The organism is Streptomyces polyrhachis (assembly GCF_042663125.1).
Lineage (GTDB): Bacteria > Actinomycetota > Actinomycetes > Streptomycetales > Streptomycetaceae > Streptomyces > Streptomyces polyrhachii.
In genome coordinates this window covers 1-49,574 of record NZ_JBHSZO010000041.1, presented here as the reverse complement: position 1 = coordinate 49,574, position 49,574 = coordinate 1, and the positions used below count along the sequence as shown (strand labels likewise).

Sequence of the window (49,574 nt, the reverse complement as noted above, 5' to 3'; positions counted from 1 at the left end):
CCCACAGTCCAACATCATGCCGCATCAGCGAACGACCACATGAGACATCCTCTAAAGATGGTGCTGTGCGGGAGATGAAGGACTTGTAGCCCTTCGGAGCCGCCCTGAACTACAGCCGGTTGTTCACGTGACGTGATAGTGGTCGGACTCGTTGGGGGCGTATGGGGCTGATGCTGCCGCCGGGTCTGGTCCGGCGTGATGAGTTGACCGTGGACGAGGTCCGGTGCTGGGATGCGGATCTGGAGGCGCTGTGTACGTCGGTGGACGATGTTTTTTGCCGGCCGGCCTGACTCTGCTGCTCAATTCCGTGTGGGGTGAGGGTGCAATGCCACTTAGCGCAATTGATCATGCTGCTGTGGGGATGTTGTAGATGTGCGTGGCGGGCGGGCCGGCGAAGCAGGATCCGGTGTCCTCGGATCGTTTGACTCGGTAGCTGTTGTGGCGGGCGCGCTTGATGACGCGGGGGTAACTGCATTGAGCCTTTTCCATGCTCAGTTTGAACCTGAATCCACCGCGTAGAATTCGGTGAGTAGATTTCGGGGCTTCGCGCGGTGGATTTCTGCTGGTGGGCAGGGGTGGGTGCCGGATGCCCGTTCCGGTGGCGGGGTCTCCGAGTTCCTTCGCAATCGTGGGCAGCCAGGTCGGTCCGCCGGTCAGGTCTTCAGGCGGTGCCCGACGGCTGTCCACAGGTTCTCCAAGGCGTCCTGCCAGGGCCAGTATTCAGGGAAGTGCCAGGTCAATGCGCACGCCCCGTTGGCCAAACGGGCAGGGACATGGAGGAGTTGACGGCGTATGGTGCCGGTCCTGGCGCGGGCGTGGAAGGCGGAGACCAGGGTGCCGAGTGTGCGGGTGAGGTTGTGGGCGAGCGCCGCGAGGGTGAGCCAGGCGGCGTTCGCGGTGAACTTCCCCGAGGGCAGGTGCCCGAGTGAAGTTCATCCGCGCCGCAGGCACCGCCGCCCGGGCCGCCGTCGCACCATGGCAGGAAGCACTGGGCGAGGCACGCTTCAGCGAGCTCGTCGCCGATCTGACCCGGATCACACCGCCAGGGCCGATCCGCCCTGCCTGGTGAATCGGTAGCCGCCGGCCCGGACTGCCACAGGTCGCCAAGGAAGGAGCCAGGGCCGCGAATTGCGCCTCAGCAGCCGACTCTGCGGGGTTGACGGGGCCCATGGACCCAACCAGCCGCAGCGCCGCGTCGACGGCGACCTCGCCGGCACCGGACTGCCCGACCGGCCCGTTCTCCGGGGACGTTTCGCTCGACCTCCAGGACGATCGTCAACTACCCGGGGCTGAAGTGTCCTGGGCTTGCCGCTCGGGTCATCACTGGCTGTGATGGGTCCGGCTGCGTCCGGCTCCCACGTAAGGGGCGTGAGGGCCGGGGCCGTTGACTGGGTCGGACGACAGGGCCACCCGCCTGGTGTACGACCAGGTCACCGCGGTCATCAGGGCCGGGATGGCGAACAGCGGGGCGAAAGCGAAGCCCCAGACGGTCTGGGGCGTACCGCTGGACATGTATGTCTGGCTCTCGACGGTGAAGGCGACCGCGAGCTGCCACAGTGCTACCGCAGCCAGGACACCCGAGGCGGTCCAGGCCAGTCTGGTGAGGGTTCGGGGGCTCAGCGGGCGCCACCGGTCGCTGACGAGCAGCAGCGGAAAGAGGGCGGCCAGCTCGGCGAGGACGGAGAGGCCCACGACGTAGGCGATGCCCCAGCCCGGGATGTCGAAGACGTCGCGCAGCACCTGGTCGCTGTAGCCCACGTAGACACCGGATGCCATGGCGATACGCCACAGGCCGGACGGGACGGCGCACAGCGCAACGGCGTGGGCGGCTCGACGGGCCCAGACGGGCGCGGATGCGAGGGCGGGGATCGGGGCGGTCGCTGTCGTCATGCCGTCCATGCTGGCCCTGACGCGGCGGCCACACGTCGTCCGCTACGGCGGACCGCCTCCCCCCTGCGGCGGAGGGCGCATCCGCCGAAGGAATGCCTGGGAGGGTCTCGGAGCGTGCCACCGGGCGCGCCCGGCGCGACCGCGAGTCCGCCCCACCTCACCGAAGAGGACTTCCCTCCCGAACCCCGCCCCGGATCCAACCGGCCCCAGCGCGCCGGGTGTTCACCGCCGCACCTCCGTCAAGCGGGCGAAGACCACCACGTTGCCCTCGTAGCCCCCCTCCTTCGTGTAGTCGCCGCCGCAGGTGATCAGGCGTAGTTCCGGTTTGCCCTTCTCGCCGTAGACGCGGGCCGCGGGGAAGGTGTCCTTTCGTACCGCCTCGATGCCGTAGACCGTGAAGACCGCCGTGCTGCCGTCCTTGCGGGCGATGTCGATGTGCTGGCCCGGTTGCAGGGTGCCCAGGGAGTAGAAGACCGCGGGGCCGGTGGCGTTGTCGACGTGGCCGTCGATGACCGAGGTGCCCTGTTCGCCAGGGGTGGGGCTGGTGTCGAGCCAGCCCGCCAGGTTGCGGCGCTCGGGGGGCGGGGCCTCCACCCAGCCCTCCTTGTCCGTGCTGACGGGGGTGAGGCGGGCTGCCACCTCGATGGCCGGGATGCGGATGGCGACGGGCCGGGAGGAGGGCAACGGGTCGGGCGCGGCGGGGAGTTGGCGCGCCGCCGCTTCGTGGACCGGGTCGAACACCGCCGCGTAGGCGTGCGCCGGCTGCGGTGGGCCGCCCGTGCCCAGGCCGTGCTGGACCAGGTACACGCCGATGAGCAGCGCCACCACCAGCACGCCCCACACGCTGCGGCGGCGGTACGCGTCCTCGCTTGCCCGCACCGTTCCCCTCCTGCCTCGTCCGTCGCTCAGGCGTGGGGGCTGGTACGGCGGCGCATCAGCCACACCCCGCCGCCCAGCGCACCCGCGATCAGGGCGGTGCCGGCCGCGAGTTCGGCGGGGCTGGAGCCTGCGACCGCGCCGCCCAGACCGGCCTTGACGCCCTTGTGGACGGGGGCGGGCTTGACGCCCTCGGCGATGGTCAACTGGGTGGTGCCCTTCTCGCCGTTGCAGTCGAAGGTGACCTCGTACTGGGCGCCGACCTTCGCCTCCTGGTCGACCTTCGCGGTCGCCGGGCGGCCCTCGTTGAGCTGGACGGTGTCGAAGACACCCGAACTCACCGACACCGTCGGGACCTCGCAGCCGTCGGAGCTGAGGGTGACGGTGCCGCCGGGGGCGACCGTGCTGGGCGAGACCGAGAAGCCGAAGGAGGTGATGTTGTTGTTGCCGTCGTCGGCGAGGGCGGCGGGGGTGGCCAGCGCGAGGGTGGCGGCGCCGGTGAGCAGGGTTGCGGTAGCGACGCTTATCGCGCGCATGGGAGTCCTCCAGGTCTGCGGGGAGGGCAGCATTCGCGGGGGTTTTGTCCGTGAATTTCGTGAAATGCACTGCCTCGTGCTTGACGCTAGTGGGAGGGGCGAGCCGTCGCGACCCGGCAGGGGCGATGGGGTGGCGGGCGTCCTACTCGGCGCAGGGCAGGAGCGCCCGTACCGCGAAGCCGGAGGTGTCCGTGCGCGGGCCGGCGTCCAGGGTGCCGCCGACGCTGCGGGCGCGCTCGCGCATCCCGACCAGTCCGAAGCCGGGTGCCCTGGGAGCGGGTACGGGGGCTGGTACGGGGGCCGGTACGAGGGCTGGGGCGCCGTCGTCGAGGACCTCGACGCGCAGTGCGCGCGCCGCATGGTCCTCAACGACGGTCACCTCGATACGCACCGAAGTGCCGCCGTGCTGGACGGCGTTGGTCAGGGCCTGCTGCACGATGCGGTACGCCGCCGCGCCCACCGCGCCGGGCACACGGGCCCGGGTGTCGACGGACATCGACACCGTGGCCCCGGCCAGTTCCGCCACCCGGCCCAGCTCGGCCAGGCCCGTCAGGCCCGGGGGCGGGGCGCCGTCCTCGTCGGCGCGCAGGACCTGCAAAGTGCGCCGCAGTTCGCCGCGCGCCTCGCGGCACGTACCGGCGATGCCCTCCAGCGCCTGCGCCACCGCCGCGCGGTCCAGGCGCTCGGGGTCGGCGGTCAGGACGTGGGCCGCCGCGGAGGTCTGCACGCCGATCACGGTGATGCTGTGCGCGAGGAGGTCGTGCAGGTCGCGGGCGATGCGCAGGCGCTCCTCGGCGACGCGGCGGGCGGCGGTCTCCTCCTTCGTACGCTCGGCGCGCTGGGCCCGCTCGACGATCGCGCCGACGTAGGCGCGGTGGACGCGCACCGCCTCGCCGGCCAGCGCGGTGGCGACGATCCAGCCGGAGATCCGGGCCAGTTCCATGCCCCGGTGCGGGTTGATGAGGCTCATCATGACCACCGACAGGGCGAGCAGCCCGGGGACCACGGCGAGGGTGCGCCGCCGGGGGCCGGCGACCGCCAGGGAGTAGATGGCGACGATCGTCACCGCGATGAGCGCCGAGTGGGCGTTGTCCAGGGCGTGGTAGGCGCCCTCGGTGAACAGCAGCGCCACCAGGACGCCCAGCGGGTGGTGCCGCCGCCAGGCGAGGGTCAGCGCCGACAGCCCGTACAGCGTCCAGCCCAGCGCGTCGGGGGTGTGCGCGTTGTCGCCCTGGGCCACGAAGGCCAGCGGCAGCGACAGCACGCCGAGCAGCGCCGCGAACAGCCAGTCGCGGCCGGTGGGCCGGGCGGCGCGGGGCGCGCGATGGACTCTGACGGTCAGCACGTCCGCCATCCTCCCTGATCAGGGTGTCAAGTCGGCACCCCCGCACAGGAATTGCGGCGCCCTTCCCACGTCGGGGGCGGGCACGCCCCGTTGACGCCCCCTTACGGCCGCGGCCCGATCTTCAGGTCGAAGTCGCCGTCGTACTTCTCGTCGCCCTCCGTCACCGCGCGGCCGACCGCGTCCTGGGCGGCCTCCTCGCGCATGATCAGCGGGTCGTGGTGCAGGTCGCGCATGAGGGCCACGCACATGCCGAGCATCACCAGGACGAAGGGCGCCGCGACCAGGATCGTCAGGTTCTGCAGGCCGGCGAGGGCGTCTCCCTTGCCGTCGCCGATCAGCAGCATGATCGCCGCGACCGCGCCGGTCAGCGCGCCCCAGAAGATCACGACGGGGCGGCTGGGGTGGAAGGAGCCCCGCTGGGAGAGGGTGCCCATGACGATGGAGGCGGCGTCGGCGCCGGAGACGAAGAAGATGCCGACGAGGATCATCACCAGCAGGCTCGTCACGCCGGTGACCGGGTACTCCTGCAGGACGCCGAAGAGCTGCGCCTCGGGGGTGTCCTCCCCCGCCAGCTTGCCCTGCGCGTCCAGCCGCATCGCCGTACCGCCGAAGACCGCGAACCAGACGAGGCTGACGACGCTGGGGACGAGGATGACGCCGCCGACGAACTGGCGGATGGTGCGCCCGCGGCTGATGCGGGCGATGAACATGCCGACGAAGGGCGTCCAGGAGATCCACCAGGCCCAGTAGAAGACCGTCCAACTGCCCAGCCAGGCGTGGATGTCCTTGCCGCTGGTGGCCTCGGTGCGCCCGACCATCTGCGGCAGTTCGCCGAAGTAGGCGGCCACCGAGGTGGGCAGCAGGTCCAGGATCAGCACGGTGGGGCCGACGACGAAGACGAACACGACCAGGATGATCGCCAGCACCATGTTGATGTTGGACAGCCACTGGATGCCCCGGTGCACGCCGGAGACCGCGGAGAGGACGAACGCGCCGGTCAGGACGACGATGATGGCGACCAGCAGTCCGGTGCCGGCGTCGTCCATCCAGTCCAGCTCGGTGAAGCCGCTGCCGATCTGCAGGGCGCCCAGGCCCAGGGAGGCGGCGGAGCCGAAGAGGGTGGCGAAGATGGCGAGGATGTCGATGAAGCGACCCGGGCCGCCGTAGGCGCGCTTCTCGCCGATGAGGGGGACGAAGACGGCGCTGATGGTCTGGCGGCGCCCGCGCCGGAAGGTGGAGTACGCGATGGCGAGCCCGACGACGGCGTAGATCGCCCAGGGGTGGAGCGTCCAGTGGAAGAGGGTGGTGGCCATCGCGGTCTCCATCCGCTCGGCCGAGTCCCGCGGGTGCGTGCCGGGGGGCGCGGTGCGGTAGTGCGCGAGGGGCTCGCTGACCCCGTAGAACATCAGGCCGATGCCCATGCCGGCGCTGAACATCATCGCCACCCACGAGACCGTGCGGAACTCCGGGCCCTCGCCGTCGCGGCCCAGCGGGATGCTGCCGTAGCGGCTGATGGCGAGCCACAGCGCGAAGACGACGAAGGCGGAGGCGGCGACGGTGAAGGCCCAGCCGCCGTCGCGGATCAGGCCGTCCAGGAGGCTGTCGGCGGCGTCCTCCAGGCTGGAGGTGCCCGCGATCCCCCAGATGACGAACCCCACGGCGAGCGCCGCGCTCACCCCGAAGACGATCCGGTCGGTGCGGGGGCGCTCGGTCTCCGCGGCGCGCACGGGTGCGCCCTGGGCGCCGCTCGCGGCATCGCTCGCGGCGTTCTTCTCGGGCGGGGGCTCGGGGGGCGGTTCGTGCTGGGACACGGGGGGCCTTTCGCTTGGTTGCTACGAGGAGCGCTACGAGGACCGCTGCGAGGACCGCTGCGGCGCCGCGACGGCGCCCGCGCCGGTCTGCCCGGGGCGGATGATGTGGCGGCGGCGCAGCAGGAGCGTCAGGACGCCCGCGGCGGTGACGCCGGCGAAGTTGATGAGGAGTTGCAGCAGCGACTCGCCGCAGCGGTGCCAGTCGCGGCCCACGGCGGCCAGGACGGCGAAGCCGGCGGCGGGGACGGTGGTGACGGAGATGAACACCCCGATGAGCGGGCCCTGCTTCTCGGAGGTGAGGGCGAGCATGCCGGCGGCGCCGGCGAGCAGCGCGACGATCAGGGAGAACGGGCCGACCTGGTAGATGAAGGCGACCTGCTGCAGGTGGCCCAGGTCGCCGGGGTCGTAGAGGCCGGCGGCCTTGGCGATCTCGGCCAGGACGAAGGTCACCAGCATCGCCAGGGGGAAGCCCACCCCCAGGGCCAGGAGCGCCTTGACGGCCAGGGTGCGCTGGCGGCCGACGACGGCGACGGCCAGGGCGGCCAGCGGGCCGAAGTCGGGGCTCACCACCATCGCGCCGACCAGGGTGATGGAGGAGTCGGTGATGACGCCGACGGCGGACAGCAGGCAGGCGATGGTGAGGAAGGAGAGGTAGACGGTGCCGAGCTGGCTCTCCTCGCCGGTGGTGGCGACCAGTTCGTCCCAGATGACGGCGTCGTCGTCAGCGTCGTCCTGTGCGGCGCGCCGGGCGTCGTCGGCGCTGTCGGAGATCAGGGCGCCGATGGGGCGCAGGCTGACCTCGCCGGTGCGGGCGACGCCGTGTCCGGCGAGGTCGTTCATGAGCTGCTCGGCGGCGGCGCGCGGGACGACGGCCTCGATGACGTCGCCGACGGGGCGCTTGCCGATGCCCTCGGCGTAGGTGAGGTGGGCGACCCCTGGGTGCGTGTCGAGGAGTTTCAGCACGGCGGGGCTCTGCTGGGATTCGCAGACCACTCTCAGTTGCATCACGTGGTCCAGCATGGCCAGCGGCCGCGCTTCCCACCCGAAATCGTCGCCAAACGGACTACCCGGCACCGTCCCGGAGGTCCGGCACGGCATTCTTCAGGTTTTTCACACTTTTGCGGCGTTCCCACAGATCGTCAGGCATTTATACCAGATATACCGTTATTCGAAATATGCCCGGTCAAGTGGGAGAAGGACGCAGTGGCAGCAGTAGTGGAGCTGGCGGTCGCTCATGACACCGTCGCCCGATGGCAGTTCGGTATCACCACCGTCTACCACTTCCTCTTCGTACCGCTGACCATCAGCCTGGCGGCGATCACGGCGGGGCTGGAGACGGCGTGGGTGCGCACGAGCAAGGAGAAGTACTTCCACGCCACGAAGTTCTGGGGGAACCTCTTCATCATCAACCTGGCGCTGGGCGTGGTCACCGGCATCGTCCAGGAGTTCCAGTTCGGGATGAACTGGTCGGCCTACTCCCGCTTCATCGGCGACGTCTTCGGCGGCCCCCTCGCGATGGAGGCGCTGATCGCGTTCTTCTTCGAGGCCACCTTCGTCGGGGTGTGGCTCTTCGGCTGGGACAGGCTGCCGCGCAAACTGCACTGCGCGGCGATCTGGCTGGTGGCCGGCGGCTCGCTGCTGTCCGCGTACTTCATCCTCGCGGCCAACTCCTTCATGCAGCACCCGGTGGGCTACCGCATCGACGCGGTCACCAAGCGCGCGGAGCTGACCGACATCGGGCGCGTCCTCTTCCAGGACACCACCATCGTCGTCGTCTTCCACACCCTGACCGCCGCGTTCCTCACCGGCGGCGCCTTCGTCATCGGCATCAGCGCCATCCACCTGTGGCGCGCCAAGCGCGGCACCGAGACCAACCGCCGGCGCATCACCGTGATGCGTACCTCGCTGCGGATGGCCCTGGTCATCGCCGCCATCGCGGGCATCGGGGTGGCGCTGAGCGGGGACCGCCTGGCGAAGGTGATGTTCAAGCAGCAGCCGATGAAGATGGCCGCCGCCGAGGCGCTGTGGGACACCGAGGCGCCCGCCCCGTTCTCGGTCTTCTCCGTCGGCAACGTCAACGAGGGCCGCAACTCGGTGGAGCTGGAGATCCCGGCGATGCTGTCCTTCCTCGCCGAGAGCAACTTCCACTCCGCCGTGCCCGGCATCAACAACCGCGCCGAGTACGAGGCGAAGAGGTTCGGCGGCGAGCCCGACGACTACATCCCCAACATCTTCGTGGCGTACTGGGGCTTCCGCCTGATGATCTTCTTCGGGATGACGAGCTTCGTCTTCGCGCTGCTGGGGCTGTGGCTGACGCGCAAGAAGTTCTGGCTCTCCCCGCGCCACCGCACCGGCGAGGACGAGCCGCCGACGCTGATGCTCACCAAGAACACCCCGCTCAACGGCTTCCTCACCAAGTGGGCCTGGCGCCTGGCCATCATCACCATGGTCTTCCCCCTGGCGGCCAACAGCTTCGGCTGGATCTTCACCGAGATGGGCCGCCAGCCGTGGGTGGTCTTCCACCTGATGCGCACCCGCGACGCCGTCTCCCCCGGCGTCACGGTCGGCACCCAGACCGTCTCCGTGGTCACCCTGACCGTGCTGTACGCGGTGCTCGCGGTGATCGAGGTCAAGCTGATGGCGAAGTACGCGAACGCCGGACCCGACACCGACGAGCGCGCCCCCCTCAAGGACCCCCGGCTGCGCGGTGGCGACGACACCGACGCGCCCCCGAACTTCGCCTACTGAGGACGGCACCCCATGCACCTGTACGACCTGTGGTTCATCCTGATCGCCGTCCTGTGGATCGGCTACTTCTTCCTGGAGGGCTTCGACTTCGGCATCGGCATCCTCAGCAAGGTGATGCCCCGCGACAACGCCGAGCGCCGCGTCCTGCTGGGCACCATCGGCCCGGTCTGGGCCGGCAACGAGACCTGGCTGATCACCGCCGGCGGCGCCACCTTCGCCGCCTTCCCCGTCTGGTACGCCTCCCTCTTCAGCAGCTTCTACATCCCGCTGCTGATCATCCTGGTCTGCCTGATCATCCGCGGGGTGGCCTTCGAGTACCGGGGCAAGCGCGCCGAGGAGCGCTGGCAGCGCGGCTGGGAGGAGTGCATCTTCGTCACCTCCCTGCTCATCGCCTTCCTGTGGGGCGTGACCTTCGCCGCCATGCTGCGCGGCATCGCCCTGGGCAAGGACGGCGTCTACATGGGCACGCTGGGGGACCTCTTCAGCGCCTACTCCGTGCTGGGCGGCGCGACGACGCTGGTGCTCTTCACCTACCACGGCGCGGTCTTCGCCTCCCTGAAGACCGCCGGCGACATCCAGCAGCGCGCCCGCGGCTATGCCGCCGGGATCGGCGCGCTGACCGTCGCGCTGTCGCTGGCGTTCCTGATCTGGACGCAGGTGGAGTACGGCGACGGCTGGACGCTGGCGCTGCTGATCATCGCGGCGCTGGCGCTGACGGCCTCCATCGGCGCCAACCGGATCAACCGCAACGGCTGGGCGTTCGCCTTCTCCGGCGCGACCGTCATCGCCGCCTTCACCCTGGTGTTCGTCGCGCTCTTCCCCGACGTGATGCCCTCCTCGCTGGGCCCGCAGTGGTCGCTGACAGTGGAGAACGCCTCCTCCGCCCCGTACACGCTGAAGGTCATGACGGTCGTCTCGGCGGTCTTCGTGCCGCTGGTGCTGGCGTACACGGGGTGGACCTACTGGGTCTTCCGCCAGCGCCTGACCGTGCACACGCCGGTCGGCGCGCACTGACGGCGCCCTTCTCGCGCGCCCTTCTCACGCACACGGCCGCGGGGCCCGTACGAGATGTCTCGTACGGGCCCCGCGGCCGTGCGTGCGCGAAAGGGCGCCGCTCAGACCGCGGCGACGATCTCCGCCTTGAGCTGCTTCATCAGCGGCTGGTCGCTCTGCAGGCTGTAGTCGCACAGGCCGATCAGCGGCGTCAGCTCGGGCATGTAGCCCAGGGCGCAGCTGCGCGGGACGTCGTACGCCACGGCGAGGAAGTTGTAGACGGAGCGCTTGCTGCCGTCCTTGGCGGTCGTGGTGATGTTGACCGGCGAGAACTCCTCCAGGCCGCGTTCGCGCATGTCGTCCTTGTTCATGAAGACGAGCGTGCGCAGGTTCCTGATGCCCCGGTAGCGGTCGTTGTCGCTGTAGATGGAGGTGTTCCACTGGTCGTGCGAGCGCATGGTGCCCAGCGAGATGAAGCCCGGCTCCAGCAGCACGTCGGGCAGCTCGTCGACGCAGAACTCCGCCCGGCCGGACGGGGTGAGGAAGACCAGCTCGCGGGCGGGCTGGCGGATGCGGAAGCCCATCGGGCCGCGCACCCGGCGGTTGAAGTCCTCGAAGCCGTACAGGGCCTTGGACATCGTGTCGCGGATGCGGTCGTAGTCCTCGATGTACCACTCCCACGGCGTCTCGCTGTCCGGCAGCGCGGCGCGCGCCAGCCCCGAGACGATGGCCGGCTCGGAGAGCAGCTGCTTGGAGGCGGGGCGCTTGCTGCCCCGCGAGAGGTGCACCATGCTCATCGAGTCCTCGACCGAGACGCTCTGCGCGCCGGCCTTCTGCTGGTCCTTCTCGGTGCGGCCCAGGCAGGGCAGGATCAGCGCCTTCTTCCCGTGCACGAGGTGGCTGCGGTTGAGCTTGGTGGAGACCTGCACCGTCAGCTCGCAGCGGCGCAGGGCGTCGTAGGTGAACATGTTGTCCGGGCTGGCCAGGGCGAAGTTGCCGCCCATGCCGACGAAGACCTTCACGTCGCCGCGGCTCATCGCCTGGATGGTGCCGATGGTGTCCAGGCCCGCCTCGCGGGGCGAGGTGATGCCGCAGGCCTCGTCCAGGCGGTCCAGGAACGCCTCCGAGGGGTGGTTGTCGATACCGCAGGTGCGGTTGCCCTGGACGTTGCTGTGGCCCCGCACCGGGGAGGGGCCCGCGCCCTCGCGGCCCAGGTTGCCGCGCAGCAGCAGCAGGTTGACGATCTCGCGGATCGTACTGACGCCGTGCTCGTGCTGGGTGACGCCCAGGCACCAGCTGATGATGGAGCGGTCGGCGTCGCGGTAGATCTGCGCCGCCTTGATGATGTCGGCGCGCGACAGGCCGCTCTGCGCCTCGATGTCGTCCCAGGAGGTGTCCTGGCACAGCCGCTTGTACTCCTCGAAGCCCTGCGTGTAGCGCTCGATGAACTCCGGGTCGATCGCCTTGGGGTCGGTCGCCGACCACTCCAGGACGGCCTTGGCCATGCCGCGCAGCAGCGCCATGTCGCCGCCGATGCGCACCTGGAGGTTGAGGTTGCTGGTCGGCGTCGCCCTCATGGTGATCATGTCGATGATCTCGTGCGGGATGATCGTCTCGGTGGCGCCCGCCTCGATGAGCGGGTTGACGTGCACGATCTTCGCGCCGCGGCGGTACGCCTCGGCCAGGTAGGTCAGCATGCGCGGCGCGTTGGTGGCGACGTTGACGCCCATAACGAACAGGGCCTCGGTGGTCTGCCAGTCCTTCAGGTCGCAGGTGCCCACCCCGGTGCCGATGGACGCCTTCAGCGCCCGGCCGCTGGCCTCGTGGCACATGTTGGAGCAGTCGGGCATGTTGTTGGTGCCCAGCTCGCGGACCATCAACTGGTAGAGGAACGTCGCCTCGTTGCTCAGCCGGCCCGAGGTGTAGTACGAGGCCTGGTGCGGGCTGTCCAGGGAGCGCACGGTGTCGCCGAAGAGCTTGAAGGCGTCCGCCCAGGAGATCGGCACGTAGTGGTCGGTGGCCGGGTCGTAGACCATCGGCTCCGTCAGCCGGCCCTCGGCCTCCAGGTCGTGGTCGTTCCACTCGTAGAGCTCGCTGACCGTGTGCTTGGCGAAGAACTCGCGGGTGGTGCGCTTGTGGGTCATCTCCCAGGCGACATGCTTCATGCCGTTCTCGCAGATGTCCATCTTCACGGTCTCGTCGTCCGGCCAGGCGCAGCCGGGGCAGTCGAAGCCGCCGTCGGCCTGGTTCATCCGGAACACCGCCTCGGTGCCGGCGACCAGCTCCTTCTCCTTCAGCAGCACCTCCAGCACGCCCTTCGCGGCGCCCCAGCCGGCGGCGGGGTGCGTGTAGGGGTGCGCGCGCGGCGGGCCGCTGGGGACGGGGCCCATCCGGGGCTCCAGCTCGTCCAGCTCGTCCTGGGGTGTGCTCAAGGTTCTGCCGCCTCTCCCGGTTGTGGACCCGGCGTCGGTTCGTGACACTTCGGGCCAGGCTAGGACCGCCCGTCAGGGGCCGCCATGCGGTGCGGGCATGCGGGTGGAGGCCAGGTGCGCGCGTGTCGCGGGGGGACGCGGCGCACCGGGTCGCCCATCGTTTCCCCGTACGGCCCCTCGTACGGCCCCTCGTACGACGCCCCTCGTACGGGCACACCTCCCCGGGAAGGACCCCTCCATGCACGCCGTCAGCTACGACGCCTTCGCCCCCGACAACTCCGAACTGCGCTACGGCGAACTGCCCGACCCCAAGCTCGGCCCCTCGCAGGTCCTCATCGAGGTGCGGGCCGCCGGGGTCAACCCCGTGGACTGGAAGGTCATGGCCGGCGGCCTCGACCCGATGATGGACACCTTCTTCCCCGTCATCCCCGGCTGGGACGTCGCCGGCGTCGTCACCGCGCTGGGCCCCGACACCCCGGAGTTCGCGGTGGGCGACGAGGTCATGGCCTACGCCCGCAAGGACGACGTGCACGCGGGGACCTTCGCCACCCTCGTCGCCGTCGACGCGCCCGCGGTGGCCCGCAAGCCTCCGGGCATGAACTGGATCCAGGCCGCCGGCCTGCCCCTGGCCGGCCTGACCGCGCTGCGCACCCTGGACCGCATGGAGGTCGGCAGGGGCGACACCCTGCTGGTCTACGGCGCCTCCGGCGGCGTGGGCGGCATGGCGGTGCAGCTGGGCGCCGACCGCGGCGCGCGGGTCATCGGCACGGCCTCCAAGGCCAACCAGGAGTACGTCCGCGGCCTGGGCGCGGAGCCCGTCGTCTACGGCGACGGCCTGGCCGAACGCGTCCGCGAACTGGCCCCCGACGGCGTCACCGCGGTCGCCGACTTCGTCGGCGGCCAGGTGGACGTCACCAAGGCGGTCCTGGCCCCCGGCGGGCGCAACGCCTCCGTCGTCGACCCGGAGGTGGCGAAGATCGGCGGCCTGATGATCTGGGTACGCCCCGACGGCGCGAAGCTGACGGAGCTGGCGGAGATCGCCTCGCGGGGGGCGCTGCGGGTGGTGGTGGAGCGCACGTTCCCGCTGTCGGCGGCCGGGGAGGCGTTCGACGTGAGCCGGGCGGGGCACGTGCGGGGGAAGCTGGTGCTGGAGGTGTAGGCGCGGGGGCCGCGCGCTACTCCTCCTCCTCCACCACCACGTCCTCCACCGCACCGTCGCGCTTCGCGTAGTGGCTGACCTCCTCCGCCACGTACGCCGGCTTCAGCGCCTCGTTGCGGCGGCCCACCACCGCGGCCGCCGCCACCGCCGTGGCCGCGAAGGCCGCCGTCAGGAGGACCGGGCCGTTGAAGCGGTGGCGCAGGAGGTGGTCGACGGAGTAGCGGCCCGGGCCCGTGAAGCCCAGGGCGGCGGACATGAAGCCCAGGTAAGCGGGGTACTCGTAGCCGCCGCCCATGGCGAAGAAGCCCTTGTCCTGGTGGACGGCCACCGCGCCGGTCATCGCGCCGGCCGCCGCCGCGCCCGCCACCGGGGTCGCCAGGCCCAGCGCCAGCAGCAGACCGCCGCCGGCCTCGCCCAGGCCGGCGGCGAGGGCGCTCTCACGGCCGGGACGGAAGCCCATCGCCTCCATGGCCTCGGCGGTGCCGTCGAGGCCGCCCCCGCCGAACCAGCCGAAGAGCTTCTGCGTGCCGTGCGCCATGAGGACACCCCCCGTGCCCAGGCGCAGGGCGAGCAGACCGAGGTCCTTGCGGTTGAGGAAGCAGCAGCCCATGGGGGTCCTTCGCTACGTGGCGGCGTGGAGAGACTCGTCCCAGTGTTCGGCCGCGGGGGCGGGCTCGCCGCCCGGGGCGAGCCGGGCGGGTGACGGGGCGCGGTCGTGGCGAAGGGGCGGCGGCGGACTGCCTCACCGACTGGGCAGCCGCCGCCTCGGCCAGGGCGCCGGCACGCCGCTCGAGGTCCTGGAGCGGCGCCGGTTCCGGTTTCCCGGCCGGTCTCCAGCTTCACCCCGCGGCGGGGGCGCGAACAGCTCGTTCTCCCAACAGCCGTATACCTATTCCGCGCCCGGGCGCGTCCTGGGTATCCGCGTGTACGTATGCGGATCCGCTGTTACGGAGCCGTCGTCACGAGGCCCCCGTCACGAGGCCGCCGTCCGCGTGGTCACCTCCGGCAGCTGCGGCGCCGCGTGGGAGACCGGGATCAGCGGCGGCAGCGTCGCCGGGGTCCGACCGCGTTCGATGTCGCGCAGCGTGCGGCGCAGCGCCGTGGTCTGGCGCGCGGTGACCACGCTGGGGCCCCGTACGGCCAGCAGCCGCTCGGCGCGCCGGTGCGCGGCGGCCTCGCGGCCCCGGCGGGCGTCGTGCACGGCCAGGGCGTAACGGGCCATCCAGCAGGCCCAGGTGTCGCCGCGCAGGGCCGGGTCGGTCAGGACGCGGCGGGCGGTGGTGCGGGCGGCGGGGTGCAGGGTGTGGGCGCGCAGCAGGGCCAGGACGGCGAGGGCCGCGGCGGCGGAGGGGCCGCCGAAGGAGTGGGCGGGGATGGTGTCGGCGGCCTCGTCCAGCAGTTGGGCGGCGGCGCCCAGGTCGCCGTGCTGAAGGGCGAGGAGGCCCTGGACGTACGCCACGCGCCCCGCCCCGGCGTCGTCGCCGGCCAGCAGCGCCGCCGGCCACGCCTCGTCCAGCAGCGCGCCGGCGCCCTGCGGGTCGGCGCGGGCGGTCAGCCAGGCGAGCAGCCACTGGGCCCGTACCGTCAGCGGGGAGTCGGGCGGCAGCTGCGGCAGCAGGCGGCGCAGGTGCTCGCGGCCCTCGTCGGCGGCCTCGTGGACGGCCCAGTGGAACCACAGGTTCAGCACCGTCTCCACCAGCCCGGCGACGTGCTCGCCGCCCCGGGGCGGCTGGTGCAGCAGCGCCTGGACGTTCTCCAGCTCCTCGCGCAGCAGTTGTACGGCGTGGGGCTGGCTGCCGGTGCTCCACAGGTTCTCCGTCACGGCCGTCAGCTGGCGGCCGTGGATGAGGTAGCGCTCGTGGGCCACGTCGAACTCGCCCGCGTGGGCCAGGCGTTCGCGCCCGAAGTCCCGCAGCGGCGGCGGCATGCGCAGCCGCGGCGCGGTGGCGCCGCCGGGGTCGCCGAGCGGCTCGACCACCCCCAGCGCGGCCAGCCGGGCCAGGCTGGGGGCCACCTGGTGGGGCTCGATGCCCCCGCCGGCGCACATGAAGACCGCCGTGGCCTCGGTGAAGCTCCCGGCGAAGGTCGCGGCCCGGCTCCACACCACCCGCTCGGTGCGGCTGCACAGGTCGTACACCGCGCCCACCGCCTGGCGCAGCGAGCGGTGGCGGGCGGGGACGGCGGGGCCGGCCGTGCCGGCGACGGGCTTGGTGAGCCAGCACTGGCGGTGGCGCAGCCGCTCGGCGAGGGTGCGCAGCGGCATGTGGAGGAGCTGGTGGGCGGCCTGCTCGATGGCCAGGGGCAGCCCGCCGACGTACCGGCAGACCTCCGCCGCCAGCTCGGCGGCCTCCTCCCCGCCCCTACGGGCGCGGGCGGCCGGGGCGGCGCGCAGCAGGAGCCGCACGGCGGGGGCGGGGGCGCCGGTGGCGGGGTCGGGGCGCCAGTCCAGCGGGGCCAGGCGCAGGACGTACTCCTGGCCCAGGCCCAGGGGTTGGCGGCAGGTGAGCAGGATGCGCAGGGTGGGCAGGCGCTCCAGCAGCCGGGGCAGCAGGCGCTGGCAGGCGCGGTGCACGGCGTCGGCGTCGTCCAGCACCAGCAGCGTCTCGGCGCCGCGCCCGCGCCGCGCGCTCAGCGCGGTGAGCGCCGCGGCGGCGTCCTCCAGGGTGCCGCCGCCGTGCAGCGCGGCCCGTACGCACGCCGCCGCGCCCGAGTCGCCGCGGGCGGTGGAGGGGGCGGCGAGGTTCACGCGCAGTGCGCGCCGGGGCGTGCCCTGGCGGGGGCGCCCGGTGAGGGCGGCGCGCGCCAGGGCGCTCTTGCCCACGCCGACCGGGCCGGCCACGGTGATCAGGCGCTGGGCGGCGAGCAGGTCGCGCAGGAGCTCCGACTCCCCCTCGCGGCCGATGAGTTCACCGCTGCCGCCCGTCTGCTGGGCGGGCAGGCCGCCGCCCCGGCTGCCCAGGCCGCTCGGGCCTTTCCCCGGCCTGCCACTCGGGCTGGTGCCCGTCCCTCGCGCCACTGCTCCCAGCTCTCCGTCCCCGTCCGGACCCGCAGCTGCCTGCGTGCCGCCGCCTGTCACCTGTCACCTGTCACCGCCTGCGGTCCACCCGCGTCCGCGCGGCGGCTGCAGAACCGTTACTTCATCGGCCTGGGCACGGGGCGCGCAGTGGACTCGGCCAATCCAACGGGGCCGGGGAGGCAAGGTGTCGCGGGCTTTAGCCGAATCACACGACCACGCGACCCGTACGAACGCGCCTGCGGGCACCTAGGTACGGGACATCCTGGCGATTTCGGGCAATGCGCGGGCGCGGAGGGCTGCGGGGGGCGCGGACGCAGGAGGCCGGGCGCGGGTCGGCGGGGACTGGCGGGGGTCGGACGCGGGGCTGGCGGGGCTCTGACGCGGGGCTGGTCAGCCCACGATCCCCGCCACCAGGTTGATCGCGATGGCCAGGATGCAGGTGCCGAAGAGGTACGACAGCAGGCACTGGCGCAGCACCACCTGGCGGATCCTCGGGGCGGAGACGTTGGTGTCGGCGACCTGGTAGGTCATGCCGAGGTTGTAGCTGAAGTAGAGGAAGTCGCCGTAGGCGGGCGGGTCGTCGTTGTTGAAGTCGATGCCGCCGTGCGTGACCTCGTAGTAGATGTACGCGTAGCGCGCCGCGTACATCAGGTGCAGCGACGCCCAGGACATGAAGACCCCGGCCAGCGCGATCGCCACCCCGATATGGCTGCCGTGGGACTTGCCCAGCAGCAGCATCATCACGACGACGATCAGCGCGCCCACGGAGGACGTGATCACCGCGAGCTCCTCGACGAAGGGCTGGAAGTCCTCGCGCCGCACGTTCGCGCGGGTCTTCTCCGCGTCCATGGGCCACATCACGAGCCAGCCCGTCGCGACGAAGAGCGTCGCCCCGGCGGTGATGCCGGAGAGCAGCCCCAGCGCCCCGCGCGTGCTCAGCCCGACGGTCACGCCGACGAGGACGCCCAGGAGGGTCGAGCCGGCGAGGCGGTAGAGGGCGGAGTACGACAGGGGGCGCTGGGGGGTCTTCATCTCACGTCCTGGGTGCGGGGGCGGCGGCTGCGTGGTCCGTACGGTCGGCGCGGGCCGCCGCCTCGCGGCCGCCGGGCTCGAACGCGGCCGCGCGGTACGTCACTTGAAGCCCTCGTTGGCGATGCCCTCCTTGAGCTGCGCCATGGTGAGCGGCGGGGCGGTGGACTCGGAGGTGTCGGGGTGGGCCGGGGCGTCGGGGAGGTTGTCGAGGAAGTCCTCGCTGGGCACGAAGAAGAGGGTGCCGGTCTTGGCGGTGGAGACCTCCAGGATCCGGTCGGTGTTGCCGACGGGCTCGCCGATGAACATCCGCTGCAGCATCAGCTCGGTGACCTCCGGGTTGCGGGAGTAGCCGATGAAGAAGGTGCCGAACTCGCCCTTGCCGATCTCGGCGAAGGGCATGTTGTCCCGGACGATCTTGTGCTGGACGCCGTCGACGGTGATGGTGTTGACCACGATGTGCGCGTCGGCGGGCTTGACGCTGTCGGGGAACTCGACGTCGTCCTGCTTGTGGCGGCCGATGACCATCTCCTGCTGCTCGACGGTCATCGCCTGCCAGGTGGTGAGGTCGTGCAGGTACTTCTGGGTGATGACGTAGCTGCCGCCGCGGAAGTGGGGGTCCTCGTCGCCGATGTAGACGGACGCGTCGCCGGGCGGGCCGGTGGGGTTCTCGCTGCCGTCGACGAAGCCGAGGAGGTCGCGCTCGTCGAAATAGCGGAAGCCGTGCACCTCCACCTGGGTGGTGACGGAGTCCCCGAGCGCCTCCATGACCAGCTTGCCCAGCTCGAAGCACAGGTCCGTCGTCTTCGCCCGCAGGTGGAACAGCAGGTCGCCGGGGGTGGCGGGGGCCTTGTGGCGGGGGCCCTCCAGGGCCTGGAAGGGGCGCAGGTAGCGGGGGCGGGGGCCGTCGAAGAGCCGCCGGTAGCCGGAGTCGCTGATGCCGACGACACGGCTGAGGTGGTTCTCGGGAAGGCGGTAGCGCACTGAGCGGGTCAGCCCCGGCAGCTGCTCCAACCCGCTGCGTACGGCGCCCTCCTTGCCCGGGTTGATGGTGACCACCAGGAACAGGGCCGCCTCCGCGGGCGGCACGGTGATGGGCTGCGTGTAGACGACCATGAGGCTCCTGTGCTTCTGCTGATATGGGGCGACATTGCGGACGTTTGGGTCGGGGGCAGACTATCCGGTGGGGGGTGGGTGTGCAGGGTGGGGAATGGGGGGTGGGTGGGGTGGGGTGAGGTGGGTGTCTTCGGGGGCTTTGCGCTGGGGAGCTTTGCGCCGCTCCGCGGCGGAGGTGCTGCTGCGCCGCTCCGCGGCGGGGTGCTTCGCCACTCCGTGGCGCCCGCGGCCCGGCCCCTCGGGGGCACGCGCCTACCCGCGTCGGTCCTGGGCCGGGGCCTCGCTGAGCGGGGGCCGGGTGACGCTGCGTCTCTACGCGACGCTGGGGGTGGGTGGGGGCCGGGGGCATCGTGAGACGGAGGATAGCGGGGGTGGGGGCGGGGATCGTGGGCGCTCAACTCCCGGAGTCTGCACGTCTGTTGCCAGACACCCGGGACTTTCCTACCACCACGCTGCCGCCCCGCACGACGGAGGTCATGCGCGGCTGCTGCCGAGCGTTCCACGGCCGCTTCGTACGCGGGCACGCGCGAACGTGACGTCGGTTTCCTGCCAGCAGGCGACCGTGCGGCGGGTCAGCATGGACCCATGACCACATACACCGTGCTCCCTATCGACCCAACTGCCCTCAAGGAACTGCGCGTTGCCGATGACGCCGGGCGTGCCTGCGTGCCGTACCTCGCGACCAGCGACGACGCCGGATCCCCGTTGCGCTGCTGCCTGCGTCCCATCGAGCTCGGCGAGCGGATCGCCCTTGTCTCGTACGCCCCGCTGCGACGCTGGGCCGCCGCGACGGGTGCGCTTCCGGGTGCGTACGACGAGCAGGGGCCCGTCTTCATCCACGCCGAGGACTGCGGCGGGTTCATCCCCGGCGAGGGCTACCCCTTCGACCGGGCGGGCGCCCTGCGCACCGTGCGCCGCTACGACGCCCGGGGCCATATCGCCGGCGGGCGCCTCCTGGAGATCCCGGTCGATGCCACGGCCGGTTTCGACGCGGCCTTCGACGAGGCGTTCAGCGATCCGGAGGTGGTGCTCGTACACGTGCGGGCGCTGGAGTACGGCTGCTTCTTCTTCGAGGTGCACCGGCCCTCCACCGAGGCGCGGTAACCGCCGTACCGGCAGACCTGCCCGCAGGTCATCCCGCGTCCCCATCGACCTCCACCAGCGGCGCGTGGTCGTGCCAACTGCAGACCACCGAGCCCCGACTGCCGCCCCGGGAGAAGTCGACACGGATCCACCGCGCCCCCCGCCAGGACTCCACCGCCCAGCCGGCGGCGGGGGTCGCGGAGACCAGCGCGCAGCTCTGCGCAATCTCCAGCACCACCCGCCCACCCGGCAGGTCGTACGTCTCCACCTCGCCGCCCCCGTCCGCGACCGGCCTCGGCTGGGCGGCCTTCGTACCGCGCTCGGGACGCGGCTGCGGCAAGTCGGACCGGGGCGCGGCGGGACCCGTACCCGAAGCGCGCCCGGCCCGCGCATCACCTGCCGGCCCGCCGGGAGCGGCCACCTGGGCGGAACCGTACCGCGCGACGGCCGGAAGGGCACGTGGGTGGACAGCGGCGGAGAGCACCACCTGGACGCTGAACCAGGAGAGCGCGACAACCCCCACCGTGGCCAGCGTCCACCCGAGAAGAGGTACGTATCTTCGATTCATCGTCCCTACTGTGCAGGGAGCACCCGATCCGGGTGACGGAGATCGCGAACGCCTCACGTGCGCAAGGTAGTTGAGGAAGAATGCGCCCCCTGCGGGCGCAGGTAGGCGGCGGATTCAGTGGCAGGATCGATCCGCCGCGTGCAGCATTGGGAGTGATGCAGCCGTACGCGCCTTGGTCTTCGTCTCGTTGATCTGCGCTCAGTTGGGGCTCGCCCGTCTCGCGCCGATCAGTGAGGGGTGCCGTCGCCCGTCAACGTTGGTCAGCCTCGGACGGCCCGGCAATGGCCCCAGCGACGAACTCCGTGAAGCGTCGCAGCATCTCGAAGGGCATCTCTTGGTCGCCGTCGAAGAAGACGAACGGCGGCTTCTCCACCTCTTCGTCATGGACCATGACGGTCACCGCGGTGCGGCCAGGCAGATGTTGCGCGTTCCCGGATGATGCCCAGCCGACTGGACCAGGCCGGGCCTCACTCAACTCGAAGACCCACGCCTCATCGGACTTGACGTACGTCGAGAGCACGCAGAAGAAGTCACCCTCGTCCTCCCAAACAATTGAGCCTTCAGCAGCCACTGCACCCTCCCCGTCCAGCCTAGATGAGAACGGCTGAGGCGCCCTGTGCAAGGTTCTCGAGGATCGTGCTCAGCCATGGACTGCGAACGGCTGGCAGCCGGACAACGGTGTGCTCGAATGTTCCCCGGTCGGCCCGGAACGGGGAGTTGGGGAGCAGCGGGAGCGGGTCGTCGCGGAGTACGCCTTCGGGCATGCGGCCTGATGCCGGAACCGGCAGGTGCGGGTGGGGAGAGACCAGCCACAGCCACACCCCCAGCGGCAGGGGCACCGGATATGCCGCAGTCGGGCCAGCGGGGGTTCAGGTCCGGCCTGTCTGGGGGTGAACCGGTACGAGGAGGATGTCGGCGCCTGTGTCGGGGGAGGGCTGTCCCGGTCCGGCCAGGACGGCGTGCCGCTTCGGGGGACCTACTGGCAGCAGGGCGTCGAGCGCGCGTTGGAACACGTCCGCGGTCAGACCGCCTGGGACCTTCACCGGTTGCCCTTGGGAGGCAACCAGCAGGTGGGCCAGCGCGTGGCCGGCCGCCGCCTCCCACTGCGGGCTCCACGACCAGTAGTGGTTCGACTCCGACCGTCGTCCTCCCCACGTGGCAATCGGCTCGAACGGGGGCGTTCCCTCCCCCCTCTCCGCCAACTCCGTCCAGGAGAGGGGCGCAGCGTGGACATCGCCGACGGGGACGCGGCGCACGGCGTCCGAGGCGAGCCTCGCCTGCTGCCAGAGCGAGCAGTCGTCGACCCTGGTCGCCACGGGGAGGTCGCATGCCTCGCAGGCCATGTTGGGCCCGTCGGCTCCGTCCAGGCCGCAGCAGGCACTGCCGCGCCTCTCGGGAATCAGCCGGGTTCCACGGATGTCACCGGGCGCGATGACGCTCGCCCCGGGCGCGCTGTCGGACAGGGCGTAGACCGGCGCGTAGATGCCGCGCGCCTCTGCCTCGGCCGGATCGATCTCGTCCCACATCCGCCACGGCCCTCCCCAGGAGTCCGGGTCCACGGCACATGTCCCCGGCTCCATGAGTACCGGAAGTTGAGCGCCGTTCCCGTACTTCTGACGGGCGTGGACTGGCAGTGCGACCTGGGACAGCGGGGCGGTCAACTCGGCGCCGCATCCCGCACACACGAAAGCGAACAAATGTCCTCACCCTGGGAAATGGGCACATCTTCGCAGCTCGCAGGCGGCCAGCCAACATGTTTTCCCGATCCGTGGCCAGGGCACCACCTGCCCCCGCCCGCGATACGGCCGTCGGGTCGACGTGAGGGGCTCCTCCCGGTCAGTCAGCCCGACCGCTCGTCCATCAGCCTCAACGCTTCCGCGTAGAACTCGGGCGTCACGAGGCAGATCCGTCGGCGGCCACGCACCGTCAGCGCACTCACCCTGCCCCCCTCCCGGGCGTCTTCGATCAGGCGGGAGAGCACGGCTCGGGCGTCGGTGAGGGCCACTTCCTGCACGCCGTCGGCGGCGGTCCTGATCCGGGGGTCTGCGGTCATGGCCAAAGTCTAAGCGATGGCTATTCTAGCCTTACTAACCACATTTGCCAATCTTTAAAGATTGGTGAATCATGGGAGTCCGCAACCTGCCCGAGGAATCCGGATCCTCCAACACCCCCAGCACGAAGGCGAGATGAGACCGATGGGATACAAACTCCGCCGCGCCCTGCGCGAAGCGCTGGGTTCAGGGATCACCGGTCTTCAGCGCGCGGTCGCACTGGAGATCGCCGACGACGCCAAGGACGACACCCGCACCAGCTGGGCCCGCCTCGAAGACCTCGCACGCTGGACCGGGGCGAAGGACAGCGCCGTCGTACGCAACGCGCTCAAGCGCCTTGCCTCGTCCGGCTGGGAGTTCCGCATCCCGATCGGTGTCGCCGAGAAGGACGGCCGGGTCATGTACGCCAAGCCCGGCATCCGCATGACGTTCCGAGTACCGCACTTCGAAGGGGGAGCCACCGCTGCCCCCACGGAGGGAGCCACCGCTCCCCCTCAAGGGAGAGCCACCGCTCCCCCTCACGCCCCACAAGGGGTAGCGATGGCTCACTCAGAAGGAGCCGGGGCTACCCCCTACTTCTCATGCCCCTCATCTCCCCGAGAAGAAGAAGCACTCGCCGCCCCACCCATCGACATGAAACTCTTCGGCGACTTCTGGCTCACCTACCCCAAGAGCCGCGACCGCGACGCCACCCTCACCGCCTGGTGTTCCGCCCTCGACGCCGGAGCCGACCCGCACGAAGTCGTCGCCGCTGCGAGGGCGTACGCCCACGAGAAGGCAGGCGAGGAGTTCCGCTTCATCAAGAACTCCGCCAACTGGCTCAGCCAACGCCGCTACGAGGACGACTACGCCCCCGTCCCCCGTCACGCCCCCTCCCCTGCCGACGCCGAGATCCGCGACCGCCAACAGCAGGCCAGCGACGACATGTTCGACCGTGCCATGGCTCGCGCCCATGCGCGCCGCACTGCCCGCGAAGCCCGGGAAGTAACGACTCCGTGACCGAGGACGAAACCGTCACCCTCGCCCGCTACGTCCGCGCCATGTGCCCGCAGCAGCGTTTCGACGAGTTCACCGCCGACGCCTGGCACGACGTCCTCGCCCCGTACGGCCTCGACGAAGCGCGAGCGGCGGTCGCGCGACATATCGCCGCCGGACACTCCTTCGTCTCCGTCGGCGAGATCTGCTCCCAGATCCGCAAGGCCCGCAACGACCGTCTCGACCGGCACACCGAAGCCGAGCCACCGTACGGGGACTGCGGCGACGCCTCCTACAAGGCGGCCCTCCTCGACGAGCGCAGAGCGATCGCGGAGGGCCGGTCCGCTCCCGTCACCGTCCCCGCGCTGCCGCCCGGTGCGCAACCCGGCGGGTACGAGGGTCGCACCCGCGCGCTGCTGCGGTCCGTGGGCCGCGAGTCGCTCAGCCGCCGCCCCGAACTGGCCGCTTCGTGCCCGTACTGCCACGCCCCGCCCGGTCGACCGTGCACCAACAGCCGCGGCCAGCAGCGCCGCGACGCGCACCCCACCCGGATCGACGCCTCCCGCGTGCTGAACGCCGGTTGACCGACGGGTTGTGGCCTGCGGATATAAGGAGTTCCTCCCCCCACCGCGTGCACTCGCCTCCGCCTGCGCTACCTGGTAGATGACGGTTGCTCGGCGAACGAGGTGCGATAGGCGCGCGGGCTGGTTGCCAGGCGGGATGCGAAGTGCTGGCGCATGGTGACCTCGCTGCCGAAACCGGAGCGGCGGGCGACCTCGGGCATGGGTAGGTCGGTGCGTTCGAGGAGCTTCTGGGCCGCCGCGATGCGGTGGTCGACAAGCCAGCACAGCGGGGTGGTCCCGGTGGCCGCCGCGAAGTGTCGGGCGAAGGAGCGGGGCGACATCCCGGCGCGGGCCGCGAGCGCGGACACGGTGAGCGGCTCGTCGAGATGGGCCAGGGCATAGGCGCGTACCTCCGCCAGCGCGTCCGCGTCACGGTCGGCGTGCGGTGTCGGATGCTCGATGAACTGGGCCTGGGTGCCGGTCCGGAACGGTGCGGTGACCATGGAGCGGGCGACTGCCGCGGCCGCCTCCGCGCCGTGTGCGGCGCGCACCAGGTGCAGGCACAGGTCGATGCCGGCGGCGGTTCCGGCCGAGGTCCACAGGTTGCCGTCCTGGACGAACAGGGCGTCCGGTTCGACCCGTACCCGTGGATGCCGGGCCCGCAGCAGGTCGGTCAGCGCCCAGTGGGTCAGCGCCCGGCGGCCGTCCAGCAGCCCGGCCTGGGCGAGCGTGAACGCGCCGCCGCACAGCGCGGCGATGGTGGTGCCTCGGGCGTGGGCGCGGCGCAGAGCTGCCAGTACGGGCGCGGGCGCCGGGGTGGTGTGGTCGTCGAGGCCCGGCACCAGGATCAGTTCGGCGCGGGGGAGCCAGGCGAGGGTACGGTCCGGTGTGAGCGCGAGGCCGCCGCGCATCGGGACCGGTTCGGGGCCCGCGGCCACCCGGCGCAGTTCGAAGGCGGGCACTCCGCGGTCGGTACGGTCCGTCCCCCACACCTCGGTGATCACCGAGACGTCGAAGGCCCGGATACCGGGGAAGGCGAGCAGGGCGATGCGGTGGGTCGGCGCCAGACGGGTCACCGTGGCAGTAAACCATCGATCGCTGTCTTTTCACCTTCTGTGAGCGGGCCCGGCGGTGCGGCAGGATCGTGGGCATGGAGATCGCACACAACGCGGCGCTGGTAGTGGTGGACGTACAGAAGGGCTTCGACGAGTCGGAGTTCTGGGGCCCACGCAACAACCCGGCCGCCGACGAGAACATCGCCTCGCTGATCGCGGCCTGGCAGGGCACGGACCGGCCGGTCGTCTTCGTACGGCACGACTCGGGCAAGCCCGGCTCACCGCTGCGGACCGGGTACGAGGGAAACGACTTCAAGGGGTACGTCGAGGAGCGGCGCGGCAAGGGCGGCGGCCCGGAGCTGCTCGTCACCAAGTCCGTGAACTCGGCGTTCTACGGCACCCCCGACCTTGACGACTGGTTCAAGGCGTCGGGCGTCACGCAGGTCGTACTGGCCGGCATACAGACCAACATGTGCGTGGAGACCACCGCCCGCATGGGCGGCAACCTCGGTTACGACGTGCTGGTCGCTCTCGACGCCACCCACACCTTCGACCTGACCGGCCCGAACGGCTGGCAGCTGTCGGCCGACGAACTGGCCCGGGCAAGTGCCGTTTCGCTGCACGGCGGGGGCTTCGCCCGGGTGGTGACGACCGGCGAGCTCGTGGGCGCCGTGCGTCCCTGACGCTTCTGACGCTCCTGGTGACAGCAGCCGTCGACAGCGCCTCCTGCAGTGCACGGCGCCGGGGCCGGTAGTGCGCCTCGGTCTCGGCGTCTGCGCTGTCGGTGTCGGTGTCGATGCCGATGCCGGTGTCGGTGTCGGTGTCGAAGAGGATCAGCCCTCGCTCGTGCCACATCAGATAGGCGAGTACGGACTCAACTTGCGGTTGCGGGCCACCCGTCTCCGAAGCCGGCCGGATGAAGTACCCCAGGTCGAGTCGGCGCACAGCCGCGTTCGTCCCCATCCGGCCAGCCTGACGGGCCACGATGCACCATCCAGGCGGGTCCGCCGACAGCAGAGCCGCGGCTGCGACGTCGATCGACCGGCGCAGAACGCGCGACCGGTGACCGGCGACCGGACAACAAGCCCCGTGGGCCTGCCGAATCCCCTGACCGCAGCGCCGGAGCGACGCCATGTGATCATGCCGGTATGACATCCGGCCGGATCATCTTCCTCAACGGCACGTCCAGTTCGGGGAAGTCGAGCATCGCGCGCGAGCTGCTGGACATCCTGGATGACGGCGTCTTCTTCCACCTGGCCGTCGACGCCTTCAACGCGATGCGCAGCAAACGCGAGCTCGGAGCGCAGGAGTTGGACGCCGCGCTGCGGCGCACCCGGATGGGATTTCACCGTTCGATCGCGGCGATGGCCGAGGCCGGCAACGACCTCGTGGTCGACCATGTGCTGAGCGAGCCGTGGCGACTGCTCGACTGCCTGACGGTGCTACGCCCCGAGAACGTCCTCTTCGTCGGCGTCCACTGCCCACGGGACGAACTGACCCGCCGCGAACAGGCCCGAGGCGACCGCCCACCGGGCCTCGCAGCACACCAGTACGACCTCGTCCACCGCCACGGCGACTACGACCTGGAATGCGACACCGACACGGCCGGCCCCCGCGAATGCGCCCAGCAGATCAGAGACTTCCTCCCCCACCGCCCAAGCCCCACCGCGTTCACCCGCCTCCGCCGGCGCCACCTGACCGGCGGCGGGTAACCCCCGCCGCAACCGCCAGTTGTCGATCTTGAGGACCTGGTGGCCTCACTGTGTCGACTTCTCTACGTAGCCAAGGTCGCGGCAGCCCGTTCGCCGTGTTCAAGCCTCCTCCGCATGACCGTCCCAGGCCGGGGTGTCCGTCCCCCACAGGCCCGGCGGGCGCGCCCAGTTCACCGGGCTCCCCTCGTATGACAGCGGCGGCAGTGCGTGTCGCAGTCGGCCCATGGGGCTGGCGGTCTCGGTCAGTCGGCGCTCGGCGTCGAAGTCCTCGTCCTTTCCCGGAGCGGCTGCCAGGTCGTGGACCAGCCAGTGCGCGGTTTGTGTCAGGGACAGACGGACGAGTCGGGTGCCGCCCGTGCGGTGCTGCTCAGTGAGTGCGCGCAGTACGCCGGCCGCGAGCAGATAACCGGTGCCGTGGTCGAGTGCCTGGGCCGGCAGCACGCCGGGCGAGTCCGATGAGCCCTCCAGTTCGGCGATTCCGGTGGCCACCTGTACCAGGCTGTCGAAGCCGCGCCGCTCGTGCCACGGCCCGTAACGGCCCCACGCGGAGAGCTGGGCGATCACGAGACCCGGACGGCGCTCGGCGAGCGCCTCGGGTGTGAGTCCGAAGCGTTCCAGCGCGCCCGGCCGGTATCCGGTGACCACCACGTCTGCCTTGTTGAGCAGTCCCTCGAAGAGCCTGCGGTCGGTGGCCTCTCCCAGGTCCAGGGTGGTCGAGCGCTTCCCCATTCCTGTGTCGTTGTGGGCCTCCTGGCTTTCCGGCAGTTGTGGGGCGTCGATCCGCAGCACGTCAGCGTCGAGCAACGCCAGCGTTCGGGTGGCGACCGGTCCGGCCAGCACTCGGGTCAGATCCAGGACGCGCAGACCTGCGCACGGTAGTGCCGCACCGCCAGGCATCCGGTCAGGGGCATCATCGATGCGCGCTGTCGTCAGCAGCGGCTGCCCCGCGACCAGGACCCCCTGCTCGCTTGTGGCCCAGTCCTCGGGGCTGCGTGCCGCGACGGCCAGACCGCCCGCCGCGTACACGGTCTCCTCCACCTCTGGCGCGGAAAGCCGGGCGATCACCCGGCCCACCGCGTCCGCTTCGTCCGGGCCGCCCTCCGGCACCCCGAGAGCTGCGAGCAACCGGGCCCGGTGGTGCGGGTAGTTGGCGTGCGTACGAACCCATCCATCGGCCGCCCGCCAGAATCGGGACAGCGGCGAGAACGTCGACCACGCTTGCCCGTCGACCCGCACCAACCGGTCGCTGAGGAACGCCGCTGCGACTGCCTCGTCATCAACATGCACCCGGGGAACGGGACGCCCGGTGCGTACGGAGGTGAGCTCGGCCGCCGCGAGCGAGCACACCGCGACCGTGGCACGCGCCAACTCCATGACGGGCAGCCGCGCCGGCAGCCCTCCGGACGCACCGCCGTAGGACACCCGGTCCAGCAGCGACGAATCGGCACCCAGTGCCGCCCAAGCATGCGAGGACCCCGAGGACAGCGAAGAATTCATCCTCACACTATGGCACTGAGTGTCATTTTCGGAGAGGGGCAGATCCCCGGAGCCGGCTTCTCTCCGACGGCAACTGTCCCTCGGAAGGTACGGCTGCCGGCGCCCCACCTTTACCTCTCGGGCGCATCCCGCTTCGGCGCGGTGAAGTCGATCCCTGTGGCGGGCAGGGCGCGAACGCTGCGGGCTGGAAAGTCGATGTGTCGGTAGATCTCGTTGTGGTGGGCGATCGACTGGTCCGGCGGGGCGAAGTCCGTTGACTGGGGGCGGACCGAGGTGGTGTGGCCGTCCACCACCAGCACCAGGTCGTAGCCGCGGCTGAGGGCCTGGCGGGCGGTCGTCTCCACGCAGTTCTCGGTGGCGAAACCGGTGACCAGGACTTCTGTCACGCCGAGTCGGATCAGCGTCTCGTCGAGACCGGTGTCCAGGAAGGCGTCCGCACAGGTCTTCGTCACCACCGACTCCCCATCCTGCGGCGCCAGTTCGGGCAGGACATCGCCGCACCCCTGCTGCTGGACCGTGATGACGGGAACGTCCGCGGCCCGCGCCCGGGGGCTGAGCCCCGCGATGGTTTCGACGGTGTGGTCGGGCCCTGCCCGGCGAACGAGGCGCGGTAGACGCGCGGACTGGTTGCCATGCGGGATGCGAAGTGCTGGCGCATGATGACCTCCATGCCCGTCGATCAGTACGCCTACTTCGCGTTGTCCAGCTACGAGACCTCCGCAGCGGAAATGACCGCAGTCCTCGGACTGGAACCCGACGAAAAGGTCATCCGCGGCAGCCACACGCTTGAGCCCAACGCCCTTCCGACCACGCACCGTTGGAAGGTTGTCTGCCGCAAACCCGGACTATCCGTCGACGAACAGATCGCCCGCGTGGTCGAACGACTGACTCCGCACGCCGACGCCATCGCCGCTCTTGCCCGGCGCCTGGACGCCGAAGGCCCTCAAGGCCCGAGCGCCGTTCTCCAAGTCGTACGTTGTTTCTCCACAGGATCCGATCAGCAGGATCAGCCCCGCAGTACGGACGCCACGACTGATCCCCCGAACCTGTTCGGTTGGCACCTGGGCCGCGACACACTCGACTTTCTCCACGCCACCGGCGCCGTTCTTGACGTCGACGAGTACGACCTGACCAGAAACTATCCGGACGACAGATCCGCAAGGTGAGTGACCGACCAGCGCAGACGCTGCCACCCTCGGCATGGGCTTTCACCGTCCGGTCGCTGCCATGGCCGAGGCGGGCAACGGCGATGAACGAACTTTGTGCGGCCACCGACTCAAGATCCGCCGCGGAGGCCGTGTCCCCCCTCCTCGCGTCCTCGCGCGAGAGATGGACGCGAGAATTCGGGCGTGCCAGCGGTGAGGCCGTGCAAACATCGGCTGGTGATCGACGACCGGGAGCTGCCTGCCACCGACCTGATCGGTAAGCGACTGGTGCAGGTGACCGCGTCCTGGCACCACTACTCCGACGACGAACCGACGCTGCTGCACCTGTGGCTGCACCTGGAGGGACTGGGCCCGGTTCTGTTCCACACGCCCGGGATCGGGCTGTCGCTGCGCGTCGACCAGCCGCACGGACCGTATGCGATGGCGGAGTACGGCAACGTCTCGGTGGTCATTGATTCACCGGGCCTTCCGCTGACCCGGTTCATCGGACAGCCGGTCCGCTCGGTTCGGGAGATCGGTTACAACGACGGCCGTGTCGACTTCACGGCCGGCCTCACGCTCCACTTCCCCGGCGGGAGCGTTCGCCTGCTCGGCCTCGACGATGACCTCGTCATCGCCCACGATCGTCAGCTGGGTGCTGTCGAGGCCCACCTGCACGAGGACGTTTCCCTTGCGCGAGTGGTGCAGACCTGCGGGGCCCATCCATCGCAATGGGATGCGTGGACAAGCGGGGGTCGGTACCTGTACCTGCGGTACCGGCACGGCGAGGGAACCGTCGAGCAGCATCCCAGCGAAGACACGGACACCTGGGACGGCGAGGAGTCGAGGCTCTGGACCAGCTGGGACGACGGGACTAACGGCGGCCGGATCGACCTCGCCGACTTCCTTGCCATGGCCGGGCTGCGACTGGCGCCGGACGCCGAGGGCCGCGCCATCTCTCCGAAGACCGACAGGAAGGGCTGAGGACGATGGTCGCGCACCCGAACGGCGACTACGCGATCACCGCGATGTACTCCGTGCCCGACGACGCCTGGTACCTGGAGCTGACCTCGTCCGGAATCAACGGACCCTGGATGCAACTGCGACCCGAGCTGGTGGAGGTCATCCACCGGCTACGCCAGGACTACCAGGGCGCTGTCGATGATGGGGACTTCCCGCACGTCCTGGCCCAGGTGCGTGCTGCCGTACCCGCGGCGGATGTGCCTGCCGTTCTTGCGGCTGCCTTCGGGCCGAATCCCGATGGCACCGGCAACGGGCCCGGGGCGCTGTAGGGCGGCAGCCCGGCCGAGGTGGGTCAGCGACGTCGGGGGCGGACACCCAAAGGGGCAGGGTCCCACTGGTCGCAGTACTCAATGTGGAGCTCGCGTGCCGTGCCGAGGGTGCCGTCGTTGGAGTGGAACGTGGTGCAGAAATGCGGGTAGTTGGAGTGGGTGGCGATGTGTCCGGGGCCGTTTCTGGCGATGTCGGAGAAGTGTCGGGCCGTGTCCAGGAACACTTTCGCGCTGCCGGTCATGAACAGGGTCTCGGCGTGGAGATGCTGGTGGAACAGGTCCCGGTTCTCCCGGTAGTGCCGCGCCTCGTAGTCCTCCACGGCTTCGTCGCCGCGTCCCGGGTCGGGCAGCGTCACGGTCTGCGGACGCCCCGGGCCGAGTCGTCCTCGTAGCTCCTTCCAGCGTGAGGGTGCGAACTGGAGCGAATGGTGCAGCAGTACGAGATCGAGCTGCCGCCTGTCGCCTTCCGGCGGCCCGTGAGAGGGGCCGGCGTTGCCCCGTATCGGCAGGTGGATCAGCGAGCGCGGCGAAGAGGCGGCGAGCTGCCACAGGGCGCCGATCCGCTGGGCGGCGTCCTGGCCGAGGTAGGCGTCCAGGTGCCGGTCGCGGTCGATGAGCACTGCGTGGGCGAGGGGTTGGGCAGGTCGGATGACCTTGAACTCCGTTGATCCGAGCCGTGCTTGGTGGATGGCGATGGGTAGCTTCACTGGTTCTCCGGTACGCAGGTAGTCAGCCGGCCCCACCGGCTCACGCGGCGGCGCTCACCGTGAGGAGGGATGCCAGCACTGTCGCGGCAGCACGGCGCTCGGCGCGGTCGTCCGACTCGCTGACGATGCGCTCGCACTCGCGGAAGCGGGCCAGGCGCTGCGGGTAGCGGGCTACTCCGACCCATGACCACCAGTGTTCGACAAAGGCACGGGGCGGGGTGAGGGTGTACTCGTCACGGGCCTGGCACATCGCCTCGTGCCACTGCTGATCGAACGTGGCGAGAGCGTCTGGGTCGAGGCGTCCGACAGCGATGCGCAGCGCGGCCGGGGTCTTCTCGGGCAGGGGGATGACGGGGCCTGTGGGCTCTGCGGCGCGTTCGGTCATGGCGGACTCCTCCGTGAGGTCTCAGGCAGCGGAGTGGAGCGGGGACAGGGTGGCAGCGACCTCATCGCGCGGCGCGGCGTCGGGTCCGGCCGAGACCCGCCCGGCGACGGTCTCTCGCAGCAGCAGTTCACACAGGACGCTCATGGACTGGATACCCTGGCCGGAGCGGAGGACTGCGCCCGCCTGCCTGCCCTGCGGGCCCGGCCCCGTTCAGCCCGAGCGGGCGGTGCCTGATCCAGCGCCGACCATCACGCCCGCAGGCAACCCCTGCCGTCGCGGGATCCTCACGTGGACACAGTTCTGACCGGTGGCCGGAGCCTACCTAGGACAGCGGCAGACCGCCAAGGGCCATCCGTCCGACAGCGCGAGGCGAGAACACCATCGGTCCTATCCATCCCCGGCGGACGAGGGCGATCTGTGAGGGCAGCGGTGACGCCGGGTCAAGTGCCCTTCCGTTGGCCCAGGCCTTGAACAGCCCCTCGGTCGTCTCGACTGCTGACACCACCATGGTCACCTTCAGATTTCCGTCGTCCCAGGTGTTCCACAGTGCCCAGCCCTCCGGCCTGGGTTCGACGCCGATCCGTGCACACGCCTCCTCGTACGTTTCCTCCATCCCGAACGGCATGGCCTTGGGCTTCAACACCGTGGCTCCGATGAGGCGGACCAGAGGCCGGTCCTCCCCAAGGCAGCCATCGCCCTTGAAGTGGTAAGACCGCAGAGTCCGAGCAAGCGCGTTCACGCTGCGCTGGAGTGGTGTCGCCTCTTCCGAATCTTCCTCGAAAGAAAGCCATCCCTCGTTGGATGCCTCCACGCCGACGCGGTTAGCAAGGCGCTCGATCTCCCGGAGATAGTCCAGGTCGCTGAGCTCGGGTGAGGTCATGGCCCGAAGCTTTACACGATGCCGCCGACACCGACACAGATTATTGGCTGCGTCAGTGACAACTGACTCCAACGGTAGGTCAGTTCTGACTCCGTTCAGGGGCCTCAGGGCCAAGATCTGAATGTGAGAAGTGACTCCACCTTGGACGCGTGAGCGACCAAAACTTCGGCCGTTCTGGACATCGATCACCGACTGAGCGGTGATTCAGTCGTAAAAGAAGAGCTCAAGGTCCTCGAGAGACCCCGGCCCGGTGAGGAAGCCCTCAGCCTTCGCGATCTCCTCTTCTGGTGGCAGTTCGCCCTTCAAGAGCTGCTGCATCCAGATCTCTCCTTGCTCGCCGACCGCGTAGATGCCAGACAACAGCTCGGCCATCCCCGCGGGGCGCGGTGGGTGGACTCCGGCGACCGGTTGGAGTGCCCACCCACCTGACCGGGCAGCGAGCCGCAGCACCCCGGCCCAATTCGCAATCCTCCCGATGCGCACGTGCCACGAGTCCTCGGCGAACGGGGCAACCCGCCCATCATGGAGAGGGTTTGTGGCGGCCCCGATATCCTTGATCACTTGCCGTTCCACAGCGTCACGAACCCAGCACCCTTCCTGCGCTTCTTCGATGGCGGCCTCCCACCACTTCCACCCACCGTCGAGTCGGTTCGCGAACGTATCCATGCAGCCAGGATTCCATGCGCGATGCCGCAAGCCCCCAGGGGGCACCGATCAATTGATCAGCTCATCGAAGAGACAGGCTCTAGCCCTGTGACCGGGACAGACGTCAGCTCGTGACCGCCGCGGCCGCTTCGGCGCGGGCCCGTGTGACGGCCAGGCGGTAGGAGTCGGTGCCGGTCTCGATGATGTTGCCGCCGAAGGCGAGGCGGTCCACGATGGCCGCGCAGAGCCGGGGATTGGTGAAGGTCTTGGTCCAGCCTCCAAAGGATTCGTTGGAGGCTATCGCCACAGCCCGAGTTCCGCAGTTAGCAGTGCCGACTAGGGCACGAAAAGTGGCGTTGGCCTGCGGAAACACCTGTGAGCACGCCGAGATGGCGTGTCACTAGGCGGGTGGATAGCGCCTGGTCAGCGGCCTGCGGTCAGATCGATGATCTTCTTGGGCGGGGTGACGTTCAGGGCGGTGAAGACGTCGCGCTGGGACTCGCACTTCCAAGAGGTGGGTGGTGTTGCGCCCGACCAGGCCAACGTGGGCATGTTGGCCCGGTTGGAGGGTGAGGGGGTGCGGCGAGCCGCAGGCGCTCAGCAGCAGGGCGCCGCCGAGGACCACGGCGGGAAGGGCGGCGGCACGGTTCATCGGCTCAGTTGATCAGCGCGGGCTCCGGGCTGCCGTGACGGGGGCCACTTCCCGCGGCACAACCTGGCCATGCTTCCACACCTGGCTCCGTATTGATCCGGGCCGGGCCGTGGGGTGGGCACGGTGTGTAATCGTGCCTGGTCGCGCCGGGGCTTGGGGGGCCGAGCTCCGGTGGGCGGGGACCGGGGCTCGCTTTACCGAGCTCCGGTGGGTCGGGCTGTGACCTACATGCACGACTACTGGGTGGGGGAAAAACCAACCGACCTACCGGACCTATTGAACAAAAGTCTCCTAGGTCCCCCGAATGGGTGAACGAGGGGGATGTGGGCGGTTCGGTGCGGTACGGTCGCCGAGAAACCGGCGAAAAAAACGGCCCCGCCAGGAGTCCTACGTCCTGACGGGAGCCTGACCTTCAAGGAAGCAGAGACCTTCCCGATGGCTGTTCCTCAGCTTAGTCCTGGCATGCCCGCGCCCACCGGCAACCCCGATTTTGCGGTTCGCTCCGGTGTCGTCCACGTACGATCCCAACACCACGCCCGCGCCTGTCGCTACGGCGATCACTTCACCCCCGAGAGCGCCCTCTCGCCCCTCGCAGCCGGTCTCGGCTGGCGCATCAACGCCCTCCCCGACGGCACCGACATCTGCGCCAAGACCCTCGCCAAGCAGTGCTCCAACGGCCAGATCAGCATCCGCCGCGGCCTCAACGAACTGGAAGCAGCGGGCTACCTGCAACGCCGCCCCGTCCAACGCGCCGACGGCCGCTGGGTCACCCGCACCACCTTCTACGAATGCCCCCGCGAGGCGCAGGACCTCCCCCCTGCCACCCCGGGGCCCACCCAGGCCCCATCAGCCCGGGTGCCAGCCCCCAGGGCCGCACCCGCCGAGACCGCGCCCGTAGCCGCACCCGCACCTGTACCTGCCGAGGCCGCCCCCGCACCCACCGTCGAACAGGCCCCCGAGGCGCGGCGTGAGCAGGCCATGCAGCAGGCCCCCACCTGGCGGGCCGACGCCCTCCCGCACGCTCCCCGCCCACGCCGACACCGCAAGCCAACCCCCCTCCCCAGCAGATTCGTTGGCCGCCCGGAGATCTGCCCCTCCGTGCGCGCAGGCCGCTCGCTACCGCCCCGCATCCGCCGCCGGGAGCTGCAACTCGCCCGCCTCGACAGGGGACTCCTGAGCGAAGCAGCAGACACCGAAAACCCCGAGACGTCCGAGCAACCCTCAGGCACCCCCGACGAGGCCCCCGTCGCCATCGACAGCCCCGCCGGAATCCTCATCAACCTGCGCGCCCACGACCCGCGCCTCCTGCTCTCCGCCGCAGCCGTCCGCAAACTCGAACCCTGCGTCGCCACCTGGCTGGAACGCGAAGTCACCCCCGAGCAGATCACCCACGCCCTCACCCGCGGCCTCCCCAACCCCGGCACCGTCATCGGCAACCCCGCCGGATTCATCGACTTCCGCCTCAACCAGCACATGCCACCCCTCCCGCCCTACCGCCCCACCCCCAAACCAGCACCAACCCCGCCCCCCAGGCCCACCATCACCCCCATCCCAGCACCCACCATGATCAACTGCGCACGCTGCGACCGCGCCTTCCGCGGCATCGAAGTCGAAGGACAACGCCCCCTCTGCCGCAAGTGCACAACCGAAACCGCCAACCCCAGCCGCCTCCCCGTCGTGTCCAGCCCGCCGCTCCCCCCAGAGCCCACCTGGCGCGAACGCGTGGCAGCCGCCACCACCGAGGACGACACGGAGGACCCCGCCGCGACTGCGGACCGAGAGTGAGAACGGCGGGGATTCACGCTGTCGCCAGACCGAAGCCGGTTCAGCCGCAGCAGCCCGAACCACCCGTGACGGGCTGCCCGTTGCGGAGGTCGTCGTCGTGACCGGCGGCAAGGCGCGCCCACTGCGCGCTCGGCCGGCCGTCCTGGCGGAACTGCTGACCGCGGGCCTCGTACGGCTGCGGCTAGCCCTGCGGGGAGTCCTCCCAGGTCTCCTGTCGGCCGTGGACGGTCATGTCGAGGATGCCGTAGGAGGGCGCCATGGGCTCCACTCCCCGGCCGGTCGTCCAGTACGTCTCGTACACGCGTTCCCCGTCGCGCAGGTAGCACGCCTTCATGCCGAAGTGGCGGCCGGCGAGGAGCAGTTCACGGGACTCGGCGGGGACGGAGTACCAGGGCAGGTCCCAGCCCATGAAGCGGCGGTAGCGGTCGGACTCCTCGTAGGGGCCCTGGCAGAGGACGGCGAAGGTGACGTCGCGCTGGTGCAGATAGGACAGTTCGCGGACCTGGCCGGTGAAGAAGGTGCAGCCCTCGCACTGGTCGGCGGCACTACGGCCGTCGTGCCACATGTGGTACGAGGCGAACAGCTGGCTCCGCCCCTTGAAGGCGTCTATCAGGGAGACCTTCCCGCCGCCCGCGACAAGCGGTGTGGACGGATCGACCTCGGTCATGGGCAGCCGGCGCCGGGCGGCGGCGATCGCGTCGCCCTCCCGGGTGTGCGCCTTCTCCCGGCCCCGCAGGGCCTCGTTCGCGGCCAGCCACTCCGAACGGGAGACGGCCGGCGGCATGTTGGTAGCAGTCATACCGGGACTGACCCGCCGACCGTCGAAAACTCATCGGCGCCCCGAGGGCTGTCCCCTCAGCGCGGCACCCCCAGCAGCCGCACCCGCGCCTCCTGCGCCGCGCCCCCCGGCGGGACCACCGCCAGTGCGTCGGCCAGGGTCAGCCCCCGCAGCATCGCCGGGCCGTCGAAGGCGGCCGGGGTGGCGCCCTCGGGGGTGAGGTGGACGGGGAGGAGGCGTGTGTCGTGGGGGTGGCCGGGGAGCGCCACCGCCGCCGGCGTCGTACGAAGCGGGGCCTCGCGGTGGCCCGCCAGGCGCGTCAGGAGGGGGGCCGCCAGGGTCGCCACGCCCGCCACCGCCGCCAGGGGGTTGCCGGGCAGGCCGACCAGGCGGCGGGCGCGGCCGTCGGGGGCCGGGGGGAGGTGGGCGAGGAGCATGGGGTGGCCGGGGCGCACGGCCACCGAGTCGACGAGCAGGCGCGCGCCCGCGCGGGCCAGCGCGGTGTGCAGGAAGTCGACGGGGCCGGCGGCCGTGGAACCGGTGGTCACCACCACGTCCGCGTCCGTCGCCGCCAACGCCCGCTGCAGCGCGTCCAGTTCGTCGGGGATCGGCTGGACTCCCCGTACCCGCGCGCCTGTTCGCTCCAGCCACGGCGGCAGCATCGGGCCCAGCGCGTCGCGTACCCGGCCCGCGCGGGGCAGGCCGCTGTGCAGCAGTTCGTCGCCCAGCAGCAGGACGTCCACGGTGGGCCGGCGGTGCACGGGCAGGCGGTCGTAGCCGGCGGCGGCCGCCAGGCCCAGCACGGCCGGGGTCACCGGCGTACCGGCGGGCAGGAGCGCCTCGCCCGCCGCGCACTCCTGGCCGCGCGGGCGGATGTCGCCGCGCGGGGCGAGGGGGCGCGGGGCGGTGAGGTGCAGGGTGCCGGCGTCGGCGAGGCCGTGCTCGCGGCGCAGGACGGCGGTGGCGCCGGCGGGGACGGGGGCGCCGGTGGCGATGGGGACGGCGGTGCGGGGTTCCAGCGGGGCGGGGTGCGCGCCGGCCAGGACGCCCGCGCCGTGCAGCCGCCAGGGGCCGGGGCCGGCGACGGCCCAGCCGTCCATGGCGGAGGTGTCGAAGGACGGCAGGTCGGTCAGCGCCGCCAGCGGCCGGGCCAGCGCGCAGCCCAGGGCGTCGGCCAGGGTGTGGGCGACGGCGGGCAGGGGGGCGGGGGCGCAGGTGCGGGCGGTGGCGTGGGCCTCGTCCCAGGTGGTGCGGGAGCGGTGGTGGTGGGCGCTGTCGGGGGTGCGGGTACGGCCTGGGGCCGCCGGTGCTTCGGCGGGGGCGGTGGGGTTCATGCCGTGGCCGTGCGGTCGAGGCGGTCGCCGCTGTCCTGGCGCGGCGGGGTGTCCTGGCGCGGCGTGCTGTCCGTACGCCCGGCCGCGTCTTCCGCGCTCCAGCGGGCGGCGAGCACCTCGACGCGGCGGCTGGCCTCGGTGACGGCCTCGGGTCCGCCGCCGGCCTGGGCGGCCGCGTAGCCGATGAGGAAGGACGTCAGGGGCGCGGCGGGGCGGGCGACTCCGTGGGCCACGGTCTTGGTGACGTCCAGCAGGCCGGGGACGTCGACCGCCAGGTCGAGGTCGAGCTCGGTCTTCACGGCGTCGATCCAGGTCTTCATCGTCCACTCCACATCCCTAGACACTGCTGGTACGTACGCGCCCCCCAGTCCCGATCAGCCCCGATCAGCCCCCGGTCACCCCCCAATCGCCGACATGGGGCGGTCGGGGCGTCGGAAGGCGGGGCTGCCGATGGCGTGGCCGGGGCCCTTGCCGGCCACCGAGGCCCGCCAGGCGGCCTCGATGGCGCTGTCGTCGGCGCCGGTGCGCAGCAGGGCGCGCAGGTCGGACTCCTCGGTGGCGAAGAGGCAGTTGCGCAGTTGGCCGTCGGCGGTCAGGCGGACGCGGTCGCAGGTGCCGCAGAAGGGGCGGGTGACGCTGGCGATGACGCCGACCGGGGTGTGCGCGCCGCTCTGGCGGTCGACGGCGCGCCACTCCTCGGCGGGGGCGCGGTCGGTGCGGGCGAGGGGGTGGAGTTCGTAGCGTGCGGCGAGGGCGCCCAGGATCTCCTCGGCGGTGACCAGCTGCTCGCGGCGCCAGTCGCCCTGGGCGTCCAGGGGCATCGACTCGATGAAGCGCATCCGGTAGCCGTGTGCGGCGGCGAAGGCGACCAGGTCGGCGATCTCGTCGTCGTTGACGCCGCGTACGGGGACGGCGTTGACCTTCACCGGGTCCAGGCCGGCGGTGCGGGCGGCGGCGAGGCCGGCCAGGACGTCGGCGAGGCGGTCGCGGCGGGTCAGGGCGGTGAAGCGCTCGGGGCGCAGGGTGTCGAGGCTGACGTTGACGCGGGTCAGGCCGGCGGCGCGCAGGGGGGCGGCGAGGCGGGCGAGGCCGATGCCGTTGGTGGTGAGGGACATCCCGGGGGCGCCGGGCAGGGCGGCGAGGCGGGCGAGGAGGCCGGGCAGGCCGCGGCGCAGCAGCGGTTCGCCGCCGGTCAGGCGCAGTTCGGTGATGCCCAGGCGGCCGGCGGCGATCGCCACCAGGCGGACGATCTCGTCGTCGGTGAGGACCTCGGGGCGCGGCAGCCAGCGCAGGCCCTCGGCGGGCATGCAGTACGTGCAGCGCAGGTTGCACCGGTCGGTGAGGGAGAGGCGCAGGTCGGTGTGGACGCGGCCGAAGCGGTCCAGCAGCGGGGCGGCTTCGCCGCGCGGGCGGGCGGGGGCTGCGGACACTGCTCCCCTTTCCGGATCTGCGGTCTGCGGTCTGTGTACGGGGCCGGTCGCTCGACGTGCCGAGGGTGTCATCGAAGCCCCGGCCGCCGTGACCGCCACGCCGACTCCGTCGCCCCGGAGCTGTCGGGAATTCCCGAACTCCCGTTTCCGGATTCCGCGTCCTTTCGCGTCATCATCGTGAAATGTCGCGGCTGCTGTCAAAAAGGAATTCCGAATCGCCTGATAGAGAGCGCCTATCGCGCCGGGCCGGGGCTTTCCCTCGTTTGCCCAGGTGTTGACCCCGGCTGCCACCCGGCGGCGGCATAACCTCGCGGGTGGGGAAAATAGTACTGAGGAGATATCCGTGGGTGATCAGGAGCTGTTCGAGGGCGACGCGGAGATCGCGCGGCAGGAGGCGGCCGCCTCCCAGGAGCCGCTGGAGCCGCGGGTGGGGCCCGTACCGTCGGGGCCGCCGAAGTCGAAGCCGTACACGCATCCGGCGGCGGGCTGGGGGGCGGCGAAGGCGGTCGCCGAGGTGCTGGTCAAGGACCGGGAGGTGGTCATCGGTTCGCTCGAGATGCTGAAGATGAACCACGACGACGGCGGCTTCGACTGCCCGGGGTGCGCGTGGGGCGACACCAAGGACCTGGAGCTGGACCTCTGCGAGAACGGCATCAAGCACACCACGTGGGAGATGACGCCCAAGCGCACCACCCGCGAGTTCTTCGCCAAGCACTCGGTCAGCGAGCTGTTCGAGTGGAACGACCACGATCTGGAGGCCGAGGGCCGGCTGACGGAGCCGATGGTCTACGACGCGCTCAGCGACCACTACGTGCCGATCAGCTGGGCGGACGCCTTCAAGCTCTTCGGCGACACGGTGCGCCGGCTGGAGAGTCCCGACCAGGCTGCGTACTACACCTCGGGGCGGCTGGGCAACGAGGCGTCGTTCCTGTACTCGCTGATGGCCCGCGAGCTGGGCACCAACAACCAGCCCGACTGCGCCAACATGTGCACCGAGGCCGGCACCCGCGCGATGGAGGCGTCGCTGGGCACGGGCAAGGGCACGGTGGACCTGAAGGACTGGGAGAACTCCGACGCCGTCTTCGTGATGGGCATCAACACCGCCTCCAACGCGCCGCGCATGCTCACCCCGCTGGCGCAGCTCTACCGCGACGGCAAGAAGATCGTCCACATCAACCCGCTCATCGAGGCGGGCGCCACCCGCACGATCATCCCGCACGAGATCCTGGCGATGGCGACCTTCCACGCCACCCCCACCAGCAACCTCGACATCCAGCCGCGCGCGGCGGGCGACATGGCGCTGATGCGCGGGATCGCCAAGGCGACGCTGGAGATGGCCGAGACGGACGAGCAGGCCGTCGACCGGCAGTTCCTGGAGCGCTACACCCACGGCTTCGAGGACTACCGCAGGGTGGTGACGGAGACCTCCTGGGAGGAGATCGTCCACCAGTCGGGCGTGAGCCTGGAGGAGATCCGCAAGGCGGCGCGCATCTACCGCGAGGCCGACCGGGCGATCATCACCTGGGGGCTGGGCGTCAACCAGCACGAGCACGCCGTGGACACCATCCGCGAGATCATCAACGTCCTGCTGCTGCGCGGCAACATCGGCCGCGAGGGCGCGGGCGCGGCCCCCAACCGCGGGCACAGCAACGTCCAGGGCAACCGCACCTGCGGCATCACCAACGAGCCCGACGCGGCGTTCCTCGACAAGCTCGCCGAGGTCTGCGGCATCGACCCGCCCCGCACCAGGGGCTACGACGTGGTGGGCACCATCGAGGCGATGGACCGCGGCGACATCAAGGTCTTCGTCTCGATGGCGGGCAACCTCGCGCTCGCCGCCCCCGACACCCGCTTCACCTACGCCGCTCTGCGCAAGACGGACCTGACGGTCATCGTCAGCACCAAGCTCAACCGCAGCCACCTCGTCCACGGCAAGCAGGCGCTGATCCTGCCCTGCCTGGGCCGCACCGAGAAGGACGAGCAGAAGACCGGCCTGCAGGCACTGTCGGTCGAGGACGGCATGTCGATGGTCCACCTCTCGCGCGGCAACCGCGAGCCGGCCTCCGAGCAGCTGCTCTCCGAGCCCGCGATCATCGCCGGGCTGGCGAGCGCCGCGCTGCCCGACAGTCAGACGCCGTGGAAGTGGTACGTCGAGGACTACGACCGCATCCGCGACACCATGGCCAAGGTGCTGTACGGCTTCGAGGACTTCAACCGCCGGGTGCGCCAGCCGATGGGCTTCCGTATCAAGCAGCCGGCCCGCGAGCTGGTCTTCCTCACCCCGTCGGGGCGCGCGGAGTTCTCGCACGCGCCGCTGCCCGACGTCGTCCCCGCCCCCGGGCGCCTGGTGCTGGGCGCGATGCGCTCGCACGACCAGTGGAACACCACGATCTACAGCGACAACGACCGCTACCGCGGGGTGCACAACCTGCGCACGCTGATCTTCATGAACAAGGACGACATGCGCGAGCGCGGACTGGCGCAGTTCGACCCGACGAAGGTCACCGCGTACGCCAAGGACGGCACCGTGCGGGTGCTGAAGGGCTTCCTCGCGGTCGAGCACGACATGCCGCGCGGGGTCAGTGCCGGGTACATGCCGGAGCTGAACCAGCTGATCTCGGTCAGCGACTACAGCGCCCAGAGCGACCAGCCGCTGTCCAAGCAGATGGACGTGACGATCGAACAGGACGCCTGAGGGTCCGCACGGCGGGCGCCGGGCTGCACGGGAGAGGGTGTCGGGCATGGGACGGGTGACGGTGCGCCGGCCGGTGGTGCGCATCCGCGACGGGGTGGTGACGCGGCGGCCCGACACCCTGGCGGCCGAGGAGCCGATGGAGATCCGCGTCGGCGGGCGGCCGTTGACGATCACGATGCGCACGCCGGGCGACGACTTCGACCTGGCGTGCGGCTTCCTGGTCGGCGAGGGCGTGGTGCGCGCGGCCGGGGAGGTGGCCGCGATCCGCTACTGCGCGGGGGCCACCGACGACGGTTCCAACACGTACAACGTCGTCGACGTGGCGCTGGCTGCCGGGGTGGCGCCGCCCGACGCCTCCCTGGAGCGCAACTTCTACACCACCTCCGCCTGCGGGCTGTGCGGGAAGGCCAGCCTGGACGCGGTACGCACCGTCGCGCCCTGGTCGGTGGCCGAGGATCCGCTGCGGATCTCGCCCAAGGAGCTGGCGCAGCTGCCCGAGGCGCTGCGCGCCGCCCAGCGCGTCTTCGACGCCACGGGCGGGCTGCACGCGGCGGGGCTCTTCTCCGCCGCCGGCGAGCTGCTGTGCCTGCGCGAGGACGTGGGGCGGCACAACGCGGTCGACAAGGTGGTGGGCCACGCGCTGCGGGAGGGGCTGCTGCCGCTGCGCGGGAGTGTGCTGATGGTCAGCGGGCGGGCCTCCTTCGAGCTGGTGCAGAAGGCCGTGATGGCGGGGATCCCGCTGCTGGCGGCGGTCTCGGCGCCGTCCTCGCTGGCCGCGGACCTGGCGCAGGAGTCGGGGATGACGCTGGTGGGCTTCCTGCGCGGGGAGTCGATGAACGTCTACACCGGCGCCGAGCGGATCTCGTAACCGGCCCTGCTCTTCCGGCAGTTGGAGCACCCGGTCGCCCTCGCCCGCGAGGAGCGCTTCGCGCCCGCGGCCCGTACCTGCCGAGTCTCCCAGCCCGCGCTCCCGGAGGGCGTGCGCACGCTGGAGGAGGAGCTGGGCGGGCTGCTGGTGCGGCGCGCCAGGCCCGTATCGCTCCGGCGCTGGAGACCCCGGCGTCCTGAGCTGCCCGGCCTCACCCGATCGGCCCACCTCGGTATCCGTGTCCGGCCGCCGCCCCGACCATGATCTCGGGGCAGTCGAGAATCGAGGACACGGACATGGTTCAGGGTTTCTCACGAGAACCCGGCACGCACGGCCCGATCTCCGAGGAGATCGTGCTGCCGCCGAAGGCGATCAAGCAGATCAAGAAGTGGGCGTACCTGATCGCGGTCGGCGGCTTCCTGTTCGGTTTCGACACGGGTGTCGTCTCCGGCGCGCTGCTCTATCTGAAGCAGGACTTCGACCTCAACTCCTTCGAACAGGGCAGCGTCGTCAGCGTCCTGCTCATCGGCGCGGTCGTGGGCTCCGGCATGGCGGGCAAGCTCGCCGACAAGCTGGGCCGGCGCAAGGCGCTGGGCCTGGTCGGCGTCGTCTTCCTCGTCGGTACGGCCATCGCGACCTTCGCCACCGGCTACGCGATGCTGATGGTGGGCCGCATCATCCTGGGCCTGTCGGTGGGCGCCGCCTCGGCGACCGTGCCGGTGTACCTGTCGGAGATCGCCCCCACGGCGATCCGCGGCCGGCTGCTGACGCTCAACCAGCTGCTCATCACCATCGGCATCCTCGTCGCGTACATGGTCAACCTCATCTTCTCGCCGTCCGAGGACTGGCGGGCGATGTTCGCCTGCGGCGCCATCCCGGCGCTGGTGCTGGTGGTGGCGTCCCTGTGGCTGCTGCCCGAGTCCCCCCAGTGGCTGATCTCCACCGGCAAGGCCGAGCGGGCCCGCAAGGGCATCGCGGCGCTCGCGGGCAAGGACGTCGCCGACGCGGTGGTCAAGCGCACGCAGGACGCGATCGCCGCGGAGCAGGCCAAGGCGAAGGCCAAGGCCGAGGACCCCGACTCGCACGGCATCAAGCAGCTGCTGACCCCCGACATCCGCCCGGCGCTGATCATGGGTCTGACCCTGGCGGCGGTGCAGCAGTTCGGCGGTATCAACACGATCATCTACTACGCGCCGACCATCATCGAGAAGACCGGCCTGAACGCCTCGAACTCGATCTTCTACTCGATCGCCATCGGCATCATCAACTTCCTCATGACGCTGGTCGCCGTCAAGATCGTCGACAAGACCGGCCGGCGGCCGATGGTGCTGTGGTCGCTGGGCCTGATGTCCGTCTCGGTCTTCCTGCTGGGCCTGGCCTTCGTGTTCGACATGGGCTCGGTGCTCACGCTGCTGTTCATGGTGATCTACATCGCGGCCTTCGCCGGCGGTATGGGCCCGGTGTTCTGGACCCTGATCGGTGAGATCTTCCCGCCGTCGGTGCGGGCGGAGGGCTCCAGCCTGTCCACCGCCGTGAACTGGATCGCCAACTTCCTCGTCAGCCTCGCCTTCCTGCCGGTGGCCAGCGCCATCGGCCAGGGCGAGACGTTCTGGATCTTCGCGGTGATCTGCGCGCTGGCCTTCGTCTTCGTCAGCAAGTACCTGCCGGAGACGCGCGGCAAGGACGCCCTGGAGATCCAGGACGCCCTGCTGGAGCGCTTCGGCAAGGAGCCGCTGGACGCCCCGTCCCACTCCTCGGGCAAGGGCGGCGGGAAGTCCGGCAGTTGACGCCCCTCCCCCGCCCCTCCCCCACGGCAGGGCCGGATCAGGACCGGATCAGGACCAGACAGGAAAGGCACCCGCTTCGATGACCCCTTCGACGACCCCTTCCCAGACCCCCGAGTCGACCACCGCGCCGATGCCCACCTCACCCCCCGCCTCGGACGTCGCCTCCCCCTTCGCCACCTCCGAGCTGCCCAGCGCCGGCGCGCTGGTCCTCTTCGGCATCTCCGGCGACCTGGCCAAGAAGATGCTGCTCCCGGCCCTCTACCAGCTCACCAAGGCCGGGAAGCTGACCGTCCCGGTCGTCGGGGTGGCCCGCTGCGACTGGGACGACGACACCCTGCGCAAGCAGGCCCGCGAGGACCTCGTCGACGCCGGCGTGGAGATCGACGAGGACGTCTTCGCCCGCTTCGCGTCCCTGCTGAGCATCGTCACCGGCGACTTCGACGACCCCGCCACCTTCGACAAGCTGAAGGAGGCGACGGCCGGCCGGGGCTTCCTCACGCACTACCTGGCCGTACCGCCCTCGCTGTTCACCGTGGTCGCCGCCGCCCTCGCCAAGGCCGGCCTCAACGACAACGCGCGCCTGGTGGTGGAGAAGCCCTTCGGGCACGACCTGGCCTCGGCCAAGCAGCTGGAGGCCAGCCTCACCGGCTACTTCAAGCCCGACAACCTGCTGCGCGTCGACCACTTCCTGGGCAACACGGCGGTGGAGTCGCTGATGGTCGCCCGCTTCGCCAACATGCTCCTGGCGCCCGTCTGGCACCGCGACTACGTCGACAACGTGCAGATCTCCCTGGTGGAGGACTTCGACGTCGCCGACCGGGGCTCCTTCTACGACGCGGTGGGCTGCCTGCGCGACGTGGTGGAGAACCACATGATGCAGGTGCTGGCCTACTTCGCCATGGACCCGCCCAACAACTCCACCTCCGGCTCGCAGGCCATGGAGAAGTGGCGGGTCCTCAACGCCACCCGCCCGATGGAGCCCGCCGACACGGTGCGCGGCCAGTACACCGGCTACCAGGACGTCCAGGGCGTCACGCCCGGCTCCACCACCGACACGTACTTCGCCACCCGCCTGTTCGTCGACAACTGGCGCTGGGCGGGCGTGCCGTTCTACATGCGCAGCGGCAAGGCCCTCGCACTGACCGCCACCGAGGTGGTCGTCCAGCTGAAGAAGCCGCCGATGGACCTCTTCGCCGGCTTCGACACCGAGGGCACCCCGCCCGACCTGGTGCGCTTCCGCCTCGACTACGACACCGGCATCCGCGCGGACCTGATGGTGCGCCGCCCCAAGGACGGCGGCCCGCCGGTGAGCGTGCCGATGGGCGTGGACTACGCGCAGGTCATGGGCCGCCAGGAGCTGCCGTACGAGAACATCCTCTACGGCGCGATCATCGGCGACCCGACCTGCTTCGCCTTCTACCCCACCATCCTGGAGTGCTGGCGGGTGGCGGAGCCGATGCTGGACTACCCCCACCCCCCGCTGCCCTACGAGCCGGGCAGCTGGGGACCGGCGGCGGCCGACGACCTGCCGGGCCTGGTGGACGGCTGGCACAACCCCGGCAGGCTGCTCTTCGACGGCAACCCCGTCGGCTCCCCCACCCCGGCCGACTAGCGGCCGCGCCGCCCACGATGGAGCGTACGGCCCCGGTGTGGCGCCAGATCAAGGACTGCTTCTGGCCGGTGCTGCAGCAGTCCCTGGCCGTGGTGCTCGCCTGGAGCCTCGCCCACGCGCTCCTGGACCAGGCGCTGCCGATCTTCGCCCCGATCTCCGCGCTCGTCGCGCTCAACACCCCGCGCGGCGGGCGCGGGGCCAACGCGGTGCGCGTCGTGCTCGGCGTCATCGCGGGGGTCCTCATCGGGGAGGCCGCCTACTACCTGATCGGCTCCAACGCCCTGGCCGTCGGCGTGGCCACGCTCTTCGCGCTGCTGGTCACCCAGCTGATCGACCCGCAGCGCATCACGATGGCCCAGTCCGGGGTCAGCGCGGTCATCTCCGTCGTCGCCGGCACCCAGGCCGGCCACCAGCGCACCTTCGAGGTGCTCATCGGCGGCGGCGTGGCGCTCCTGTTCAGCCAACTGCTCTTCCCCGCCCACCCGCTGGCCACCCTGCGCCGGGCGGAGTCGAACATCCTGCGGGTGCTCTCCGACGTCCTGTTCATGACCTCGCAGTCGCTGGACGGGCCCAAGCGCGAACCCCAGTCGCAGCTGTGGGAGCAACTGCGGCCGGTCTACGAGGAACTGGTCATGCTGGGCGCGGCCCGCGACAACATCCTCTCCGCGGTCCGCCACGTCCCCTTCTGGTGGGGCCAGCGCGAGCCCGTCCAGCGCGAGAGCAACGCCGCGCGCGATCTGGACCTGCTGAGCAACAGCTGCCTGACCCTCGCCCGGGCCGCGATGGACACCACCTCCGAGCACCGCGGCAGGCTGGCGCCCGAGGTGCGCGAACTCTCGCACGTCCTGCGGATGCTCGCCGCGGCGCCGGACAGCCGGTCGGTGCGCAGGCACGCCGCGCGCCGCGCGCTGAAGGTCGCCGGGGACGTCAGCCTCACGCACGCCGGCACCCAGCAGGTCGCCATCAGCGAGAGCGTGCTGCTGGTCGTCCGCGACGTCCTCGTCTTCCTGGGCACCCCGGACAAGACGGCCAACCGGGTGGTGCACGAGCGCGCGCACAACGACGAGGACACGGTGGAGATCGGCAACCCGGCGCGGCTCAGCCTGCCCAACCCGGCCGCCTACGCGCCCTGGCCCTCCCGCCGCCGACGCGCGCCCCGGGAGCGGCCACGTCAACCGCAGGACTCGCAGGGCCCACAGGAGAAGGACACGTGAGCGCTGCCCCGGTCGCGGTCGGACCGCTGGACGCCGCCTCCCCCACGAGTGATATACATCCCGTCAGTAACAGCCGTGTTCAGCGTGCTCTTGCGAGGAGCCCCGGGCGTTCACGCCCGGGAGGAATCGCATCCCGTCGCAGCGACACGGAGTGTCGCAGCCACCTGACCTGCGGAGCAGGTCGACGCCACCGGCGCGGAGCGCCGCATCACCCCTTCCGGCACGCTCTCGGTGACCGTCCCGTGAGCCACGCCGGGCCCCTGGAGGAGGGGCGGATCCACTGGTGGCGCTCGCTGGCCTGCGCAGTGCCGTTCCTGCTCGCGGCCGGCGGCATCGGCGGCGCCATGGCCTCCGGGGCGATCGCCGTCGACATGAAGGTGCAGAACAGGACCTTCAACGTCAACTACCCGGGACTGAAGATCCCGGGTTTGCTGCTCGGGTCATCACTGGCTGTGATGGGTCCGGCTGCGTCCGGCCTTTCACGTGAGGAGTGTGAGGGCTGGGGCCGTTGACTGGGCCCCGCGGACCCACGCGATCCACCCGCGGTGGGCGATGTTGTGGGACGAGTTGTGGTCCGCGTGTTCAACGAAACCGCAGGACCTGCACACGAACCGGGCCTGGGTGGGCCGGTTGGCTTTGTCGATGTGGTGGCATTGGGAGCATTCCTGGCTGGTGCAGGCCGCATCGACGTACACCACCGGGACCCCGGCGCGTTTGGCCTTGTAGGTGAGGAAGGTGCCGAGTTGGTGGAAGGGCCAGGAGTGGAGCGTGGTGCGTTGGGGCTTTCTCAGCCGTACCCGCTCGCGGATGCCGCCCAGGTCTTCCAGGGCGATCCCGCGTCCGGTGCGTTCAGCCTCCGCCACGATCCGCTTGCTGATCTTGTGGTTGATGTCCTTGTTGCGGCGGGCCTCGCGGCCCGCGTACTTCTTCGCCCGCCGCTTCGCGGACTTCGTGCCCTTCTTCTGCAGCTTGGACCGTAGCGCCCGGTCCTTCTCGCGTCGGCGGTTGATCGATCTGCCACTGTGACGTGTGCCGTCGCTGGTGGCGGCGATGTTGACGATGCCCAGGTCGACACCGAGGAAGCCCACCGGGTCGGTGTTGAGGGGTTGTTCGGGGATCTCGCAGGTCGCGATCAGGTACCAGATCCCGTTTTGGTAGGCGAGGTCGGACTCGCCCCGACGATGCGCGGCCAGCACGGCCAACTGCTCTTCCTGCCCGGCGAAGGCCACGTTCTTCATCCGTCCCGCGGTGGTCCAGATAGAGACGGTGCGCTGCTCGTGCTGCCAGGAGAGCATGCGATCGTCGTAGGGCTGGGCCGCCTCGGGCCGGAAGGTGATCGGCTTGCCTGCCGCGCGGGTGTGGCGTTTGGTTCCCGGGCGTCCGTAGCGGCCGTTACGCAGGTTGGCGTTCAGGGTGGTGTAGGCGTCACAGGTCTTCTTGATCGAATGTTGGGCGGCCTGCGCGCCCAACTTCCACCGTTCCTTGATCTCGGTGTAGGTGTGCTTGCGCAGGTCCAGTGGACGGCGCACGTCGGCGTCGAAGGCGACCTGGGCAGCCCAGGTCGCGGCTTCGTTGCAGGCGTGCAGGGTTGCCTCAAGTGCCGCCGCCTGCGTAGGCGTTGGCAGGAGCTTGACCCGCACCACCAGCTTCATGACCGCCACGCTAGCACTCCTACAATCTGTCCATGTCACCTCGATGGGAACCAAACCCCGATCTGAGGAGGGGTAGAACAGTCGTTCACTCCCTCCACGCGCACTTGGTCTTCACACCGAAGCACCGGCGCGGGCCCTTCACCGACGAGATCCTTACGCGCTGTGAGGAGATCATGCGAGACGTGTGCGCCGACTTCGGCGCCCAACTGACGGAGTTCAACGGCGAGACCGACCACGTCCATCTCTTGATCCACTACC

Annotated in this window: 51 protein-coding genes and 3 pseudogenes; 21 read left to right on the top strand and 33 right to left on the bottom strand. The window is 70.7% G+C overall.

Going from position 1 to position 49,574, the window contains the following annotated elements; translation table 11 throughout:
- Positions 1–345: 345 nt before the first annotated feature.
- Positions 346–489, bottom strand: a complete 144-nt coding sequence (locus ACFQLX_RS21920) for a hypothetical protein (protein WP_386417709.1) — start codon at positions 487–489, stop codon at positions 346–348.
- A 164-nt stretch (positions 490–653) separates the two neighbouring features.
- A pseudogene (locus tag ACFQLX_RS21915) lies at positions 654–932 on the bottom strand (transposase); the annotation flags it as partial.
- Here ACFQLX_RS21915 and ACFQLX_RS21910 point away from each other — a divergent pair.
- Positions 926–1,069: a hypothetical protein gene (locus ACFQLX_RS21910; protein WP_386417707.1), complete on the top strand. Its 144-nt coding sequence runs from the start codon at positions 926–928 to the stop codon at positions 1,067–1,069. The pseudogene ACFQLX_RS21915 and the gene ACFQLX_RS21910 overlap by 7 nt on opposite strands.
- Positions 1,070–1,320: 251 nt before the next feature.
- Here the strand turns inward: ACFQLX_RS21910 and ACFQLX_RS21905 are convergent, their stop codons facing one another.
- The 6 genes from ACFQLX_RS21905 to ACFQLX_RS21880 form a co-directional block, all read right to left on the bottom strand.
- Positions 1,321–1,890, bottom strand: coding sequence for a hypothetical protein (locus tag ACFQLX_RS21905; RefSeq protein ID WP_386417705.1), 570 nt, complete (start codon positions 1,888–1,890; stop codon positions 1,321–1,323).
- A 222-nt stretch (positions 1,891–2,112) separates the two neighbouring features.
- Positions 2,113–2,769 carry a class F sortase gene (locus tag ACFQLX_RS21900; RefSeq protein WP_386417703.1) on the bottom strand — a complete coding sequence of 219 codons (657 nt, stop codon included), beginning with the start codon at positions 2,767–2,769 and terminating at the stop codon, positions 2,113–2,115.
- Between the two features lie 26 nt (positions 2,770–2,795).
- Positions 2,796–3,302 (bottom strand): hypothetical protein, encoded by a 507-nt coding sequence (locus ACFQLX_RS21895; RefSeq protein WP_386417702.1) that lies wholly within the window; start codon positions 3,300–3,302, stop codon positions 2,796–2,798.
- A gap of 142 nt (positions 3,303–3,444) precedes the next feature.
- Positions 3,445–4,656, bottom strand: coding sequence for a sensor histidine kinase (locus ACFQLX_RS21890; RefSeq protein WP_386417700.1), 1,212 nt, complete (start codon positions 4,654–4,656; stop codon positions 3,445–3,447).
- A 92-nt stretch (positions 4,657–4,748) separates the two neighbouring features.
- Entirely contained in the window at positions 4,749–6,374 is a 1,626-nt protein-coding gene (locus ACFQLX_RS21885) for a BCCT family transporter (RefSeq protein ID WP_386417721.1), read from the bottom strand.
- 117 nt (positions 6,375–6,491) lie between these two features.
- The gene (locus ACFQLX_RS21880) at positions 6,492–7,463 is read right to left on the bottom strand and encodes a DUF389 domain-containing protein (protein ID WP_386417720.1); all 972 of its coding nucleotides are present in this window, start codon (positions 7,461–7,463) and stop codon (positions 6,492–6,494) included.
- Positions 7,464–7,673: 210 nt separating this feature from the next.
- Between ACFQLX_RS21880 and ACFQLX_RS21875 the strand changes: the two genes are divergently transcribed.
- Together ACFQLX_RS21875 and cydB are read left to right on the top strand one after the other, a co-directional pair.
- Entirely contained in the window at positions 7,674–9,206 is a 1,533-nt protein-coding gene (locus ACFQLX_RS21875; RefSeq protein WP_386417718.1) for a cytochrome ubiquinol oxidase subunit I, read from the top strand.
- 12 nt (positions 9,207–9,218) lie between these two features.
- Positions 9,219–10,220 carry a cytochrome d ubiquinol oxidase subunit II gene (gene cydB / locus ACFQLX_RS21870; RefSeq protein WP_386417699.1) on the top strand — a complete coding sequence of 334 codons (1,002 nt, stop codon included), beginning with the start codon at positions 9,219–9,221 and terminating at the stop codon, positions 10,218–10,220.
- Positions 10,221–10,321: 101 nt separating this feature from the next.
- On the opposite strand, the gene ACFQLX_RS21865 is transcribed toward cydB, so the two are convergent.
- On the bottom strand, positions 10,322–12,589 hold the full coding sequence (locus ACFQLX_RS21865; RefSeq protein ID WP_386417716.1) for an FdhF/YdeP family oxidoreductase: 2,268 nt from the start codon (positions 12,587–12,589) through the stop codon (positions 10,322–10,324).
- A gap of 280 nt (positions 12,590–12,869) precedes the next feature.
- Between ACFQLX_RS21865 and ACFQLX_RS21860 the strand changes: the two genes are divergently transcribed.
- Complete coding sequence (locus ACFQLX_RS21860; RefSeq protein ID WP_386417697.1) at positions 12,870–13,790, top strand: NADP-dependent oxidoreductase; 921 nt, start codon at positions 12,870–12,872, stop codon at positions 13,788–13,790.
- 16 nt (positions 13,791–13,806) lie between these two features.
- Here the strand turns inward: ACFQLX_RS21860 and ACFQLX_RS21855 are convergent, their stop codons facing one another.
- From ACFQLX_RS21855 to ACFQLX_RS21840, 4 genes are all read right to left on the bottom strand, one after another.
- Entirely contained in the window at positions 13,807–14,400 is a 594-nt protein-coding gene (locus ACFQLX_RS21855; RefSeq protein ID WP_386417696.1) for a DoxX family protein, read from the bottom strand.
- A gap of 363 nt (positions 14,401–14,763) precedes the next feature.
- Complete coding sequence (locus tag ACFQLX_RS21850; RefSeq protein WP_386417694.1) at positions 14,764–16,806, bottom strand: ATP-binding protein; 2,043 nt, start codon at positions 16,804–16,806, stop codon at positions 14,764–14,766.
- A gap of 390 nt (positions 16,807–17,196) precedes the next feature.
- A complete protein-coding gene (locus ACFQLX_RS21845; protein WP_386417692.1) occupies positions 17,197–17,838 on the bottom strand; it encodes a DUF1345 domain-containing protein in 642 nt (213 codons plus the stop codon).
- A 99-nt stretch (positions 17,839–17,937) separates the two neighbouring features.
- Complete coding sequence (locus tag ACFQLX_RS21840) at positions 17,938–18,951, bottom strand: Dyp-type peroxidase (protein WP_386417691.1); 1,014 nt, start codon at positions 18,949–18,951, stop codon at positions 17,938–17,940.
- 585 nt (positions 18,952–19,536) lie between these two features.
- Between ACFQLX_RS21840 and ACFQLX_RS21835 the strand changes: the two genes are divergently transcribed.
- Complete coding sequence (locus ACFQLX_RS21835) at positions 19,537–20,055, top strand: DUF1203 domain-containing protein (RefSeq protein ID WP_386417690.1); 519 nt, start codon at positions 19,537–19,539, stop codon at positions 20,053–20,055.
- A 28-nt stretch (positions 20,056–20,083) separates the two neighbouring features.
- On the opposite strand, the gene ACFQLX_RS21830 is transcribed toward ACFQLX_RS21835, so the two are convergent.
- The 4 genes and pseudogenes from ACFQLX_RS21830 to ACFQLX_RS21815 form a co-directional block, all read right to left on the bottom strand.
- On the bottom strand, positions 20,084–20,602 hold the full coding sequence (locus ACFQLX_RS21830; protein ID WP_386417689.1) for a hypothetical protein: 519 nt from the start codon (positions 20,600–20,602) through the stop codon (positions 20,084–20,086).
- Positions 20,603–20,852: 250 nt separating this feature from the next.
- The gene (locus ACFQLX_RS21825) at positions 20,853–21,173 is read right to left on the bottom strand and encodes a hypothetical protein (protein ID WP_386417688.1); all 321 of its coding nucleotides are present in this window, start codon (positions 21,171–21,173) and stop codon (positions 20,853–20,855) included.
- A gap of 19 nt (positions 21,174–21,192) precedes the next feature.
- Positions 21,193–22,299 (bottom strand): annotated as a pseudogene (locus tag ACFQLX_RS21820) (hypothetical protein).
- 143 nt (positions 22,300–22,442) lie between these two features.
- A complete protein-coding gene (locus ACFQLX_RS21815; RefSeq protein WP_386417686.1) occupies positions 22,443–22,655 on the bottom strand; it encodes a hypothetical protein in 213 nt (70 codons plus the stop codon).
- Between the two features lie 142 nt (positions 22,656–22,797).
- Between ACFQLX_RS21815 and ACFQLX_RS21810 the strand changes: the two genes are divergently transcribed.
- Positions 22,798–23,652 carry a hypothetical protein gene (locus ACFQLX_RS21810; protein WP_386417684.1) on the top strand — a complete coding sequence of 285 codons (855 nt, stop codon included), beginning with the start codon at positions 22,798–22,800 and terminating at the stop codon, positions 23,650–23,652.
- Positions 23,649–24,212 (top strand): zinc finger domain-containing protein, encoded by a 564-nt coding sequence (locus ACFQLX_RS21805; protein WP_386417682.1) that lies wholly within the window; start codon positions 23,649–23,651, stop codon positions 24,210–24,212. Before ACFQLX_RS21810 ends, ACFQLX_RS21805 begins: the two co-directional genes overlap by 4 nt.
- 68 nt (positions 24,213–24,280) lie before the next feature.
- On the opposite strand, the gene ACFQLX_RS21800 is transcribed toward ACFQLX_RS21805, so the two are convergent.
- On the bottom strand, positions 24,281–25,258 hold the full coding sequence (locus ACFQLX_RS21800) for a GlxA family transcriptional regulator (protein WP_386417714.1): 978 nt from the start codon (positions 25,256–25,258) through the stop codon (positions 24,281–24,283).
- A gap of 83 nt (positions 25,259–25,341) precedes the next feature.
- Between ACFQLX_RS21800 and ACFQLX_RS21795 the strand changes: the two genes are divergently transcribed.
- Entirely contained in the window at positions 25,342–25,929 is a 588-nt protein-coding gene (locus tag ACFQLX_RS21795) for a cysteine hydrolase family protein (RefSeq protein WP_386417680.1), read from the top strand.
- 19 nt (positions 25,930–25,948) lie between these two features.
- Here ACFQLX_RS21795 and ACFQLX_RS21790 read toward each other — a convergent pair.
- A pseudogene (locus ACFQLX_RS21790) lies at positions 25,949–26,209 on the bottom strand (hypothetical protein); the annotation flags it as partial.
- A gap of 185 nt (positions 26,210–26,394) precedes the next feature.
- On the opposite strand from ACFQLX_RS21790, the gene ACFQLX_RS21785 reads away from it, so the two are divergent.
- Positions 26,395–26,958, top strand: coding sequence for a chloramphenicol phosphotransferase CPT family protein (locus tag ACFQLX_RS21785; protein ID WP_386417678.1), 564 nt, complete (start codon positions 26,395–26,397; stop codon positions 26,956–26,958).
- Positions 26,959–27,057: 99 nt separating this feature from the next.
- Here the strand turns inward: ACFQLX_RS21785 and ACFQLX_RS21780 are convergent, their stop codons facing one another.
- Entirely contained in the window at positions 27,058–28,455 is a 1,398-nt protein-coding gene (locus tag ACFQLX_RS21780; protein WP_386417676.1) for a CoA transferase, read from the bottom strand.
- A 110-nt stretch (positions 28,456–28,565) separates the two neighbouring features.
- Positions 28,566–29,237 carry an isochorismatase family protein gene (locus tag ACFQLX_RS21775; RefSeq protein WP_386417674.1) on the bottom strand — a complete coding sequence of 224 codons (672 nt, stop codon included), beginning with the start codon at positions 29,235–29,237 and terminating at the stop codon, positions 28,566–28,568.
- On the opposite strand from ACFQLX_RS21775, the gene ACFQLX_RS21770 reads away from it, so the two are divergent.
- The 3 genes from ACFQLX_RS21770 (at position 29,124) to ACFQLX_RS21760 (ending at position 30,892) form a co-directional block, all read left to right on the top strand.
- Positions 29,124–29,621: a DUF4279 domain-containing protein gene (locus ACFQLX_RS21770; protein WP_386417673.1), complete on the top strand. Its 498-nt coding sequence runs from the start codon at positions 29,124–29,126 to the stop codon at positions 29,619–29,621. The two genes, ACFQLX_RS21775 and ACFQLX_RS21770, sit on opposite strands and share 114 nt — an antisense overlap.
- A 216-nt stretch (positions 29,622–29,837) precedes the next feature.
- On the top strand, positions 29,838–30,584 hold the full coding sequence (locus tag ACFQLX_RS21765) for a hypothetical protein (RefSeq protein WP_386417671.1): 747 nt from the start codon (positions 29,838–29,840) through the stop codon (positions 30,582–30,584).
- Positions 30,585–30,589: 5 nt separating this feature from the next.
- Positions 30,590–30,892 carry a hypothetical protein gene (locus ACFQLX_RS21760; protein ID WP_386417669.1) on the top strand — a complete coding sequence of 101 codons (303 nt, stop codon included), beginning with the start codon at positions 30,590–30,592 and terminating at the stop codon, positions 30,890–30,892.
- Between the two features lie 23 nt (positions 30,893–30,915).
- Here ACFQLX_RS21760 and ACFQLX_RS21755 read toward each other — a convergent pair whose 3' ends face one another.
- The 7 genes from ACFQLX_RS21755 to ACFQLX_RS21725 form a co-directional block, all read right to left on the bottom strand.
- Positions 30,916–31,599, bottom strand: coding sequence for a hypothetical protein (locus tag ACFQLX_RS21755; RefSeq protein ID WP_386417667.1), 684 nt, complete (start codon positions 31,597–31,599; stop codon positions 30,916–30,918).
- Between the two features lie 40 nt (positions 31,600–31,639).
- On the bottom strand, positions 31,640–31,984 hold the full coding sequence (locus ACFQLX_RS21750; RefSeq protein ID WP_386417666.1) for a DUF6247 family protein: 345 nt from the start codon (positions 31,982–31,984) through the stop codon (positions 31,640–31,642).
- 21 nt (positions 31,985–32,005) lie between these two features.
- On the bottom strand, positions 32,006–32,128 hold the full coding sequence (locus ACFQLX_RS21745; protein ID WP_386417664.1) for a hypothetical protein: 123 nt from the start codon (positions 32,126–32,128) through the stop codon (positions 32,006–32,008).
- A 178-nt stretch (positions 32,129–32,306) separates the two neighbouring features.
- Complete coding sequence (locus ACFQLX_RS21740) at positions 32,307–32,864, bottom strand: hypothetical protein (RefSeq protein ID WP_386417662.1); 558 nt, start codon at positions 32,862–32,864, stop codon at positions 32,307–32,309.
- A 204-nt stretch (positions 32,865–33,068) separates the two neighbouring features.
- A complete protein-coding gene (locus ACFQLX_RS21735; RefSeq protein WP_386417660.1) occupies positions 33,069–33,530 on the bottom strand; it encodes a hypothetical protein in 462 nt (153 codons plus the stop codon).
- 103 nt (positions 33,531–33,633) lie between these two features.
- Positions 33,634–33,882 carry an ATP-binding protein gene (locus tag ACFQLX_RS21730; protein ID WP_386417658.1) on the bottom strand — a complete coding sequence of 83 codons (249 nt, stop codon included), beginning with the start codon at positions 33,880–33,882 and terminating at the stop codon, positions 33,634–33,636.
- Positions 33,883–33,932: 50 nt separating this feature from the next.
- Positions 33,933–34,061, bottom strand: coding sequence for a hypothetical protein (locus ACFQLX_RS21725; protein ID WP_386417656.1), 129 nt, complete (start codon positions 34,059–34,061; stop codon positions 33,933–33,935).
- A 562-nt stretch (positions 34,062–34,623) separates the two neighbouring features.
- Here ACFQLX_RS21725 and ACFQLX_RS21720 point away from each other — a divergent pair.
- Entirely contained in the window at positions 34,624–35,946 is a 1,323-nt protein-coding gene (locus ACFQLX_RS21720; RefSeq protein WP_386417654.1) for a hypothetical protein, read from the top strand.
- Positions 35,947–36,127: 181 nt separating this feature from the next.
- Here the strand turns inward: ACFQLX_RS21720 and ACFQLX_RS21715 are convergent, their stop codons facing one another.
- The 4 genes from ACFQLX_RS21715 to moaA all read right to left on the bottom strand — a co-directional run bounded on the left by ACFQLX_RS21715 (position 36,128) and on the right by moaA (position 39,488).
- A complete protein-coding gene (locus ACFQLX_RS21715) occupies positions 36,128–36,745 on the bottom strand; it encodes a DUF899 family protein (RefSeq protein WP_386417652.1) in 618 nt (205 codons plus the stop codon).
- Positions 36,746–36,801: 56 nt separating this feature from the next.
- Positions 36,802–38,058 carry a molybdopterin molybdotransferase MoeA gene (locus ACFQLX_RS21710; RefSeq protein ID WP_386417650.1) on the bottom strand — a complete coding sequence of 419 codons (1,257 nt, stop codon included), beginning with the start codon at positions 38,056–38,058 and terminating at the stop codon, positions 36,802–36,804.
- Positions 38,055–38,378: a DUF6457 domain-containing protein gene (locus tag ACFQLX_RS21705; RefSeq protein ID WP_386417648.1), complete on the bottom strand. Its 324-nt coding sequence runs from the start codon at positions 38,376–38,378 to the stop codon at positions 38,055–38,057. The genes ACFQLX_RS21710 and ACFQLX_RS21705 overlap by 4 nt, the downstream gene beginning before the upstream one ends.
- A 75-nt stretch (positions 38,379–38,453) precedes the next feature.
- A complete protein-coding gene (gene moaA / locus ACFQLX_RS21700) occupies positions 38,454–39,488 on the bottom strand; it encodes a GTP 3',8-cyclase MoaA (RefSeq protein ID WP_386417647.1) in 1,035 nt (344 codons plus the stop codon).
- A gap of 379 nt (positions 39,489–39,867) precedes the next feature.
- Here moaA and ACFQLX_RS21695 point away from each other — a divergent pair, with 379 nt between their 5' ends.
- From ACFQLX_RS21695 to ACFQLX_RS21665, 7 genes are all read left to right on the top strand, one after another.
- A complete protein-coding gene (locus tag ACFQLX_RS21695; protein ID WP_386417712.1) occupies positions 39,868–42,183 on the top strand; it encodes an FdhF/YdeP family oxidoreductase in 2,316 nt (771 codons plus the stop codon).
- 46 nt (positions 42,184–42,229) lie between these two features.
- Entirely contained in the window at positions 42,230–43,051 is an 822-nt protein-coding gene (gene fdhD / locus ACFQLX_RS21690) for a formate dehydrogenase accessory sulfurtransferase FdhD (protein WP_386417645.1), read from the top strand.
- A gap of 21 nt (positions 43,052–43,072) precedes the next feature.
- Positions 43,073–43,315: a LysR family transcriptional regulator gene (locus ACFQLX_RS21685; protein WP_386417643.1), complete on the top strand. Its 243-nt coding sequence runs from the start codon at positions 43,073–43,075 to the stop codon at positions 43,313–43,315.
- 32 nt (positions 43,316–43,347) lie between these two features.
- Entirely contained in the window at positions 43,348–44,838 is a 1,491-nt protein-coding gene (locus ACFQLX_RS21680; protein WP_386417641.1) for a sugar porter family MFS transporter, read from the top strand.
- A gap of 130 nt (positions 44,839–44,968) precedes the next feature.
- Entirely contained in the window at positions 44,969–46,450 is a 1,482-nt protein-coding gene (zwf, locus tag ACFQLX_RS21675) for a glucose-6-phosphate dehydrogenase (RefSeq protein ID WP_386417710.1), read from the top strand.
- Between the two features lie 35 nt (positions 46,451–46,485).
- Positions 46,486–47,664: an FUSC family protein gene (locus ACFQLX_RS21670; RefSeq protein WP_386417640.1), complete on the top strand. Its 1,179-nt coding sequence runs from the start codon at positions 46,486–46,488 to the stop codon at positions 47,662–47,664.
- A gap of 242 nt (positions 47,665–47,906) precedes the next feature.
- On the top strand, positions 47,907–48,176 hold the full coding sequence (locus ACFQLX_RS21665; protein ID WP_386417638.1) for a hypothetical protein: 270 nt from the start codon (positions 47,907–47,909) through the stop codon (positions 48,174–48,176).
- On the opposite strand, the gene ACFQLX_RS21660 is transcribed toward ACFQLX_RS21665, so the two are convergent.
- Positions 48,144–49,316: an RNA-guided endonuclease InsQ/TnpB family protein gene (locus ACFQLX_RS21660; RefSeq protein WP_386417636.1), complete on the bottom strand. Its 1,173-nt coding sequence runs from the start codon at positions 49,314–49,316 to the stop codon at positions 48,144–48,146. The genes ACFQLX_RS21665 and ACFQLX_RS21660 overlap by 33 nt on opposite strands.
- Positions 49,317–49,348: 32 nt before the next feature.
- Here ACFQLX_RS21660 and tnpA point away from each other — a divergent pair.
- Positions 49,349–49,574 (top strand): IS200/IS605 family transposase (gene tnpA / locus ACFQLX_RS21655; RefSeq protein WP_386417634.1); only part of this gene is annotated, 226 nt, incomplete at its 3' end.

Coding starts and splice junctions, on each gene's coding strand:
- ACFQLX_RS21725 (WP_386417656.1), bottom strand. CDS start 34,061: ATGCCCACGTTGGCCTGGTCGGGCGCAACACCACCCACCTCTTGGAAG.
- ACFQLX_RS21815 (WP_386417686.1), bottom strand. CDS start 22,655: ATGACCGCAGACCCCCGGATCAGGACCGCCGCCGACGGCGTGCAGGAA.
- ACFQLX_RS21680 (WP_386417641.1), top strand. CDS start 43,348: ATGGTTCAGGGTTTCTCACGAGAACCCGGCACGCACGGCCCGATCTCC.
- ACFQLX_RS21750 (WP_386417666.1), bottom strand. CDS start 31,984: ATGACCGAACGCGCCGCAGAGCCCACAGGCCCCGTCATCCCCCTGCCC.
- ACFQLX_RS21795 (WP_386417680.1), top strand. CDS start 25,342: ATGGAGATCGCACACAACGCGGCGCTGGTAGTGGTGGACGTACAGAAG.
- ACFQLX_RS21855 (WP_386417696.1), bottom strand. CDS start 14,400: ATGGGCTGCTGCTTCCTCAACCGCAAGGACCTCGGTCTGCTCGCCCTG.
- ACFQLX_RS21660 (WP_386417636.1), bottom strand. CDS start 49,316: ATGAAGCTGGTGGTGCGGGTCAAGCTCCTGCCAACGCCTACGCAGGCG.
- ACFQLX_RS21705 (WP_386417648.1), bottom strand. CDS start 38,378: ATGAAGACCTGGATCGACGCCGTGAAGACCGAGCTCGACCTCGACCTG.
- ACFQLX_RS21745 (WP_386417664.1), bottom strand. CDS start 32,128: ATGAGCGTCCTGTGTGAACTGCTGCTGCGAGAGACCGTCGCCGGGCGG.
- ACFQLX_RS21880 (WP_386417720.1), bottom strand. CDS start 7,463: ATGCAACTGAGAGTGGTCTGCGAATCCCAGCAGAGCCCCGCCGTGCTG.
- ACFQLX_RS21920 (WP_386417709.1), bottom strand. CDS start 489: ATGGAAAAGGCTCAATGCAGTTACCCCCGCGTCATCAAGCGCGCCCGC.
- ACFQLX_RS21760 (WP_386417669.1), top strand. CDS start 30,590: ATGGTCGCGCACCCGAACGGCGACTACGCGATCACCGCGATGTACTCC.
- ACFQLX_RS21780 (WP_386417676.1), bottom strand. CDS start 28,455: ATGAATTCTTCGCTGTCCTCGGGGTCCTCGCATGCTTGGGCGGCACTG.
- zwf (WP_386417710.1), top strand. CDS start 44,969: ATGCCCACCTCACCCCCCGCCTCGGACGTCGCCTCCCCCTTCGCCACC.
- cydB (WP_386417699.1), top strand. CDS start 9,219: ATGCACCTGTACGACCTGTGGTTCATCCTGATCGCCGTCCTGTGGATC.
- ACFQLX_RS21905 (WP_386417705.1), bottom strand. CDS start 1,890: ATGACGACAGCGACCGCCCCGATCCCCGCCCTCGCATCCGCGCCCGTC.
- ACFQLX_RS21735 (WP_386417660.1), bottom strand. CDS start 33,530: ATGGATACGTTCGCGAACCGACTCGACGGTGGGTGGAAGTGGTGGGAG.
- ACFQLX_RS21740 (WP_386417662.1), bottom strand. CDS start 32,864: ATGACCTCACCCGAGCTCAGCGACCTGGACTATCTCCGGGAGATCGAG.
- ACFQLX_RS21785 (WP_386417678.1), top strand. CDS start 26,395: ATGACATCCGGCCGGATCATCTTCCTCAACGGCACGTCCAGTTCGGGG.
- ACFQLX_RS21845 (WP_386417692.1), bottom strand. CDS start 17,838: ATGAAGACCCCCCAGCGCCCCCTGTCGTACTCCGCCCTCTACCGCCTC.
- ACFQLX_RS21715 (WP_386417652.1), bottom strand. CDS start 36,745: ATGACTGCTACCAACATGCCGCCGGCCGTCTCCCGTTCGGAGTGGCTG.
- ACFQLX_RS21890 (WP_386417700.1), bottom strand. CDS start 4,656: ATGGCGGACGTGCTGACCGTCAGAGTCCATCGCGCGCCCCGCGCCGCC.
- ACFQLX_RS21895 (WP_386417702.1), bottom strand. CDS start 3,302: ATGCGCGCGATAAGCGTCGCTACCGCAACCCTGCTCACCGGCGCCGCC.
- ACFQLX_RS21830 (WP_386417689.1), bottom strand. CDS start 20,602: ATGAATCGAAGATACGTACCTCTTCTCGGGTGGACGCTGGCCACGGTG.
- ACFQLX_RS21810 (WP_386417684.1), top strand. CDS start 22,798: ATGGGATACAAACTCCGCCGCGCCCTGCGCGAAGCGCTGGGTTCAGGG.
- ACFQLX_RS21835 (WP_386417690.1), top strand. CDS start 19,537: ATGACCACATACACCGTGCTCCCTATCGACCCAACTGCCCTCAAGGAA.
- ACFQLX_RS21840 (WP_386417691.1), bottom strand. CDS start 18,951: ATGGTCGTCTACACGCAGCCCATCACCGTGCCGCCCGCGGAGGCGGCC.
- ACFQLX_RS21770 (WP_386417673.1), top strand. CDS start 29,124: ATGCCCGTCGATCAGTACGCCTACTTCGCGTTGTCCAGCTACGAGACC.
- ACFQLX_RS21865 (WP_386417716.1), bottom strand. CDS start 12,589: ATGGGCCCCGTCCCCAGCGGCCCGCCGCGCGCGCACCCCTACACGCAC.
- ACFQLX_RS21720 (WP_386417654.1), top strand. CDS start 34,624: ATGCCCGCGCCCACCGGCAACCCCGATTTTGCGGTTCGCTCCGGTGTC.
- ACFQLX_RS21860 (WP_386417697.1), top strand. CDS start 12,870: ATGCACGCCGTCAGCTACGACGCCTTCGCCCCCGACAACTCCGAACTG.
- ACFQLX_RS21710 (WP_386417650.1), bottom strand. CDS start 38,058: ATGAACCCCACCGCCCCCGCCGAAGCACCGGCGGCCCCAGGCCGTACC.
- fdhD (WP_386417645.1), top strand. CDS start 42,230: ATGGGACGGGTGACGGTGCGCCGGCCGGTGGTGCGCATCCGCGACGGG.